Source organism: Endothiovibrio diazotrophicus, assembly GCF_054657215.1.
The window spans coordinates 56,110-104,684 of the sequence record NZ_BAAHXB010000005.1; the positions used below are offsets into that span (position 1 = coordinate 56,110).

The following is a 48,575-nucleotide window of genomic DNA, read 5'->3' on the forward strand; positions in this document are numbered from 1 at the left end:
CACGCCGAGGCGATCCCGGCGATGGAGTGGCTGGCCACCGACGAGTTGGCAGGAGGCGCGGCGGACGATTGGCAGAGGCCCGCCATCGGCGGGGAAACGGTGGCCTACCTGCAGTACACCTCGGGTTCCACCTCCGACCCGAAAGGGGTGGTGTTGAGCCACCGCCCGGTGCTCGCCCAGGCGCGTGAGATCGTCGAGGCGTGGGGCACCACGGAGGGCAGCGTGATGGTCTCGTGGCTGCCCCACTACCACGACTTCGGCCAGGTGTTCGGCATCCTCCAGCCGGTCTTCCAGGGCTTCCACTGTGTGTTGATGTCCCCCGCCGCCTTCGTCTATCCCCAGGATATCGAGGCGACGGTGGAGGAGTCCCACCCGCTGCTGCGGCCCGGCTTCAGCGCCGCGTTCTCGGTCGACGACGGCGCTGGCGAGCAGTTGGTGGTGGTGGTCGAGCGGAAGCGCTATTTCGACGATTCGGTCGGCTATCCGCAGGTCCTGGAGCGGGTGCGCGAGGAGATCGCCGTGCTCCACGGCATCGACGTGGCGGAGATCCTGGTCATCAAGACCGGAACCATCCCGAAGACCTCCAGCGGCAAGATCCAGCGGGCGGCGTGCCGCGATCTCTACCTGCGCGGCGAGCTGCCGGCGATCGCCACCTGGCGCGCCCCGGCACCCGCCCCGGCCCCGTCGCCGGCCCGCAAGGGGGAGGGGTCGATGTCCGAGCTGATCCGGGTCTCCATCGGCGAGCGGGTGCTGGGTTCGGTTGCCCGGGTCAAGCAGATCGACTCCCGGGAAGTGGAGATGGCCCGCTCGCTCGCCCACTACGGGGTGAGTTCCCTGGACATGCTGGAGCTGCATACCGACATCGGCGACTGGCTCGGCTACGAGATCCCCGACGAGTGGATCTGGGACTCCAAATCGATCGGTGAGCTGGTCGATCACATCACCAACAGCTACGACCGGGCCGCGGCCCATTGAAGCCGCGGCGCGGTCAGGAGTGCATGGAATGAGAATCGAGTCGGTAAAGGCCGCCTTCCCGTCCCGGGTGGTGAGCAACGACGATGTGTTGGAACTGGTCGCCGAGCACAGTTGCGGGTCGCTCGGCGACGACCTTGAAGAGGCGCTCAAACGGATCCGTTTCTATCTGCGCTATTCGGGCTCGAATACCCGCCACTGGTTGGGCGAGGGTGAGCGCCCGATCGACTTCGTGGTCTCGGCGGTCGAGTCGGCGCTGGCCGAGGCGGGGGTCGGTGCGCACCAGATCGACGTGGTGGTCTACGTCGGTATCGGCCGCGGCTTCCTCGAGCCGGGGGGGGGGCCTATCACGTGGCGGCGGCGCTGGGGCTCGCCCACGCCCACTGCTTCGACGTGATTGACGCCTGTATGAGTTGGACGCGCGCGATGCAGCTGGTGCAGGCGCTGTTCCGCTCCTCCGACTATCGCCGCGCGCTGGTGGTGAACGCCGAGTTCAACATGTACCACGGCGGCGCGATCTATCCCGCGGTGTTCAATCTCCCCTCGGTGGACGCGGTGGAGTGGACCTTCCCCTCGTTCACCCTCGGCGAGGCGGCGACGGCCACCGTGGTCGAGGCGGAGGAGACACATCCGTGGCGCTTCGAGTACCGCTCGCGGCCGGACCTGGCGGACCTGTGCAACATCCCGATCCACGGACACGAGGGGTATGGCGGCGGTTCCGACCGGATCGCCCGCAACGGTGTCGGCCGCTTCACCTCCTTCGGCTTCGACCTGCACACCGAGGGGAACCCCGAGATCCTCGAGGTCTATCGCCGTCTGGACGTCCCCAAGGAGGAGATCGCCGCGGTCTACACCCACGCCTCCTCCCAGCGGGAGTGGTCGAAGATGGCCGAGGAGGTGGGGATCGGAGACCGCGTGTGGCACATCTACGGGCGGACCGGAAACGTCGTCTCCGCCTCGGTGCCGGCGGCGATCGCCTCGTCGATCGAGGCGGGGCGGGTCGGCCGCGGCGACCGTTTGGTCGGCTGGGTGGGCAGCGCCGGCATGTCGTTCTGCGCCTACAGCTTCATCTACTGAAAGGGGACTGTCGCGTCGGTTCGACGCGGTGGCCGCACCGAATCGCCAGGGAACCGGGAAACCATGATTGCCGTCGATCTCTTTCGTTTCACCACGCTCCTCGCCTATCACGCCCTGGCCGCCGTCAGCTTGGGGGCGCTGCGCCCCGCCGGGGGGCGCGAGCGCGCCCATGCGGTGTGGCTGCGGCGCTTCCTGACGCGGATGGGGCCGGTCTACGTGAAGGTCGGCCAGATCCTCGCCACCCGCTCCGACCTGCTGCCGGCGGCGTGGATCGAGGAGCTGAAGGTGTTGCAGGACGCGGTGCCGCACATGGGCGAGCGGGAGACCCGGCGGGCGGTGTCGAGGCACCTGGGGCGCCCGCTGGAGGAGGTGTTCGAGACCTTCGACCTGACCCCGGTGGCCAGCGCGTCGATCGCCCAGGTGCACTTCGCCACCCTCGCCGGCGGCGAGGAGGTGGCGGTCAAGCTGGTCAAGGATGGGGTGGCGCGCAGCATCGCCGTCAACCTGTCGCTGTTGCGCTTCGTCGTCAGGGCGGTGGAGTGGGTCTCGCCCGCCGCCCGGCAGCTGCTGCTCGCCCGGCGGTTCGACGAGCTGAGCGCGCTGCTCTCGGCGCAGGTGGACATGGAGCTGGAGGGGCGCAACCAACTGGAGGTGGCGCTCAATTTCGACGGTCACGGCTATGTCCGCGTCCCCGCGGTCCATGCCGGGATATCGAATCGGAACCTGCTGGTGATGGAGCGGGTGAAGGGCATCCCCGGGGTGCGGCTGGCGGGGGTGCGGTTCGATCGGGCGAAGCTGGCCCAGCGCCTGCAGGACGCCATCTACACCATGCTTTACATGCACGGCGTCTGTCATGGCGATCCCCACCCCGGAAACCTCTTCTTCTCCGACGAGGGCGAGCTGATGCTGGTCGATTTCGGCATCACCGTGCGCCTGAGCGAGGAGGAGAAGTGGGGGCTTTCTTCGTTCTACTACGCCTGCACCCGCCGCGAATGGAAACTGGCGATCGACCGCTTCACCGACCACTTCGTGGAGGCGCGCGAGGAGATCGACCGCCACTACGGGGAGTATGCCCGGGCGATCGGCAAGGTGCTGCGCCACCACTTCGACGAGAGCACCAACCAGTGGTCGACGATCGCCTACTTCCGCGACATCAACGCGGTGCTGACCCGCTTCGGCGCCCGCTATTCGCACAACTTCACCAAAGTGGAGCTGGTCTTCCTCTCCTGCGAGGGGTTCGCCCGGCAGATCGATCCGGCGATCGACATCTTCTCCGGCGAGAAGTTCTCGCCGCGGCCGGTGGCGGGGACCCTCGGCAGCGACCCGCAGTCGGTCGAGCGCACGCTGGTCCTGCAGTACGGCCATCGCGAGGGGCTGGAGCGGCTGCGCGAGCATGCCGACGAGCTGGCCTGCGTGGTGGTCGAGCCGATGCCCGCCTCGGTGGCGAAGATGGACGTGACGTTCCTGCGCGCGCTGCGCGAACAGTGCGATGCGTTGGGGGTTCCGCTGGTCTTCGACGAGGTGGTGAGCGGCTTCCGCGTCGCCTACGGCGGGGCGCAGACGCTGGCGGGGGTGGTCCCCGATCTGACCTGCCTGGGCAAGATCATCGGCGGCGGCCTGCCGTGCGGCGCGGTTGCCGGGCGGCGCGAGATCGTCGACGTCGCGCGCAGTTCCGACGATCCGTTCTTCGACTACGAGAACAAGGCGTTCGTCGGCGGGACCATGAGCGGCAACTCCATCTCCTGCGCGGCCGGTTCGGCGGTTCTCGCCTATCTGAAAGGAGCACCTTGATCTCTACCCGCAGCTGGCCGAGAAGTCGCGCTGGCTGGCGACCCGGCTCGGCGAGGTCGCCGCCGGTCACGGCGTCTCGGTACGTATCGCGGGCAACGCCTCGATCTTCTCGCTGGTGTTCAGTCACCGCGCCTCTTCGCTGTTCCGGGATAAGCAGGCGGGGAGCAACTTCAAGGCGACCATCGCGTTGGCCTACTACATGCGCAAGCACGGCGTCTACATGCCGGAGCTGCACAGCTTCCTGCTGAGCGGGGCGCACAGCTGGGCGCAGCTGCAGACGGTGGTCGATGCGTTCGACGCGAGTATCTCGGAGATGGTCTCCGATGGATTTTTCGTGGTCTAAACAGGGAGAGCAAACGATGACGACTGATGAGGGCGGGATCTCCCGCCGGAGTTTCCTGCGCGCGGCGCGGGACCTGGGAGGCGCGGTGGCGGCGGGCGCCGCCCTGGGGGGCATGGTGCCGGAGGTGGTCGCGGCGCAGGAGGCCAGCGGTTTCCGCCGCCAGTGGAACATGGACAGCGGGCGCAGCGCCGGCGATGCGGACGTGGATGTGGTGATCCTCGGCGCGGGGATCGCGGGGCTGGTGGCCGCCTACGAGCTGCAACAACGCGGTATCGACTGCATGGTCCTGGAGGCGCGGGCGCGGCCCGGGGGGCGCGTCGAGACGGTCCGCGGCGGTGATTTGGTGGAGGAGCTGGGCGGTAGCAACTACTGCCTGTTCGACAATGACGAGAGCTTTTTCTTCAATACCGGCGCGGCGCGGATTCCGCAGCACCATGTCGGCGTGCTGAGTTACTGCCACGAGTTCGGCCTGCCGCTGGAGGTATTGATCAACGAGAACCGCGGGGCCTACGTCCACGCGCCGTCGGCCTTCGGTGACGCGCCGGTGCGCAACCGCGCGGTCCACGCCTCGATCCGCGGGAACGTGGCGCAGCTGTTGGCGCAGGCCACCCTGGGCGGGGCGGTCGGCGGCGGCTTCACCGAGGAGCAGCGGGCGGCGCTGCTCTCGATGCTCTACCAGTATGGCGACCTGAACGACGCCTTCGAGTTCGCCGGTTCGACCCGTGGTGGTATCGAGGCGGGGAGCGGCCTGCTCTCGCCGAAGACGCCGGCCGAGGCGCTGCCCTTCGCGCAGTATCTGGCCACCGACCCGATGTTCCAGTATTTCTTCCAGATCGGTGAGTACTACGATCAGCAGACCACCATGGTCCACCCCCGGGGGGGAATGGATGCGATCCCCGCCGCCTTCGCCCGCCGCCTGGGACGGGCGATCCACTACCGCCACGTGGTGGAGGAGATCGGCAGGACCGAGAGCGGTGTCCGCGTCACCTTCGACTACCGCGGGGAGCGCGCGACGGTGACCGCCAACCACGCTATCGTCACCATTCCGTTGCCGGTGCTGCGCTCAGTTACCAACGACTTCTCCGCGGAGTACACCGCCGCCATCGGTGAGGCGGAGTACACCGCCGCCGGCAAGGTGGCGTTCCAGTCCGGCCGCTTCTGGGAGAGCGAGGAGCGGATCTACGGGGGGATCACCTGGACGGAACAGGAGATCACCCAGATGTGGTACCCCTCCTCGGGCTTCGGTGCGGCGGACGGGGTGCTCGTGGGCGCGTACCTGTTCGGTGGTGCGGCGGGGGAGATTTTTGCGGGGATGAGCGAGGCGGAGCGTCTGGAGGCGGCCCTCTCCCAGGGGGAGCGGATCCATCCCCAACTGCGCAGCCAGGTGCGCAATGGCGTCTCGCGCTCGTGGCTCAACACCCCGTACTCGCTCGGCGGGTGGTCGGAAACCGCGCCGTCGGATGTATGGAATCGGGCGGACGGGCCCTATATCTTTGCCGGCGACCATACCACCTACATGTCGGGGTGGCAGGAGGGGGCGATCGCCTCCGCGCAGCGGGCGCTGAGCCTGCTCGGGTTCGCTGCCGGCGAGTGAACGGGAAGGCGGCATCGGTCGCAGCTGTCGGGCGACCGATGCCGGGATTCATTGGAGGAGAGAGATGAAGCGATTCTATCTGGTGCTGTGCGTCGTCGGCCTGGTGGCGCCCTATTCGCAGTTCGTACCGTGGTTCATGGAGCACGGGGTGGCGCCGGTCGAGTTTGTCCGTCAGGCCCTGGTGACGCGGATCAGCCTGTTCGCGTGGATGGATGTGGTCGTCTCCGCCGCGGTGGTGTTCGGTTTCATCTTCGCCGAGGGGCGGCGGCTGGGGATGCGCGGCGTGTGGGGGCCGGTTCTGGGTACCTTCCTGGTGGGGGTCTCCTTCGGGCTGCCGCTGTTTCTGTTGGCGCGGGAGTCGCGCCTGGAAGCCGAGCGTGGGGGGGCCTCGTCGTAGGGGGGCGTATCGGTCGGCGGGAAACGGTCTCCCGGTCACCGCGCCCCGGCGCTCGGTGTACAATACCGCCCCCGCAATCCACCCCATGCCCAACGCCCATGCCCAAGACCGCCCGCGAGGTGGCCAAGCGCCGTACCTTCGCCATCATCTCCCACCCCGACGCCGGCAAGACCACGCTGACCGAGAAGTTGCTGCTGTTCGGGGGGGCGATCCAGCTCGCCGGTACCGTCAAGGGGCGCAAGGCGGCCCGCCACGCCACCTCCGACTGGATGGAGCTGGAGAAGCAGCGCGGCATCTCCATCACCTCCTCGGTGATGCAGTTCCCCTACAACGGCAAGATGGTCAACCTGCTCGACACCCCCGGCCACGAGGACTTCTCCGAGGACACCTATCGCACGCTCACCGCGGTGGACTCGGCGCTGATGGTGATCGACGTGGCCAAGGGCGTGGAGGAACGCACGGTCAAGCTGATGGAGGTGTGCCGGATGCGCGACACGCCGGTCTTCACCTTCATCAACAAGCTCGATCGCGAGGGGCGCGACCCGATCGAGCTGCTCGATGAGGTGGAGGAGGTGCTCGACATCCGCTGTGCCCCGGTCACCTGGCCGATCGGCATGGGCAAGGGGTTGAAGGGGGTGTTCCACATCTACAACGATCGCATCCACCTCTACAGCGCCACCCACGGCGGCAAGATCCAGCACGGCGAGGTGATCGAGGGGCTCGACAATCCGCGCCTCGACGAGGTGTTGGGCGGCAAGGCACAGGAGTTGCGCGAGGAGATCGAGCTGGTGCAGGGGGCGAGCCACCAGTTCGACCTGGAGGAGTATCTGGCCGGACGGCTGACCCCGGTCTATTTCGGCTCGGCGATCAATAACTTCGGCGTGCAGGAGCTGCTCGACGACTTCGTCGAGCAGGCCCCGCCGCCGCTGCACCGCGATACCACCAGCCGCGCGGTGGCCGCCGACGAGGAGAAGTTTTCCGGCTTCGTCTTCAAGATCCAGGCGAACATGGACCCGCAGCACCGCGACCGCATCGCCTTCCTGCGCATCTGCTCCGGCGGCTATCAGCAGGGGATGAAGATGCGCCATGTGCGCATCGGGCGCGAGGTGCGGGTGGCCGACGCGCTCACCTTCCGCGCCGACACCCGCGAGCTGATCGAGGAGGCGTGGGCCGGCGACATCATCGGCCTGCACAACCACGGCACCATCCGCATCGGTGACACCTTCACCGTCGGCGAGGATCTGCAGTTCACCGGCATCCCCAATTTCGCCCCGGAGCTGTTCCGCCGCGCGGTGCTCAAGGACCCGCTACGCATGAAGGCGTTGCACAAGGGCTTGGAACAGCTTTGCGAGGAGGGGGCTACCCAGTTGTTCCGTCCGCTCAGCTCCAACGACCTGATCATCGGCGCGGTGGGCGTGCTGCAGTTCGACGTGGCGGCCCACCGGCTGAAGGGGGAGTACAACGTCGACTGCCTGTTCGAGGCGGTGCAGGTGGCCACCGCCCGTTGGGTGAGCTGCGACGACCCCAAGGAACTCGCGCGCTTCAAAACCAAGGCACAGGAGCACCTGGCGTTGGATCATGCCGGCGAGCTGGTCTACATCGCGCCGACCCGGGTCAACCTCAACATGACCATGGAGCGCTGGCCGGAGATCCGGTTCGCCGCCACCCGTGAGCATGGGGTCGGGTAGCGGGTGGTCTTTCCCGGAAGCCCGTGTCCAACGCGGAGGACGCAGAGGCGCAGAGTCGCGGAGAAGAGAGCGTTCTTATGCTCTGCGCCTCCGCGTCTTTGCGTTCTCCGCGTTGATCATCCGCCGTTGAAAGTGTTTCAGCGGTAGAAGACCGCGAGCCAGACGGTATCGGCGTCGGGGTCGGTCCACTCCACCCGGTGGCGGGTGTGGGCGGGGAGGTCGATCCAGTCGCCCGGACCCATCTCGACCGTCTCGGTGATTCCGTCCCGTTCGATCCGCAGCCGCGCCGCGCCTTTCAGCACCGTCACCCACTCCCTCTCCTCCTGGTCGTACCAGAATCCGTCCGGCGAACGGTGGCCGCGGGAGACGATCCGCTCGACGCGGCAGCCGTCGCCGCCGGCCAGGGTCTCCATGAACTCTTCGGGCAGGGCGGTGGGGATGGATTGGAAAAGGTTTTGGATCATGGGGCGCGAAGGCTAAAGGTCAAAGGCAAAAGGCAAAAGGCATGGTGCCACCGAGCGTAGCGGGGGGCCTATAGGGCGGGCCGTGCCCGCCGCGGCGCAAAATCCCGGTTTGCGGGTGGGGTTGGCGGAGCGGTTGCAGCGGGCAGGGTTCCTCCACGAAGGAGTCTATGCGCCTAACGAGTAGCACGGACAACCTTTCGCCTTTGACCTTTTGCCTTTTGCCTCGTTACTCACCCGCCCACCCGTCGAATCGTTATATAAGCGGATAGTCGTATGCAACGGCAAGGATAAAAACATTTTGTGGTCTCGCCGTTGCCCCGGCGGGGCGATGGGCTCACTCTTTACAGGCACGAGCGTGCTGGGCTATACCGGTACGCGACGCCCGCGGCCGCTTCGCCCCTCTCCACGATTCCACGGCGATCCCCGCCGGCTGCCCCGAACAACGAAAGACAAGGAGCACCCATGTCCGAAGAACAGTACAAAGCCATCCCGCTCCACGGACTGCACCCGGGCGCCTCGTTCTGCCGCCCGTGGCAGGAGTTCCCCGACCGGGTCACCCTCGACTCCCCGGCCATCGACGCGATGACCGACCTGCGCAAGATGAGCGCGCAGACCATCCCGCCCAACGCCCCCATCGACCGCGCGTTGGACAAGATGATCCAGACCGGCGTGCGGCTGCTGCTGGTGGTGAGCGACGACCGCGGCGTGCTCGGCGTGATCACCGCCCGCGACATCCAGGGCGAGAAGCCGATGAAGGTGCAGCAGGACATGGGCGTGGCCCGCTCCGAGATCCTGGTGCGCGATGTGATGACCCCGCAGGGAAAGGTCGCGGTGCTGCGCATGGAGGAGGTGCGCGAGGCGACCATCGGCGATGTGGTGATGACCCTGAAGAAGGATTGCCGCCAGCACGCCCTGGTGATCGACGAGCACAAGGATACCGGGGTCGAGACCATCCGCGGCATCTACTCCGCCACCCAGATCAGCCGCCTGCTCGGTATCCAGGTGCGCTTCGACGACATCTCCAAGACCTTCGAGGCGCTGAAGGAGCTCCTCGGCTAATCGCATTTCTCAATCGCATTTCTCAACCGGGTGGTCGGGGGGGGCGGTGCGTTGTGCCCGCTGCTTCTGCCACGCCCTGGAGAAATGCGATCATTTGCTTCATGTGGGCCCCTTTCTGGACGACTGGAAGGGGCCTTTTTCCGTTGCTGCCTCCGTTATAGGGCGGGCCGCGCCCGCCGCGACGGTGGGAGAATCTCCCGCCCTTTCGGGGCTGCGCGTCCTGCCTGATGAAATGCCATGACCGATCCCGTCCTCTACCGCATCACCCCCATCGATCCCGCCGCCCACCTGTTCGAGGTGGAGTGCCATATCGCTGAGCCTGATCCCGCCGGGCAGGTGGTCTCGCTGCCCGCCTGGATCCCGGGCAGCTACATGATCCGCGACTTCGCCAGGAACCTCGTTACTTTTTCCGCCCAAAGCGGCGGAAAAAGAGTGGATGAAGAGAAAATCGATAAGCAGACGTGGCGAGTGGCACCGTGTGTTGGGCCGTTGGAACTGCGGTACACGGTGTATGCCTGGGATCTGTCGGTGCGCGCGGCGCATCTGGACGAGAGTCACGGCTATTTCAACGGCACCAGTGTGTTTCTTCGCGTCCACGGGCGGGACGAGAGTCCTTGCGCGGTGGAGATCCGGCCGCCCGTCGGTATCGACGGTTGGCGGGTGGCCACCACCCTGGCGGAGGATGGGGCCGAGCGGTGGGGGTTCGGTCGCTACCGCGCGGACGATTACGACGAGCTGGTGGACCATCCGGTGGAGATGGGCACCTTCGATGTGGGCTCGTTCGAGGCCGGCGGGGTGGTTCATGAGATGGTCTTCACCGGCCGCCACTACGCCGACATCGAGCGCATCTGCGCCGACCTCCAGCCGATCTGCGAAGGGCACATCGCGATGTTCGGTGAGCTGCCGCCGATGGAGCGCTACCTGTTCCAGGTAATGGTGGTGGGGGACGGCTACGGTGGTCTGGAACACCGCAGCTCCACCAGCCTGGTCTGCTCCCGCGACGACCTGCCGCAGCCGGGCGAGGAGGGGATCTCCGAGGGCTATCGCACCTTCCTCGGCCTCTGTTCCCACGAGTACTTCCACACCTGGAACGTCAAACGGATCAAACCGGCGGCGTTTCTCCCCTACGACCTCGCCCGCGAGGTCCACACCCGCCAGCTGTGGGCCTTCGAGGGGATCACCTCCTACTACGACGACTGGTCGCTGACCCGCTATGGATCGCTCCCCGCCGAGCAGTACCTGGAGCTGCTCGGCCAGACCATCACCCGCGTCACCCGCGGTCCCGGCCAGTTCCGCCAGACCCTGGAGGCGTCGAGCTTCGACGCCTGGACCAAGTTCTACAAACAGGACGAGAACGCCCCCAACGCCATCGTCAGCTACTACACCAAGGGGGCGATGGCGGCGCTCGCCCTCGATCTCACCCTGCGCCTGGAAGGCGACACCACCCTCGGCGCGGTGATGGTCGAGCTGTGGCGGCGCCACGGCAAGCCGGGGATCGGCGTGCCCGAAGGGGGCGTCGAGGCGGTCGCTGGCGAACTTTCCGGGCTCGACCTCGGTGCCTTTTTCGATCGCGCGTTGCGCTCCACCGAGGCGTTGCCGCTGGCCGAGTTGCTCGCCGAGTTCGGCGTGGCACTGCGGATGCGCGCCAACGAAGGGGAGGGGGACAAGGGGGGCAAGCCGGCCAAGCGGGAGCGCCCGGCTCCCCATCTCGGTGCGCGTACCGCGGCCGACCCCCTCGGCAGCAAGCTGACCATGGTCTTCGAAGGGGCGCCGGCCCACCGCGCCGGGCTCTCCTCCGGGGACGTGGTGATCGCCCTCGACGGTCTGCGTTGTGGCGGCGATTTGGAGAAACGGTTGGCGCGGATGCCGCTCGGCGGCGAGGTGGAGCTCCACGCCTTCCGTCGCGACGAGCTGCGTGTCGCCCGCCTGTCGCTGGAGCCGAGCCCGGCGGATACCGCCTGGCTGGAGCTGATCGAGGATCTCGACGAGGCAACCCGCGCCCTCCGCCAAGCGTGGTTGGGCGTTTGATCCTGGAATCCAGGAGCCTGTCGGCGCGACGCCCATTTTGAGGCTTCCCTCGAAAACCCGAGTGATTTAGAATGTTTCTAAGTTTCAATCTTCCATCAAACCAATCAACACAACCTGGAGTGAACCCATGAGCGTTCTGGTTACCAAAGAAGCCCCCGATTTCTGTGCCCCCGCGATCCTTGCCGACGGTACCATCAAGGATGACTTCAAGCTCTCCGACCTGAAGGGCAAGTACGTGGTGGTCTTCTTCTGGCCCCTGGATTACACCTTTGTCTGCCCCTCCGAGCTGCTCGCCTTCTCTCACCGCGCCGAGAAATTCGCCGAACGCGGCGTCGAGTTGGTCGGCGTCTCCATCGACTCCAAGTTCGTCCACCTCGCTTGGCGCAACACCCCGGTCAACGACGGCGGCATCGGCCCGGTCAAGTTCCCCATGGTCGCCGACGTCAAGCACGAGATCTGCCAAGCCTATGACGTGGAGCACCCGGACGGCGTCGCCCTGCGCGGCTCCTTCCTGATCGACAAGAACGGCGTGGTCCGTCACCAGGTGGTCAACGACCTGCCGCTCGGCCGCAACGTCGACGAGATGCTGCGCATGGTCGACGCCCTGCAGTTCACCGAGGAACACGGCGAGGTCTGCCCCGCCGGCTGGAACAAGGGTGACGACGGTATGAAGGCGAGCACCGAGGGTGTCGCCGAGTACCTTTCCAAGCACGCCGAAGAGCTCTAAGGGCCCTTCCCGGCGATTCGGGCGGCGGGGGTTCCCCCCGCGGCCCGCCGATTTTCCCTCCTCAATCCCCTCCTCCCTGGTAGACTATGCAGCCTTTGCAGCGCGACGAGCTGCTGGCGGCACTCCCCGATCCCCGCCTGTTGGCCGGGTTGGAACTCCTCGACGAGGTCGATTCCACCAACGCCCGACTGCTGGCGGCGGCCCGCGAAGGGGCCCCCGGCGGCAGCGTCTGCATCGCCGAACGGCAGCGGGCCGGTCGTGGCCGAAGCGGCCGTTGCTGGGTCTCGCCGCCCGGCGGCAACCTCTATCTCTCGCTGCTCTGGCGCTTCTCCGATTGCGCCGCGGTGGCCCGTGGGCTGAGCCTCGCCCTCGGCGTCGCGGTGTTGCGGGTGGTGCGTCAGGCCGGGGCGTCGGAGGTCGGGCTGAAATGGCCCAACGACCTCCACTGGCGGGGGCGCAAGCTGGCGGGATTGCTGGTCGAGGCGAGTGCCTCGCCGAAGGGGTGCGCGGTGGTGGCCGGGGTCGGTCTCAACCTGCGGATGCCGCGGCAGGCCGGGGAGGGGATCGAGCAGCCGTGGATCGACCTGGAGACGATCCTCGGCGGTGAGTTATCCCGCAGCCTCCTTGCCGGGCGCCTGATCGGCGCCCTGCTCGGGGCCTGCGAACAGTTTCAGGCGGCGGGGCTGGCGCCCTTCCGCGACGAGTGGCGGGGGGCCGATCTGCTCGCCGATCACGCGGTCATCGTGCGCACGGTCGATGGCCGTGAGGCGGCGGCGGTGGCGCGCGGCATCGACGGCGATGGCGCCCTGCTGGTGGAGATCGACGGCGCGCTGCGCCCGCTGCACGCGGGTGAGGTGAGCATCCGGCGGGCATAAGGGACGCGGAAAGAATAAACGGATTCTCCCCGTGTCCCTGAGTCCGACCGACGAACAGCGTTTTTTTCAACGATTACGCGTCCACCGCGGCGGAGCGAAACGGCTCCGGGTGACGGTGGGCGGGCGGGGTGGACGATGATTCTGGTAGTGGACGCCGGCAACAGCGGCGTCAAATGGGGCCTGATCCGCGGCTCCAACAAGATCCAGCGGGGGCAGACCGTGCCCCGCAGCGAGGGGCGCTTCGCCGAGACCGTGGGCGCCGTCTGGTCGGTGATCGACCCCCCCGATCGGGTGGTGGTGGCCAACGTCACCGGCCCCGCCTTCGTTGAGGGGTTGAGCGGGTGGGTGAAGAGCCTGTGGGGGCTGGAGGCCGAATTCGTCGAATCGGCCGCCGCCGCCTGCGGCGTCACCAACGGCTACCGCGAGCCCGAGCGGCTCGGCGTCGACCGTTGGGTGGCACTGATCGGTGCCCACGAGCGGGTCAAGGGCCCCTGCTGCGTGGTCGACTGCGGCACCGCCATCACCATCGACGCCATCGACGGCGACGGCAACCACCTGGGCGGCCTGATCATTCCCGGCATCGAGTTGATGCGTCGCGCGCTGTTCGAGGGCACCGCCGGGGTGGACGAGTGTGAAGGGGGGCAGGCCTCGCTGCTCGCCGCCGACACCGCGGGCGCGGTCAATGGCGGGACCCTGTATACTGCGGTGGCGGTCATCGACCGGGTGACCGCCGACGTGGCCGCCGAGCTGGGCGGCCGGATCGGTCGGGTGATCACCGGCGGCGGCGCCCGCCAGCTGCTGCCGCTGCTCGCCGGGGAGTACCTCCACGAACCCGACTTGGTGTTGCAGGGGCTTTCGGTCATTGCTCAGGGGCCGAGTCGAACGGAGTGAGAACCGCCGTATGATGAAGTGGGTATTCCTGGCGCTGCTCGCGATCAACGCGAGCTACCTGGCCTGGGGCCTGCTGTTTGGTGCCCCGCCTACCCACGCCACCGCACCGTTGCCGGCCACCGAACCGGGCGTCCCGCCGCTGACCCTGCTCAGCGAGCGCCCCCCGGAGCCGCCGGCCATGCCGCCCCACTCGATCGCCCCGCCGTCCGCCGCCACGCCGGCGACCCCGCCCGCCCAGCCCTCTGCCCAGCCGTCCGCCGCCCGGCCGGCGCCTGCGCAGCCGATGGCGGAGAGTCGCCCCGCGCCGCTGGTCTCGGTCGCCCCGGCCCCGCTGGCCGAAGTGGTGCCGACCCCGCTTGCCGCGCGCTCCGCCGGTTCCGGTGCCGCCGCTCCGCCGATCGCCACCCCCAGCGGCCTGCCGCAACCGGTCCGCATCGCCCCGAGCTACGCCTCCAGCGTCTGTTACAGCTTCGGCCCCTTCCCTAAGTCGTTCCTCGCCAGCAAGGCGACGGTGCGGCTGGAAGAGATGGGGGCGAAGGTGGAGCGGCGCAGCGTGCGCGACCGCCAGCAGGTGGGCTACTGGATCTATCTGCCGCCGTTGGAGAGCAAGCAGGCGGCGGTGCGCAAGACCCAGGAGCTGGCGGCGAAGAAGATCGAGGACTTCTTCATCGTGCTCGCCAGCCGTTACGAGAACGCCATCTCGCTCGGTGTCTACAAGAACCGGCATGGCGCCGAGAAGCGGCTGGAGGAGCTGCGCCAGAGCGGCTTCGAGCCGGTGATGGAACCGCGCTACCAGCCGATCAACGTCTACTGGCTCGACGTCAGCGGCGTGCTCAACGAACGTCAGTGGAGCGCGGTGCGCGAGGAGTACCCGGCACAGCGCCGTGAGACCATCGCCTGTCCCGCCGGCTGAGTGCGTTGCGCGTTGCCTGGGGCGGGTGCCTCCCCTACAATTCCCCTCTTGCCAATTTGGCCGGCGTAGCTCAGCTGGTAGAGCGGCTGATTTGTAATCAGTAGGTCGCGGGTTCGATCCCTGTCGCCGGCTCCATGAGATCAAGGGGTTACCGTTCGGTAGCCCCTTTCCCATTGCGGATTGCGAAAAAAAGTCGTGAATGCCCTTTGGCCGTTCCAGACCGCGCAGGTGCCCACTCACCCCGTTCCAGGCAAATCCAAGGATCAACACATGTCCCACGATTACGCGAAGAACAGCCCCGAGGCCATGGCCGCCATCGTTTCCATGGCGATGATCGTCGATGCGGAGATCGATGACCGTGAAATCGAGGTCCTCGACCGCTACAGCGTGTATGCGCTGCTGGATATCGCGCCCTCCACCTTCGCCGAGGTCTTCGAAGGCTATCTCGAGGATCTGGCCGGTGAAGGCCCCGCGGAGGAGCCGGTCACCACGGTGGACCGCGAGCGGATCGACCACCTCCTTGCCGCGGTGGACGATCCGGAAAAACGCATCCTGCTCTGTTCGATCCTCTTCAAGATCATCGTCGCCGACAATCAGGTGCACGAGACCGAGGCGGTGCTCTTCAACCATATCCTCGAGCACTGGAACCTGCGTTTCGAAGACCTCGAGTCCGACGTGGCCACGATGGATTGAATCGGTGGCTCCGGGCGCTAGGCGCTCGATCGCCTCGCCGCACGGCAGGCGGTGAAGCGTAGCCCGGAGGCCCGACGCCTTCCCCTATTCGGGTGGGACGACCGACTGGCACCAGCGGCGCCACATCTCCCGTAGCGCCGTCTCGAAATGGTCGGCGAAACGGCGGGCGTCGAACAGTGGGGAGGCGGCCACCTGCGCGCGGAGTCCGGCACGCAAGGCCGCCAATCCCTCCAGGTCTTCGGCGAAGGCCACCGCCTTGTCGACATAGGCCTCTTCACTCTCCGCTACCCATTCCGCCAGCCCGGCGCAGCTCAGCTGGCTGGCGCCGTTGCGCGAGGTCTCGCTCTCCCCCGCCCAGGTCAGCGTCGGCACCCCCATCCACAGCGCTTCGCAGGTGGTCGTCCCGCCGGGATAGGGGAAGGTGTCGAGGATCAGGTCCACCTCGGCGTGCGCCTGCAGATAGGCCTCCCGATCCGTCGGTGGCTGCAACGCCACCCGTGCAGGGTCGATCCCGTGGCGGCCCAGTCGTTCTGTCAGTCGTTCACGTGTCGCTGAGCTGGCCAACTGTTTCGCCTGGAGACGGAGCCTCGCGTTCGGCACGCGGCGAAGGATCCGGCTCCACACCGCCAGTACCTCGTCCGTCACCTTGCCGATATTCTGGAAACAGCCGAAGGTGATGAAGCCGCTGTCCAACGCCGGCAGCCGCCCGACCGGCTGCCGGGTCTGTGGCGGGGTAAAGCAGACCCGGGTCTCGGGCAGCCGCCACACCGTCTCGCTGTACCACCGCTCGTGGCCGGGCGGCACCCGCACCGGATCGGTCAGGTAGTAGTCGATTTCGGCCACCCCGGTGGTGGCGGTGTAGCCAAGCCAGCTGAGCTGCACCGGTGCGGGTTTCCAGGCGAACATCGGCAGGCGATTGCCCGCGGTGTGGCCGGAGAGGTCGATCAGGATGTCGATGGCGTCGTCGTGGATACGCCGGGCCAGGGCCTCGTCGGAGAGCAGCCGGACGTCCTCCCAGCGGGCGAAGGCGGGGCGCAGCCGTGCCGCAAGCATGTCGTTGCAGGCCTGGGTCAGGTAGGCGTTCAGGGAGAGTCGTTTCGAACTCAGTTCGGCGAGCACCGTCTCGACGAAATAACCGACCGGATGGTTGCGCAGATCGCCGCTGACCAAGCCCACTTGCAGCGGTCGCTCGGGGTCGGGTGGGCAGCGCCAGGTGGTATGGGGGGCCGCGCGTGAGGCCACGGCGGTGCCGTAGCGGAGCGCCTCGGCAAGGCGGGCCTCGGGGGTCGAACGGTTGCTTCCGTCGAGCAGGAACAGCAGATTGCTGTGGGTTCCGGCGTTGTCGGGCTGGATCGCCAGTGCTTGACGGTAGGCGCTCTCCGCCGCGTCCAGGCGACCCAGTTCGCGCAGCGTATTGCCCAAATTGCTGTAGGCATCGACATAGTCGGGCTTGATCGCCAGCGCCTGACGGTAGCTCTCTTCCGCCTCCTCCAGGCGGCCCGTCTTCCAGAGTACGATGCTCAGGTTGTTGTAGGCCTCTGCGAAGTCGGGCTTGATCTTCACCGCCTGTCGACAGGTGGCCTCCGCCTCATCCATGCGCTCCAGTTCCAGGAGTGTGCTGCCCAGGTTGTTGTATGCCTCGGCGTAGTCCGGCCGGACCGCCAGCGCCTGCCGGTACGCCGCCTTCGCGTCATTCGGGCGTCCGAGATCGCCGAGCGTGATACCCAGATTGTGGAGGGTTTCGGCATCGCCGGGCCGGATCGCCAGCGCCTGTCGATAGGCGTGCTCGGCCTCCTCCAGGCGACGCAGTGTCCACAGCGTATGGCCCAGGCGAGCGCAGGTATCGGCATCGTCGGGCTTGAGCGCCAGCGCCTGCCGGTAGGCGTCCACCGCCTCCTCCGGGCGGTCCAGTTTGCGCAGCGTATTGCCCAGGTCGTAGTGGATCTCGGCGTCGTCCGGCTGGATCGCCAGGGCCTGCCGGTAGGCGACCGCCGCCTCGTCGAAACGGGCGAGTTCCCGGAGCAGATTGCCCAGGTTGTAGCAGGCGTCCGCATAGTCGGGTCGGATGGCCAACGCCCGCCGATAGGCCGCCTCCGCTTCATCCATCCGGCCCCGCTCGCGGAGCGTCCGGCCCAGGTTGCCATGGGCCTCCGCGAAGTCCGGCCGGATGGCGAGGGCGCGGCGATAGGCGGCCTCCGCCTCCTCCAGGCGACCGAGCGACTGCAACGCGATGCCGAGGTTGGAATGGGCGTCGGGTGTCGTCGGGTCGAGCCTCACCGCCTGTCGGGCGGCCTGGAGGGCCTCCTCGAATTCTCCCCGGCTTTGCCGGCAGGCGAACCGTATGGTCCAGCCGATGGGCGCATCCGGCCAACGGCCGGCGAAACGCTCGGCGGCATCGAGCGCCTGCGGGGGCGGGGCCGTTTGAAACACGGCGATCAATGCACGCTCGGCAAGAGCCCTTGTCGCCGCGACATCGTCCCCACCCTCCGGTAACGCCCGTTCCGCGGTTTGCAGCGCCTCGTCCGGCCGGCCGGCGGCCAGCAACCCCTCACCGTAATCCAGCCGGAACCGGACGTGGTGGGGGGCCGCCTCGGCGGCGGCCTTCAGATAGGGCAGGCCCGCCGCGGGGTTGCCGATTTGCAGTGCGAGCGCTCCCAGATTGTGGTTGGCGTCCGCATGGTCAGGCTGGTGCGCGAGGATCGCCAGGTAGAGCTGTTCGGCTTCCTGATAGCGCCCCTGCTGATGATGGTCCAACGCTTCCGACAGCGCCTCGACGATGGTCAACTCGCGTTGTGTCTGATTGGAGCTCATCGCAAACCTCGTGGGCACGCCGGTCGCATCAGCGCTGAAATCGGCGCGACATCGTACTTCAATTCCGTCGGGTCGAACCACCCGCCGTGATCGCCTTCCGTTAACCCGCTCGAGCCTTGAAGACGGGCCGGTTACGGGATGCGTCGTCACCTCGCCGCCCCTTGGCCCGTGTCGCGAACGCCTGGATGCAGCGCTGGACGATGGCGCGGGTCTGCACCTCGCCGACGGTGAGGAGAAGGTATTCGAGCTGTTGGAGCCGGCCTTCGTCGTTGACCCGTTTCGCGATCCCCGGATCGCTGGCGACGTGCTCCACCTCGGGGTCGAGCGCGAAGTGGCTGCAGTCCGCCTCGACCATCGCCTCCGACAGGTGGCGCGCCAGGTCGTGGCGGTTGAGGATATCCCGGTTCAACCGGATGACCGACGGCTCCTCGACCCGCGAGAGGTAGTCGCCCAGCCGGTCGGCAGCGGCCTTGACGGCGCTCTCCACGAAGGCCGGGAATTCTGCAGGATGGGTCGGCAGGGCCGCCAGGCACTCCGGCGTCTCTTTCGGCGACAGCGAGTTGCGATAGAGCATCAACACCCCCCCGGAGTAGAGGATCACGTCGATCGCGCCGCCCTTCGGGTTGCGCATCGCCACGATGAACTGCTCGCCGCTGCCGAAGTCGCTCCGCCTGCCGGCCACCGTGGGGCGGACGCCCACGGCGGCGGAGGTCGGCTTGGTGTCGCCTTGCTGGTGGTCGTTGAGGAAGAAATAGGGGGAATCGACTTCGATGATCGAACGCTTCCCGTCCCGCATGCACCGCACCACCGGCCAGCTCAGCTCCAGGCCGGCCTCCTCCAGCGCGGCCATGTGTTCCGTCAGTCCCGCGCAGATCAGGCGGTCGACCGTCGCGGAGTCGAGGAGGTCCCGCTCGCCGGGCGTCGGCTGATCGGCGTGTGGAGGGCAGAGGATGGGGCGTCTACGGATCATGGGGCCTTGATGGAGAGGGAGGGGGGAGCGGACGTTGGCGGTGTCGATCCGCCATCTTGTCCATCGATTGCGCTTTACATTGTGGATATCGGCACGGGGGGGCATTGGTTTAAGGCGCCGTTTCGGCGTCCAGCTCCGAAATTCAAGCGCAAGGCTGGTCAAGGGGTTGCCGGCGGCACCATCCCCGTGGCCATCCGGGTTCGCCTGTGTGACTATCCGGTGATGGCGGAGTGGCAGGTTTCTTTTCGCTTTTTTGATAATTTGTATTTTTTTATGCGTCCACAACGGGTAAGGAAAAACCCACCTTTTTGGTAACCGCATGAAAATTTGGTAAACGTTGCCTTTGGTCCGGCTTTTGCTGTCCATGCCTCCGGCAGATGCTTCTTCCTTATTCAATAAACCGCATCTGACCCGATAGCGGAGGAGTCCCGATGGCGGAGAGCGATTTCGATTTCACGAGCGTGGAGAAGCGGCTGGGGGTGAGCCGCCGAACCTTCCTGAAATTCTGTGCCGGCGTGGCCGCCTCCCTCGGGCTGCCGGTCAGCGAGGCGGTGACCATGGCCGAGGCGGTGGCCGACCCCAAGCGCCGCCCGCCGGTGATCTGGCTCCACGGCCAGGAGTGCACCGGCCCCAGCGAGGCGCTGCTCCGCTCCGAGCAGCCCTCCCTCGAACACCTGATCCTCGACCTGATCTCCCTCGACTACCACCAGACCCTCGACACCGGGGCCGGTCACAAGGTGGAGGAGATCAAGCGCAAGTCGATGGAGGAGAACAAGGGCAAGTACCTGCTGGTGATCGAGGGTTCGATCCCCACCAAGGACGGCGGCATCTACTGCAAGATCGGCGGCGAGACGATGCTCGACATCGTCAATGAGGCGGCCGAACACGCCGCGGCCATCGTCGCCATCGGTTCCTGCGCCAGTTGGGGTGGGGTGCCCTCCGCGGGCATCAACCCCACCGGGGCGAAGGGTGCGCCGCAGGTGCTCAAGGACAAGACCGTGATCACCATCCCCGGCTGTCCGCCCAACCCGGCCAACTTCCTCGGCACCGTCCTCTACTTCGTCACCTACGGCAAGCTGCCGCCGATCGACGCCCAGGGGCGTCCGAAGTGGGCCTATGGCCGGCTGATCCACGAAAACTGCTATCGCCGTCCCCACTTCGACGCCGGCCGCTTCGCCGAGCAGTTCGGTGACGAGGGGCATCGCCAGGGGTGGTGTCTCTACAAGCTCGGCTGCAAGGGGCCGGAGACCTACAACAACTGTCCCAGCCTGGAGTACAACAACGTCGGCGGCGGGGTCTGGCCGATCGGTGTCGGCCACCCCTGCTTCGGCTGCTCCGAGGAGGGGGTCGGCTTCCACAAGGCGCTGTTCAGCCTCGCCGACGTCAAGACCTACGAACCGCCCACCGCCTTCCCGCGGATCGAGGATCGCGGCATCGACAGCGGCATGACCCCCGGCGCCGCGGCGCTGGCCGGCGCGGCCGTCGGTGCGGTGGTCGGCGGCGCGGCGGTGGCCGCCAAGAAGCTCGGCGAGAGCGACAAGGCGGGTTCCGGCGACGGCCACGAATAGGAGGGCGCGATGAAACGCAGAGACTTTTTCAAGGCCGCCGCCGGTGGCGCGGCCGTCCTCTGTAGCCCCGGCGTCGCCGAGGCGCGTCCCAACCTGGAGCCGGCGGAGAATGCCGTCGGCATGCTCTATGACTCCACGCTCTGCGTCGGCTGCAAGGCCTGCGTCGCCAAGTGCAAGGAGGTCAACGGCATGCCGGCGGAGAACGTCGGCGCCCAGCGTCCGTGGGACGAGGCGCGCGACCTGTCGCCGCAGACCCTCAACGTGATCAAGGTCTACAAGGACGGCAAGGCCGACGTGAAGGATCGGGTGGAGGACGGCTACTGCTTCGAGAAACGCAGCTGCATGCACTGCGTCGATCCGGGCTGCGTCTCGGTCTGTCCGGTTACCGCGATGCGCCGCAATCCGCGGACCGGCATCGTCACCCATCACCCGGATGCCTGCATCGGTTGCCGCAACTGCATGGTCGGCTGCCCCTACAACGTCCCGCAGTTCGACTACGACAACCCCTTCGGCGCGATCCACAAGTGCCAGCTGTGCAACCAGGCCGGGGTCGAGCGCATCGACAAGGGGATGATGACCGGTTGCGCCGAGGCCTGTCCCACCGGGGCGACGCTGTTCGGGCCGCGCAAGCTGCTGCTGGAGGAGGCGAGACGGCGCCTCGCGCTGAAACCCGGCGAGGTCTACAGCTACCCCCGCGGCGACCTCAGCCACCCGTCGCAGCCCCACGAGAAGGCGGTGCCCGACTATCAGCAGCACATCTGGGGCGAGAAGGAGGCGGGCGGCACCAACGTCATGCACCTCTCCGCGGTGCCCTTCGACAAGCTGGGGATGCCGCCGCTCGGCGAACGCTCCGCCCCCTCGGTGGCCGAAGGGGTGCAGCACACCCTCTACAACTACATGGCGCTGCCGGCGGTGGTGCTGGCCGGCCTCACCTACGTGGTGCGGCGCAACAGCGGCGACGATGAAGGAGGTGAGTCATGAGCGGCGCACACCAGGTGCTGGATCGGCGGCTGCTGACCGGCCCCTTCGTGGTCTTCTCGGCGATCTTCCTGATCGGCCTCTACTTCATCATCGAACGCTTCCTCTTCGGCATGGGCGCGGTGAGCAACCTCAACGGTGGCTTCGCCTGGGGCATCTGGGTGGTCTATGACGTGGTCATCGGCACCGCCCTGGCCTGCGGCGGCTATGCGCTGGCCTTCACCGTCTATGTGTTCAACAAGGGGAAGTACCACCCGCTGGTCCGTCCGGCGGTGCTCGCCAGCCTGCTCGGCTACGGCCTTGGTGGCTTCGGCGCGCTGTTCGACATGGGGCGCTGGTGGCAGTTCTACAACATCCTTCTGCCGTGGCACTGGAACTTCAACTCGGTGATGCTGGAAGTGGGTCTCTGCGTGATGACCTACATCCTGGTGCTGGTGATGGAGTTCGCCCCGGCGGTGCTGGAGCGTTTCGGCCTGCAGGGGCTGAAGCAGCAGCTCAACAAGGTGCTGTTCTTCTTCATCGCCCTGGGCATGCTGCTGCCGACCATGCACCAGTCCTCCCTCGGCTCGCTGCTGATCGCCATGGGCCACAAGGTCCACCCGATCTGGCAGACCATGCAGATGCAGCCGCTGCTGGCGCTGATGACGGCGCTCACCATGGGCTTCTCGATCGTCATCTTCGAGGGATCGTTCACCCGCATCGGCCTGCGCCAGCCCTCCGAGACCCCCCTGCTGGCCGGCATCGGCAAGGCGATCGTCGGTCTGTTGGCGGCGTTCCTGGCGATCCGCTTTCTGGTGCTGATCGTCCAGGGCAAGCTCGGCATGACCTTCTCCGCCGATCTGGCGGCCTTCCTGTTCTGGCTGGAAACGGCGCTGTTCGTGGTGCCCCTGGTGGTCCTGCTCTCACCGGCCAAGCGCGCCAACGGCGGGGCGCTGCTGGTCGGGGCGGTGTCGATGATGCTCGGCGGTGCCCTCTACCGCTTCGACGCCTTCCTCCTCACCCTCAATCCCGGCATGGGCTACCGCTACTTCCCGTCGGTCCCCGAGATGATGGTGACCATCGGGCTGATCGCCCTCGAGGTGCTGATCTACCTCGTCGCGGTCAAGAACCTGCCGGTGCTCCATCGCGCCGAACAACACTGATCCGGACTACCGCTTCGATTTAGGAGAAGTAAACGTGACTACCCGTATTACCGTAGACCCCATCACCCGAATCGAGGGGCACCTGCGCATCGACGTGGAGGTCGATAACGGCAAGGTGACCAATGCGTGGTCCTCCGGCCAGATGTGGCGCGGCATCGAGAAGATCCTGGTGGGCATGGATCCGCGCGAGGCGTGGACCTACACCCAGCGCTTCTGCGGCGTCTGCACCACCGTCCACGCGATCACCTCGGTGCGCGCGGTGGAGAACGCCCTCGGCATGGAGGTGCCGCTCAACGCCCAGCTGATCCGCAACATCATCCAGACCGCCCACGCGATCCAGGACCACATCGTCCACTTCTACCACCTCTCGGCGGTGGACTGGGTCGACGTGGTCTCCGCCCTCGACGCCGATCCGGTGGCTACGGCGAAGCTGGCCGAGACCCTCTCGGACTGGCCGCTCAACGGCCCCCACGAGATGAAGGCGGTGCAGGAGCGGCTGAAGACCTTCGTCAACAGCGGCCAGCTCGGTCCCTTCGCCAGCGGCTTCTGGGGACACCCGGCGATGAAGCTGCCCCCCGAGGTCAACCTGCTGGCGGTGGCCCACTACCTCCAGGCCCTGGAGGTGCAGAACCACGCCAACAAGATCGTCGCCATCCTCGGCGGCAAGAGCCCGCACATCCAGAACGTGGCGGTGGGCGGGGTGAGCAACTCGATCAGCCACGACGCCCCCTCGGTGCTCAACATCGAGCGGCTGATGCTGATCAAGGGTTTCATCGACAAGCTCGACCAGTTCGTCAAGTCGGTCTACCTGGTGGACGTGCCGGCGGTGGGCGCCTTCTACCTCGACTGGGCCGGCTACGGCGGCGGCGTGATGAACTACCTCTCCGTACCCGACTGCCCGCAGGACAGCAAGGGCACCGTCTTCGACCTGCCCGGCGGCTACATCCGCAACGGCGACCTCTCCACCTTCAAGGCGATCACCTCGTTCAACGACGACTACTTCCGTCAGGGCGTCGCGGAGAGTTCCAAGCACTCCTGGTACGAGGGCAGCGACCCGCTGCACCCCTTCGTCGGCGAGACCGAGCCGCAGTACACCGACTTCCAGGACGACGGCAAGTACTCCTGGGTCAAGGCCCCCACCTTCTACGGCCAGCGCGCCGAGGTCGGACCGCTGGCCAACGTGCTGGTGGGTGTCGCCTCCGGCAACGAGCGCTACAAGAAGTACCTGGGGCAGGCGATGGATACCCTCAAGGGGGTCTCCAAGAATCCCGACATCCCGCTCAGCGCGCTGCACTCGACCATCGGTCGCCACGCCGCCCGCGCCGTGCGCTGCGCGGTGATGCTCGACACCCTCAACGACCAGTGGAGCCGGCTGGTGGAGAACATCGGCAACGGCGACCAGGACACCTTCAACGCGCCGGTCTTCCCCAAGGGCGAGATCCGTGGCGTCGGTTTTCACGAGGCGCCCCGCGGCACCCTCTCCCACTGGGTGGTGATCGAGGACGCCAAGATCAAGAACTACCAGGCGGTGGTGCCGAGTACCTGGAACGCCGGCCCGCGGGATGCCAACGACGAGATGGGCCCCTACGAACTGTCGCTGATGGACAATCCGATCGCCGATCCGGAGAATCCCCTGGAGGTGCTGCGCACCGTTCACTCGTTCGACCCCTGCATCGCCTGTGCGATCCACATGGTGGATACCGAGCAGCAGGAGATCGTCAAGGTCAAGGCCCTTTGAGGAGAGAACTGTTCATGAACAAGCGATTCCACAACATCCACCGTGCGGCACTCGCCGCGGTTGCCCTGTTCCCCGTGCTGGCCCATGCCCACACCGGCGTCGGTCAGGCCTCCGGCTTCCTGCACGGCCTGCTCCACCCGGTCAGCGGTCTCGACCACCTGCTGGCGATGCTGGCGGTCGGCGCGTGGGCGCTCCACGTCGGCGGCCGCGCGGTGTGGGCGCTGCCCGCCGCCTTCGTCGGGCTGATGCTCGGTGGTGCCGGGCTGGCGCTGGCCGGGGTGTCGCTGCCGGCGTTCGAGCCGATGATCGCCCTCTCGGTGGTGGTGCTCGGCGGGGTGATCGCCTTTGGCGTGCGCATGCCGGTGGTGGCGGGCAGCGCCCTGGTCGGGCTGTTCGGCCTGTTCCACGGCTTCGCCCACGGCAGTGAATTGGCCACCCCCGCCGCCGCCCTGGGCTACGGGGTCGGCTTCGTCATCACCACCTCGATGCTGCATCTGGCCGGCATCGGTTTCGCCTCCCTGCTGATGCGTGGTCATGAGCGCTACCTGAAGCTGGCTGGCGGCGTGGTGGCCGGGGCGGGCGTCGCCCTGGGGCTGCTTTGATCGACACGGGGGCCAAGCCCCCGATCCTGGTCATCGGCCTCGGCAACGTGCTGATGCAGGATGAGGGGATCGGCGTGCGCGCGGTGGAGGCGTTGCAGTGCCGCTACCGCATCGGCGACGGGGTGGAGATCCTCGACGGCGGCACCACCGGCACCGAGCTGCTGGAGCCGATGCGCGGCGTCGATCACCTGATCGTCGCCGACGCGGTCAACACCGGAGCCCCCTATGGCACCCTGGTGCGCCTGGTCGATGAACAGGTCCCCGCCTTCTTCCAGACCAAGCTCTCCAACCACCAGCTCGGCCTCTCCGACCTGCTCGCGCTGCTCACCCTCACCGGCGACGCACCGGGTCACGTCACCATCATCGGCCTCGTCCCCCACTCCCTGGAGAACCGTCTCGGGCTCAGCCCGGAGGCGGAGCGCGCGGTGGTGCCGATGGCCGAGATGGTGGCCGACGAGCTGCGCGCGCTGGGGGTGGAACTGACCGCTCGCGAAGAGCCCCTGAAGGGCTACTGGGAGGGGCAGGCGGAGCGGGAGTGCGCGAAATGTGCATAGGCGCGCCGGTGCAGGTGATCGAGTCCCACGGCTTCACCGCGCGCTGCCGCGGTCGCAACGGCGAGGAGGAGATCAACATGATGCTGGTCGGCCCCCAGCCCGAGGGGACCTGGTTGGTCAACTTCCTCGGCTCCGCCCGCGACGTGCTGACCGAGGAGGAGGCCCGGCGGATCAACGAGGCGATGGACGAGCTGGCCGCGCTGGTGGCCGCGTCCGGCGGGTGAGTTTCACCACGGAGTCTGTCGGGGCGTTGGGGAGCGCGTAGGGTGTGCCGAGGTACGAGGCGCACCACGTTCCGACCGGTGCGCCTCCTATCGTCGGCACACCCAACCCGGTTTTTATCGGTTCGGGATGGTTTGTTGTCCCACCATCGCAGATGCGAAGTTGCAGCCGTAGGGTGGATAAGCGGTAGCGCATCCACCGAAGCGGAGGCAGCGCGACCGCGGACCGCCCGATGGAGCGGTTGTGGTATCTTCCTTTGCAGGTGGTCGAATGGTTTCCAGTTTGGCCGATCCATTCCCTCTTTCTCTCTAATCCTGGCTTCCGGAGTCGTCGATGATCGATCCCACCTCCGCCTCCACCGCCCTCGAACAGGCCTTCGAACGCATCTGGCGGGAGAAGATGGAGGGGCTGCCGCTGCTCAACCCGTTCCTCAAGGTCGAGGCGGTGGGGTTCCAGCCGTGGGGCGAGCGGATCGTCGGGGTGATGATCACCCCCTGGTTCATGAATCTGATGCTGTTGCCGGGCGCGGGGGACGACTGGCCTGAGCTGGCCATCGGCGACAAGCAGACCCTGCGCCTCCCCGAGAAGTCCTACGAGCTGACCCTCAACGAGTTCGACGGGGTGGGGCGCTGTCTCTGTTTCGCCCTCCACTCGCCGATGCAGGCGTTCGAGAACCAGAGCGTGGCGGCGACGGTAGCCAACGCCTTCATGGAGGTGTTGATGACCGAGAAGGAGGAGCACCAGCCGAGTGAGGAGGAGCTGCGCCTGAACCGCTTCCTGGAGGGTGAGGAGATGGCCGACATCCTCGCCGAGGAGCAGGCAGCCGCCGCGGCCAAGCGCTGCCATCGCGACGATCTGGCCGAATCCACCCTCTCCCGCCGCGATCTGCTGCGCGGCTCCGTCGGCGGCGAATGAACCCGGAGGGCGGGCTGCGTATCGTCCTGCCGCCGGCCCCCGGCGGCGAGGTGACGATCACCTCCTCCCGTCCCGTCCATGCCTCCCGCGTCTTCCATGGCAAGTCCCTGGAGGAGGCGCTGCGCCTGCTCCCCATGCTCTTCAGTGTCTGCGGCACGGCCCAGGCCTGCGCCGGTGCGCGTGCCGCGGAGCAGGCCCTCGGTATCGCCTCGCACCCCGGCACGGAGCGGTTGCGCGAGCGGCTGGTGGCGATGGAGACGGTGAAGGAGCACGCTTGGCGCATCCTCCTCGACTGGCCGGCGCTGATCGACGAGGTCGCGGACCCCGAGCCGCTGGCCGCGGTGGTGGCGGCGCAGCGCTCTTTTCGTCTTGCGCTCTGTGCCGCCGGCGACCCCTTCCTGGCCGGTGCCGGGATCGCCGCCGCGGGAGAGGTCACGCTGCTGGTCGACGGGTTGCGCGACCTGCTGGCACGCACCGTCTTCGGCCGGACGCCGTCCACCTGGCTCGCCATCGATACGCCCGAGCGCTTCGCTGCGTGGGCGGCGGCGGGGGAGGGGATCGCAGCACGCATGGTCCAACGGGTGATCGATGCCGGTTGGTCGGAGAGCGGACGGAGCGGCGTTGCCGCGCTGCCGGAGCTGCCGGAGGGGGCCCTCGACCGGGCCCTGGACGAAGCCGACTTCATTGCCGCCCCGCGCTGGGACGGGCGCTGTCGCGAGAGTTCGTCGCGGACCCGGAGCGCCGGCCCGCTGCTCGACGCCTTGGCGGAACGCCACGGCAATGGCCTGCTGGTGCGGTTGGTCGCCCGGCTCACCGAGCTGGCGCGGACCCTCGAAGGGCTGATCGAGGATCGGTCGGAAGGCGCACCGCCGGCACCGTCCCCGCTCGCTGCCGGCACCGGCATCGGCCGGGCGGAGGCGGCCCGCGGCCGTCTCTACCACCGCCTGCGGCTGGTCGACGGGGTGGTGGCCGACTACCGTATCCTCGCCCCTACCGAATGGAACTTCGCCCCCGGCGGAGTGGTGGCGGCGGCGCTTTCGACCCTTGCTGATCCGGATCGGGAGCGACAGGCGCGGCTGCTGATCAACGCCATCGATCCCTGCGTCGGCTACTCCCTGGAGCTGCCCGCCGATGCATGAGATGTCGCTCTGCGAGGGGGTGGTGCGGGTCGCGGAGACGACCGCCCGCGACGGCGGCTTCCGGCGGGTCGAGGGGGTGTGGCTGGAGGTGGGGGCGCTCGCCGGAGTCGATTGCGCGGCGCTGCGCCTCTGTTTCGCCGCCGCCACCCGCGGCAGCCTTGCCGAGGGGGCGCGGCTGGAGATCGTCGAGCGTCCCGGCGAGGCGTGGTGTCTGGCCTGCGCGGACACGGTGGCATTGAACGAGCGGTTCGGCGCCTGCCCGGATTGCGGCGGCTATCAACTACAGGTCACCGGCGGCGACCAGCTGCGGGTGGTCGAACTGGAGGTGGAGTAGTGTCCCTTCCCACGGAAAAGCCGGTGGTGCTGGTGGTGGACGACGAGGTGCGCGGCCTGGAGACCCTGGTGCGTACCCTGGCCGACGAGTTCGAGGTGAAGACCGCGCGCAATGCCGCCGAGGCGCGGGCGGTGCTGGAGCGCGAGTGGGTGCAGGTGGTCCTCTGCGACCAGCGCATGCCCGAGACCAGCGGGGTGGAGTTCCTGCGCCAAGTGCGCGAGCAGTGGCCCGAGGCGGTGCGCATGATCATCTCCGGCTACACCGACTCGGAGGAGATCATCGACGCGGTCAACGAGGCGGGGATCTACCACTACGTGACCAAGCCGTGGCACCCCGAGAACCTGATCCTGCTGCTGCGCAACGCCTGCCGGATGTTCGAGCTGCAGCGGCAGAACGAGGCGCTCTCGGTGGAGCTGAAGACCTCCCCCGGTCACCTGGAGAGCGCGCTCAGTGAGAAACGCGAGTCGCTGCGCGAGCGCTTCCTCCACGACGACGGCATCGTGCGCACCGACGCCAGCAAGATGAACGCGGTGTGCGAGAAGGTCAAACGGGTCTCCCCCTACGACATCCCGGTGCTGCTCACCGGCGAGTCGGGCACCGGCAAGGAGCTGGCCGCCCGCGCCCTGCACTACAACAGCCTGCGCTGGGAGCGCCCCTTCGTGGTGGAGAACTGCGGCGCGCTGCCCGACGAGCTGCTGGAGAGCGAGCTGTTCGGCTACAAGCGCGGCGCCTTCACCGGCGCGGTGGAGGATCGCATCGGCCTGTTCGAACGGGCCAACGGCGGCACCGTCTTCCTCGACGAGATCGGCGAACTTTCCCCCGCCTTCCAGGTGAAGCTGCTGCGCGTGCTCCAGGAGGGCGAGGTGCGCCCCCTGGGCAGCGGCCGCACCCGCATGGTCGACGTGCGGGTGATCGCCGCCACCAACAAGGAGCTGGAGGGCGAGGTGCGCGCCGGCCGCTTCCGCGAGGACCTCTTCTACCGCCTCGCCGCGGTCAACATCACCCTGCCGCCGCTACGCGAACGCCCCGACGACATCGAGGTGCTGGCCGAGGCGCTGCTCGCCAAGGCGATGGAGCGGCTGGGCAAGCGGGTGAAGGGCTTCACCGCCGAGGCGATCGCCTGCATGAAGGCCTACCACTGGGCGGGCAACGTGCGCGAGCTGAAGAACGAGATCCAGCACATGCTGGTGATGGGCGACGACGACTGGCTGGGGGCCGACCTGCTCTCGCCGCGGGTGCTCCAGGCGCTGCCGACCGAGGTGCCGGCGGCGCCGCTGCCCCTCGATCTGATGGACGGCACCCTGAAGGAGCGGGTGGAGGAGTTCGAGGCGCGCATCCTGCGCGAGACCCTGATCCGCCACCGCTGGAACAAGAGCCGCGCGGCCAAGGAGCTGGGACTCTCCCGGGTGGGGCTGCGCGGCAAGCTGGAGCGCTACGGCCTGGAGCGCGTTGAACCGACCGGGACCGCGCACTGATGGCCACCGCGCGCCAGAGCCTGATCGATCAGGCCGGGGTGGGCGCATCCCTCGCCCTGAGTCCCTCCTCCGAGGAGGTGTGGATCGAGGTGGTGCGCAAGATGGACGCGGTCTACGCCGACCTGGTGCGCTACCAGGTGGAGCTGGAGCGCAACAACGCCGCCCTGGAAGAGGCCCAGCGCTTCATCGACAGCGTCCTCTCGGCGATGACCGACCCGCTCATCGTCTGCGACCTGCAGGGGCGCATCGAGCAGGTCAACCGGGCGCTGCTGGAGGTGACCGGCCGGGCAGAGGATACGCTGCTCGGCCGCCCCCTGAGCGAGCTGTTCGCCGAGGATTCGCTGGCGGTGGTGGCGGAATTCGCCGAGCGCCTCGGCGGCGGGCTGGTGGTCGACCGGGAGGTCACCCTGCGCCACCGCGACGGCACCGCCGTGCCGCTCTCCATGAACTGCTCCTCGCGCTACGACCACGACGGCTCGCTGCTCGGCATGGTGATGGTCGGTCGGCCCATCGGCGAACTGCGCCGCGCCTACCAGGAACTCAACCGGGCCCACGGCGAACTCCAGCGCACCCAGCGCCAGCTGATCCACGCCGAGAAGATGGCCTCCCTCGGCCGCTTGGTGGCCGGCGTCGCCCACGAGTTGAACAACCCGATCAGCTTCATCTTCGGCAACATGCACGCCCTCAAGGGCTACGGCGAGCGGCTCGCCCGCTACCTCGACGCCGTCCATGCTCAACCCCAATCCCCCGAACTGGCCGCGCTGCGCGAGGAGCTGCGCATCGACCGGCTGCTCGCCGACCTCGACCCGCTGATCGACGGCACCCTGGAGGGGGCCGAGCGGGTCGGCGAGATCGTCCGCGGCTTGCGCGGCTACTCGGCGATGCGCAAGGAGCGGCGGGTGGAGTACGACCTGCCACCGCTGGTGCATACCGCCGTCCGTTGGGTGGTGAAGGCGTGTCGGCACAAGCCGAAGGTGCTCTACCGGCTGCCGGAAACCCTCACCGTGGTCGGCCGCAAAGGCCCGGTGCATCAGATCCTGGTCAACCTGGTGCAGAACGCGGTGGACGCCATGGGTGAATCCGCGGGAAAGGAGCTTACCGTCGAGTGCGAGACCGTGGGTGAGGCGGTGGCGGTGCGGGTCCACGACCGCGGACCGGGGATCGCCGAGGGCGACCTGGAGACCCTCTTCGACCCCTTCTTCACCACCAAGGAGGTGGGGCAGGGGACCGGGCTCGGGCTCTACATCAGCTACGGCCTCGCCCAGCAGTTGGGCGGCGGGTTGCGCGCGGAGAACCGCGAGGGGGGCGGGGCCACCTTCACCCTCACCCTGCCCCTCCAGGGGAGCGACGATGGCTGAGCGCAAGACCCTGCTCTGGCTCCAATCCGGCGGCTGCGGCGGGTGCAGCATGTCGCTGCTCACCGCCGAAGCGCCGGACCTGCTCACCGCCCTGGAAGCGGCGGGTATCGAACTGCTCTGGCACCCCACTCTGAGCGAGGGCGGAGGCGCCGAACTGCACCGGCTGCTCGGCCGGATCACCGCCGGCGAGCAGCCGCTGGATCTGCTCTGCCTGGAGGGGGCGGTGGTGCGCGGCCCCGACGGCAGCGGCCGTTTTCACCGCCTCTCCGGCAGCGGCCGGCCGATGATGGCGTGGATCGCCGAACTGGCCGGCCACGCCGCCCAGGTGGTGGCGGTGGGCAGCTGCGCCGCCTACGGCGGGGTCACCTCCGCCGGCGGCAACCCCAGCGAGGCGTGCGGCCTGCAGTACGACGGCGCCCGTACCGGTGGCCTGCTCGGCGGGGGCTACCGCTCCCGCCAGGGCCTGCCGGTGGTCAACATCGCCGGCTGCCCGACCCACCCCGGCTGGGTCACCGAGACCCTGGCCGAACTGGCCGCCGGCCACTTCACCACGGAGCGTCTCGACCCGTGGGGCCGGCCGCGGGGCTACGCCGACCACCTGGTCCACCACGGCTGCCCGCGCAACGAGTACTACGAGTTCAAGGCGAGCGCCGCCAAGCCCTCCGATCTGGGTTGCCTGATGGAGCACCTGGGTTGCCTCGGCACCCAGGCCCACGCCGACTGCAACCTGCGTCCGTGGAACGGCGAGGGCTCCTGCCTGCGCGGCGGCTTCGCCTGCATCAACTGCACCGCCCCCGGCTTCGAGGAGCCGGGCCACCCCTTCGCCGAGACCCCCAAGGTGGCCGGCATCCCGGTGGGGCTGCCCACCGACATGCCCAAGGCGTGGTTCGTCGCGCTCGCCTCCCTGGCCAAGGCGGCCACCCCGCAGCGGCTCACCGAAAATGCCGGGGCCGACCACATCGTGGTGCCCCCCGGCGGACCGCGGAGGGAGAAGCCGTGACCACCCGCATCGTCGGCCCCTTCGGTCGGGTCGAGGGGGATCTGGAGGTGCAGCTCGACTGCGACGGGGACCGGGTGCGCGCGGCGCGGGTGGTTTCGCCCCTCTACCGCGGTTTCGAGCAGATCCTGCGCGGCAAGGCGCCCGGCGACGCCCTGGTCTACGCCCCGCGCATCTGCGGCATCTGCTCGGTCTCCCAGTCGGTCGCCGCCGCCCGTGCCCTGGCCGATGCCGCCGGGGTGCGTCCGTCGCGCAACGGTGAGCTGGCCCACAACCTGACGCTCGCCACCGAGAACGTCGCCGACCACCTGACCCACTTCTACCTCTTCTTCATGCCCGACTTCGCCCGTCCGGTCTACGCCGGCGAGCCGTGGTACGGCACCACCGCGGAACGCTTCCGTGCGGTGGAGGGGAGCGCCGCCCGGGACTTCCTGCCGGCCCGCGCCGGCTTCCTCCAACTGATGGGGATCCTCGCCGGCAAGTGGCCCCACAGCCTCGCCCTCCAGCCGGGGGGGAGCACCCGCGCCATCGCCGCCGAGGAGCGGGCGCGGATGGCGGCCAAGCTTCACGCCCTGCGCCGCTTCCTGGAGCGATGGCTGTTCGGCGATGCCCTCGAAGCGGTGGCCGCCCTCGACGCCCGCGCCGCCCTGGCGGCGTGGGCCGCGGCGCCGGGCGGCGGCGACCTGCGCCACTTCCTGGAGCTGGCCGATGCCCTGGAACTCCATCGCCTGGGACGGGCCGGCGACCGCTTCATGAGCTACGGCGCCTATCCCATCGACGACACGCCGCTGTTTGCCCGCGGGGTGTGGGACGACGGCCCGCGTCCCCTCGATCCCGCCGCGATCACCGAGGACCCCAGTCACGGCTGGCTCGGTGGCAGCCGCGAGCCGCGCCACCCCTACGACGGGGTGACCCTGCCCGATGCCGACGCCGCCGACGGCTACAGCTGGTGCAAGGCGCCGCGGCTCGACGGCGCGGTGGTCGAGGTGGGGGCGCTGGCCCGCCAGCAGGTGGACGGTCAGCCGCTGATCCGCGAGCTGGTCGCCGAGAGCGGTGGCAACGTGCGTAACCGGGTGGTGGCGCGGCTGCTGGAGGTGGCGCGGGTGGTCATCGCCATGCAGGGGTGGCTCGCCGAACTGGAGCCGGGCGCCCCCTTCTGCGCCCCCTTCGCGCTACCCGACGAGGCCCGCGGCGCCGGCCTGGTGGAGGCGGCCCGCGGCAGCCTCGGCCACTGGCTGCGGGTGAAGAACGGCCGCATCCTCAACTACCAGATCGTCGCCCCCACCACCTGGAACTTCTCCCCCCGCGACCGCGAGGGCGTCCCCGGCCCGCTGGAGCAGGCGCTGGCCGGCGCGCCGATCCGCCCCGGCGAGGAGGAGCCGGTGGCGGTGCAGCACATCGTCCGCTCCTTCGATCCGTGCATGGTCTGCACCGTCCACTGAGGTGGCGGCCTCGTGGTGACATGCGTTGCGTGTCGTCGTCGACTTTCGACCACCGGATCTCTTGTCGTAGGTCGGCGCTACCGCGCCGACGTAAGCGGAAGCAGCGGGTTTATGGACGGGATGAACGATACGAACGGGACGTCCCGTTCGGGAGGTGCGGCGGAAATGATGAAAGGGTGGTGCCCCCGCTCGCGTCGGCGCGGTAGCGCCGACCTACGGCTGCCCCCCGCCGGTTTGCCTGCCCCGCCGCCGCCGACTAGCCTCGGGTGATGAACGATTCCGAACAGACCCTGCTGAAGCCGGGAGAGAACTGCTGGCGCCGGGAGCCCGCGGGGCGGGTCGCCCTGGCGGTGGACGGTGCGGACTACTTCCGCGCCGTCCGCGAGGCGATCCTGCGGGCGAGGCGCACCGTCTACCTCCTGGGTTGGGACATCCACAGCCGGCTGCGCCTGGTGCGCGACGGCGAGGAGGATGGCGATCCGCTCGAGCTGGGCGCGCTGCTCGATTTCGTCGCCCGCGAGCACGGTGTCGAGGTCTACGTGCTCAGCTGGGACTTCGCCATGATCTATCTGGCTGAACGCGAACCCTTCCCCCTCTACACCCTCAACTGGAACACCCACCCCCGCGTCCGCTTCCACATGGACGACCACCACCCGGTGGGCGCCTCCCAGCATCAAAAGGTGGTGGTGGTGGATGACGCGGTGGCCTTCAGCGGCGGGCTGGACCTCAGCCAGTGGCGCTGGGATACCTCGGTGCATCGGGTCGACGACGGGCGCCGCAAGGATCCCGAGGGGCGCCCCTATCCCCCCTTCCACGACGTGCAGATGGCGGTGGACGGCGCCGCGGCGGCGGCCCTCGGCGAGCTGGCCCGCGAGCGCTGGCGCAATGCCACCGGTGAGACGCTTGCCGCGCCGCGGGTCGACGCCGGGCGGGATCCGTGGCCCCCCTCGCTGGAGCCGGTGATGCGCGAGGTGAAGGTGGCGATCGCGCGGACGGTGGCCGAATACGATGGCCGTCCGGAGGTGCGGGAGGTGGAGCGGCTCTACCTGGAGAGCATCGCCGCCGCCGAGCGCTTCATCTACATCGAGAACCAGTACCTCACCGCCCACTGCATCCGCGAGGCGCTGGTCGAGCGGTTGTGCGGCGAGGAGGGGCCGGAGGTGGTGGTGGTGATGCCGCGGGAGACCGGCGGCTGGCTGGAGCAGCACACCATGGACGTGCTGCGCCACCGGTTGGTGAGCCGCCTGGCCGAGGCGGATGCCCATGGCCGGCTGCGCATCTACTACCCACGCCTCGCCGCCTCGCCCGAGGTGGCGCTGATGGTCCACGCCAAGGTGATGGTGGTGGACGACCGGCTGCTGCGCGTCGGCTCCTCCAACCTGAGCAACCGCTCCATGGGGCTGGATACCGAGTGTGATCTGGTGATCGAGGCGGCGGGGAGGGAGACCCGCGAGGCGATCGCCGCCTTTCGCAACCGGCTGCTGGCCGAACACCTTGGGGTCGATCCCGCGCAGGTGGCGGGGGCGTTCGTCGAATGCCCCTCGCTGTTCGCGGTGATCGACCGCCTCGCCGACGGCGAACGCACGCTGCGCCCCCTCGACCCCGTGGTGGCCCCGGAGGTCGACCAACTGGTGCCTGAGTCGGAGCTGCTCGACCCGGAGCGGCCGATCGACCCCGAGCGCTTCGTCGACCACTTCGTGCCCGACGAGCACAAACCACACGCCCTGCGTGGCGTCCTGATCGGCGTGGCGGTGCTGAGCGGGCTACTGGCGATGGTCGTCGCCTGGCGCTGGGGCGGGCTGGGCGAATGGCTCGACCTCGACCGGCTGATGCGCCAGGCGCAGGCCCTCGAACGTTACCCCGGCACTCCACTGTGGGTGGTGGCGGCCATCGGTGTGGCCAGCGCCACCGGGGTGCCGCTGACCCTGCTGGTGGTGGCGGCGGTGCTCCTCTTCGGCGCGCTCAGCGGGTTCCTCTACGGCCTCGCCGGCGCCCTGCTCGGTGGCGTGCTGGCCTTCGCCGCGGGTCATCTGTTCGGTCGCGATCTGGTGCGCCGTTATGCCGGGCGTCGCCTCAACCGGGTCAGCCGCAAGCTTTCGCAGAGGGGGTTGTTGACCGTGGTCACCCTGCGGGTGGTGCCGGTGGCCCCCTACGCCGTCATCAACCTGGTGGCGGGGGCCTCCCACATCCGCTTCCGCGACTTTCTCCTCGGCTCCCTGGTGGGGTTGCTCCCCGGTACCCTGGCCATCGCCCTGTTCGCCGAGGCGGCGGTCCGCTCGCTGCGCGACCAACAGGATGGCGGCATCGGTTGGTCCATCGCCGCGCTGGCTGCCCTGCTGTTCGGCGGGCTGTGGCTGTTCCGCCGCCGGTTGATCCGGCGCCGTGCCGACGGCAAGGGGGAGGCGTGAAGTTGAAGCTCGCCACCTGGAATCTCCACCGCGGGATCGGTGGCGACGGTCGCGCCTCGCCGCAGCGTTGCGCCGCGGTGCTGAGGGAGATGGACGCCGACGTGATCGCGCTCCAGGAGGTGGAGTCCCGTCCGGGCAACCCGCTGGGACTGCTCCAGTTCCTGGCCAGCGAGAGCGGCCTGCGGGCGATTCCGGGAATGACCATGCTGCGCGCCGACGTCCATTACGGCAACGCGCTGCTCAGCCGCTGGGCGCCGGAGCGTGTCCGCCGCCACGACCTGAGCGTCCCCGGGCGCGAGCCGCGGGGGGCGATCGATGCGGTATTGGCGCGGGAGGGAGAGCGCTTCCGGCTGATCGCCACCCACCTCGGGTTGCGTCCGTTCGAACGGCGCGAGCAGATCCGGCGGCTGCTGCCGCTGATCGAGGAGCCTCAGCCGCCGCTGGCGCTGATGGGCGACTGGAACGAGTGGTTCCTTTGGGGGCGGCCGCTGCGGACCCTGCACCGGCTCTTTCCACGCACCCCCTACCGTCGCAGCTGGCCGGCGAAAATGCCGCTGTTCGCCCTCGACCGCATCTGGGTCCGTCCCGGTACGGCGCTCCTCCGCCTGGAGCTCCACCGCAGCCCGCTGGCGCGGATCGCCTCCGACCACCTGCCGGTGACGGCGGAGGTCGAGTGGTCGGAGGGGGGCGACGACTTCCACTGATCCGGCGCGTAGGTCGGCGCTACCGCGCCGACGAAAACGGGGGCAGCGGGCATCGGGATCCGACGAGCTTCCCGAACACAGCCCCGGGGCTGTACTCGATTCGAATTCAGCACGTCCCCAGCATCCGCGCCGCAACGGTTGCCACCTTGCGCGAGGCGCCGCTGCTGCCCAGTTTGCCGCGCACCTCGCCCAGCTTGGCGGTGATCCGCTCGCGGTAGGCGTCGTCCTCCAGGATCCGCTCCACCTCGGCGGCGATCGCCTCGGGCGTGGCGTCGTCCTGCAGCAGCTCCCGCGCCACCTCTTCGCCGCTGACGATGTTGGCCAGCCCGACATGATGGATGGTCATCATCCGGCGCATGATGGCGAAGGTGAGCGGCGCCATTTTGTAGACGATCACCATCGGCGTGCCGACCAGGGCGATCTCCAGGGTGGCGGTGCCGGAGGCGGTGATCACCGCGTCGCTGGCACGCATCACCGTCTGCGCCTGGCCGCTCACCAGCTCGATGGGCAGCCCCGCCTCCGCCAGCAGCGGGAGGAACTCGGACTCCGCCCGGGTGGAGGCGCGGGCCAGCGGGAAGCGGGCGTCGGGGTAGCGTTCGCGCAGTTGGCGGGCGCTCTCGATGAGCACCGGCAGCAGCCGCTGCACCTCGCCGCGGCGACTCCCCGGCAGCAGCCCGATCACCGGTCCCGGCCCCTCGATGCCGAGCGCCGCCCGCGCCTCCTCGCGGCTCATCGTCACCTGGACGTGGTCGGCCAGCGGGTGGCCGACGAAATCGACCGGGATGCCGTTCTGCTCGTAGATCGCGGTCTCGAAGGGGAACAGCACCGCCATCCGGTCGATTCGCGCGCCGATCTTCTTAACCCGCTTGGGGCGCCACGCCCACACCTGGGGACTGACGTAGAAGAGCACCGGGATGCCGAGTCCCTTGGCGGTCTCGGCGAGCTTCAGGTTGAACTCCGGGTAGTCGGTGAGGATCAGCAGATCCGGGCGCCGCTCGCGCAGCACCTGGCGCAGCCGCTCGACGATCCCCATCAGCCGCCGGTAGTGCTTGAGCACCTCCACCAGCCCCATCACCGACAGCTCGCTGATGTCGATCAGGGTCTCCACCCCGGCGGCGCGCATCCGCTCGCCGCCGACGCCGAAGAACTCGGCCTCGGGCAGCAGCCGCTTCAGCTCCAGCGCGAGCCCCGCGGTGTGGTCGTCCCCGGAGGCCTCGCCGGCCACCATCATGATCCGCTTTTTGGTCATGGCGAATACCGCGGGAATGGGAAGAGAAATTTACCACGGAGCCACGGAGGGCACGGAGATCCCGCAGTCGTTCGGCTCCGTGTCCTCCGTGGCTCCGTGGCTAATCCTCTTTTCATCCAGAGACCACCGAACGGATGACCTCGAGGACGCGGTCGACGTCGGCGTCGGGGAGTTCCGGGTAGACCGGCAGCGACAGGCACTGTTCGGCGACCCGTTCGGCCACCGGCAGCGAGAGGCCGGCGCAGGCATCGCTGAACACCGGCTGTTTGTGCAGCGGGATCGGGTAGTAGATGGCGTTGGCGATCCCGGCCTCGCTCAGCGCCTCGCGGATCGGGTCGCGGTTCTCCGCCAGCAGGGTGTACTGGTGGTAGACGTGGCGCCCCTTGCCGTCCTCGTGGGGCGGCGTGATCCCCGGCATCTGCGCCAGTGACGCGCTGTAGCGGTGGGCCACCCGGCGGCGTCCCTCGCTGTACTGGTCAATGCGCTTCAGTTTGGCGCGCAGGATCACCGCCTGGAGTTCGTCGAGGCGCGAGTTGAAGCCGATCTCCGAGTGGTGGTACTGCTTCCACGAGCCGTGGTTGCGCAGCACCCGTAGATGGGCGGCCAGCTCCTCGGAGTCGGTGGTGATCAGTCCGCCGTCGCCGTAGCCGCCGAGATTCTTGCTGGGGAAGAAGCTGAAGCAGCCGGCGACGCCGAGCGAACCGGTCTGCTTGCCGTCGATGGCCGCGCCGAAGGACTGGGCGCAATCCTCCACCACCTTCAGCCCGTGCTCCTCGGCCAGCGCCAGGATCGCCCCCATATCGGCCGGCTGGCCGAACAGGTGCACCGGCAGGATCGCGCGGGTCTGCGGGGTGATGGCGGCGGCGGCCTGCGCCACGTCGATGTTGAAGGTGTCGGGCTCGATGTCGACGAACACCGGGGTGGCGCCGACGTACTTGATCGCCTCGGCGGTGGCGATGAAGGTGAAGGGGGTGGTGATCACCTCGTCGCCCGCCTGCACGCCGGCGGCGAGCAGCGCCAGATGGAGGGCGTCGGTGCCGGAGGCGACGCCGACGGCGTGGTCGACCCCGAGGTAGGCGGCCGCCTCCTTCTCGAAGGCCTGGACGTTGGGGCCGAGGATGAAACGGGTCTCCTCCAGCGCGGCGAGGAGGCCGGCGTCGATCTCCTCTTTCAGTTCGTGGTATTGGCCCTTCAGGTCCACCATCGGAATCATGTTGCTCTCCTGGAAAAGGAATAAAGAGGGTTCGCAAACAAACGCAAATCTGTCGGGGCGCGGGTCTTGGCGCCGCCCTTCCCTGTAGGAGCGGCCCTTAGGCCGCGATAGGGCGAAGCGCCACGCTTCAAGCCACACTGGCGGGAGAACAGGAGACGGCGCCATCGCGGCCTAGGGGCCGCTCCTACAGGGAAGAGCGGCGCCCACTTGCGTTCATATCAAGTCAGCAATTCGGTAATGCGTAGCGCGGTCTTCAGCGCCTCGCGCCCCTCTTCGCCGGTGACCGGCGGGGGCGTGCCCTCGCGGATTGCGCGGATGAACGCCTCGGCCTCGGCGAGGATCGCGTCCGAGTTCTCGAACTGGCGCCGGTCGCTGACGATCTCCGGGATGCCGGGGAACTGCTCCCCCGCGCCCTTGCGGTGGACGCCGAGCACCTTCTCCTGGAAGTCGACCACGATGTAGGCGTCGCCCTGGAAGATGCGCATGGTGCGCTGCGCCTTGCTCGACGCGCGGCTGGCGGTGACGTTGGCGACGCAGCCGCTGTCGAAGGTGATCCGCGCGTTGGCGATGTCCACCTCGTCGGTGAGCACCGGCAGGCCGTTGGCCTGGATGTCGCGGATCGGCGAGCGGACGATGCGCTGGATGATGTCGATGTCGTGGATCATCAGATCGAGGATCACGCTGACGTCCGCCCCCCGCGGGTTGAACGGCGCGATGCGGTGGGACTCGATGAAGAGCGGTTCCGCGAGCACGCCGTCCATCGCCAGCACCGCCGAGTTGAAGCGCTCCAGGTGGCCGATCTGCAGGGTGAGGCCGCGCTCGGCGGCGATCCCGATCAGCTCGTCGGCCTCCGCCACGGTGACCGTCATCGGCTTCTCCAGCAGCACGTGGATGCCCGCCTCCAGACACTCCTTCGCGACTTGGTGGTGGAGCTGGGTCGGCACCACGATGCTCACCGCCTCCACCTCGCCGAACAGCTCGCGGTAGTCGGCGACCCAGCGGCACCCCACCTCCGCGGCCACCTTACGCCCCTGTTCTTCGTCGGGATCGGCCACGGCGATCAGTTCGGAGCCCGGCAGGGCGGCGTATTTCTGGGCGTGGAAACGGCCGAGGTAGCCGACGCCGATGACGGCGGTCTTGAGGGGGGCGGTCACGGGGGAGGTCCTGTGGGTTGAGGGCGAGGGGCGGGATTTTCTCACTCTGACCAGGGAGGGGCAAATTTCGTCTCCAGGTAGTTTGAGGTCGAAGGTGAAAGGCTAAAGGTCAAAGGGAAGAAGGGGCGTGCCAGGCCACTTTCCCGCTCTCCGGGCAATGTGGCATTTGAAAGCGATAAGATGAACAACGAGAGTCCTTTGACCTTTGACCTTTGACCTTTGACCTTTGACCTTTGACCTGTATAAGACGGCCTTTCCCCGCTATGCCGGAAGCCTCCGATGCCCCAGCAGTCCCTGTTCACCTCCCCCCCCTCCCACCTCATCGCCGGCGTCGACGAAGTGGGCCGCGGGCCGCTGGCCGGTCCGGTGGTCACCGCGGCGGTGATCCTCGACCCCGAGCGGCCCATCGAGGGGCTGGCCGACTCCAAGAAACTCTCCGAGAAACGGCGCGAAGCGCTCGCCGAGGTGATCCGCGAGCGGGCCCTTGCCTGGTCGCTCGGTCGGGCGGAGGTAGAGGAGATCGATCGCCTGAACATCCTCCAGGCGACGCTGCTCGCCATGCAGCGGGCGGTGGCCGCCCTTGATCCGGCACCCGAGCATGTGCTGGTGGACGGCAACCGCTGTCCGCGGCTCGCCTGCACGGTGGAGGCGGTGGTCGGCGGCGACGGCAGCGTAGCCGCGATCTCCGCCGCCTCGATCCTCGCCAAGGTAGCCCGCGACCGAGAGATGGCGGTGCTCGACGCCCGCTATCCCGGTTACGGTCTCGCCGGCCACAAGGGCTACCCCACCAAGGCTCACCGGGAAGCGCTGACGCGGCTCGGCGTCACCCCGATCCACCGCCGCTCCTTCGGTCCGGTCGCGCGGCTGCTATAGGGCGCCCCGCGGGCGCCGCGGCCGAAGAGCCCCCGTAGGACGGCCCCCAGGCCGCGACGGTGCGAAGCGCCAGCCTTTCGGCGACTTGCGGGGGGAGGGGGGAGAGGGCGCCATCGCGGCCCGGGGCCGCTCCTACATGAACGAGTAGGTCGCCGCTACCGCGGCGACGCAAGCGGAAGCAGCGGGGGTAGGGGGTGTGGTCGGCTTCCGAGGACTCCGTCCCGTCCCGTAAGGTCGGTACGAGGTTTTTCGGAGGTGCCTTCGTTCGCGTCGCCGCGGTAGCGGCGACCTACGCTCCCTCGCACGCTGTGCCGGCGCCGGGGAGGGGCGTGAAACCGGGCCTTGGCAAGATCACGTCTCGTTCCCTTCACACATTGAACCGCCCGATCAGTTGCTGCAGCTCACTCGCCATGCCCGCCAGCTCCTCGCTCGCCCGTGCCGTCTGGTGGGAACCCTCGGCGGTCTGGAGGGAGAGGTCGCTGATCTGAGTGACGTTGCGGTTGACCTCCCCGGTCACGGTGTTCTGCTCCTCGGCGGCGGAGGCGATGCGGGTGTTCATGTCGCGCATCCCGGCCACCGCCCGGCTGATCGCCTCCAGCGCCTGACCGGCCGCCTCGGCCCGCTCGACGGTGCTCTCGGCCTGCCGCTGGCCGCCGGACATCGCCACCACCACCTGCTTGGTGCCCCCTTGCAGCCGTTCGATCATCCCCTGGATCTCCTCGGTGGAGGTCTGGGTGCGCGAGGCCAGCGTGCGCACCTCGTCGGCCACCACGGCGAAGCCGCGCCCCTGCTCGCCGGCGCGGGCCGCCTCGATGGCGGCGTTGAGCGCCAGCAGGTTGGTCTGCTCGGCGATGCCGCGGATGACGTCGAGAACGGCGCCGATATGGTCGCTCTCCGCCTCCAGCGCCTGCACCACCTCGGTACCGCGGCGCACCTCCGCGGCAAGCGAATGGATCGACTCCATCACCTCGGTCACCACCCGCCGCCCGCGCTCGGCCTCGCCGGCGGCCTGCTCCCCGCCCGCGGCCCCGTCGGCGGCGTTGCGCGCCACCTCCTGCACGGTGGTGCTCATCTCGTGCATGGCGGCGGCCGCCTGCTCGGTCTGGCCCCGCTGCTCCACGATCGCCTGGTTGGTCTGCTCGCTCACCGCCGACATCTCCTCGGCGGCGCTGGCCACCTGCGCGGTGGCGGCACCGATCTGCCCGATCAACCCGTGAAATACCTCCAGCATCCGGTTGTAGGCCTCGGCGGTGGTGCCGATCTCGTCGCGGGCCTCCACCTCGGCGCGGCGGGTGAGGTCCCAGTGCCCGGCGGTCTCCTCCATCGCGGCGCGCAGCGCGCTGAGCGGCCGGTTGATGGAGTTCTTGGTGAAGTGGCCGAGCAGCATCGCCGCGATCACCGAGACCGCAACCAGCACGCTGAACAGGGTGGTGGAGCGGTCGTGGAGGATACGCACCCCCTCGCGCTCCTCCCCGGCCACCCGTAGCTGGAGATCGACCAGTTCGGTGATCTTCGCGCTGATCGGGTCGATGGTGTCGTAGAGCGGCCCATCGAAGGCGGCCAATCGCCCCTGGCCGTCGGCGCCCAGCTTCCCGAGGGTATCGAGCAGGCGCCGGATGTCGGCATTGGCCGCCCGGAACAGCCGCTCCGCTTCGCGGGAAAGCTGCGCCTCGTCGGGGGTGAGTTCGGTGGCCACGTAGTCCTTCCACTTGGCCTCGATCTCCGTCTGGGCCCGCCTGATGCCGTCCATCGCATCGCGCGGGGTCATCCGCCCGGCGTTGGTCTTGTTGACCGCGTCGATCACCGCCACCGCGTAGTCGTCGGCGATGGTCTTGAGCTCCTTCAGGGGCACGACGCGGTCGTCGTAGATGCGCACCACGCCCTCTTCGATCTGCCCCATCAACCCCACCGCGGTGACCGAGGCGAAGATCAGGGCGACCAGGGGGAGAGCGTTGAGCAGGATCAGGCGTCCGCGTACGGACAGGCGGCCGAGGATCGGGGACATTTCGAGGCTCCGGGAGGTCGTCGTAGCGTCTTTCGGGGCGGACAGGGTGAAGGAGAAGTGTGACAGGCGGGTCAAGAATCGATGACGGGTTGTGGGGGGGGGGCAGGGCGGTACGGTGGGGGACGAGCGATGGACATTCCGGCCGCGCTCGGGAATAATTGCGCAATTTCCGACTTGTCTTATAGGTTATTACGATGAGTGACGACATCTCCACCAAGAACGTCCAGGAGCTGATCCAGGGCAGCGATTTCGAACAGACCGACGCGGCGCTGCGCGAGGAGTTGCAAGGCCACCTGGCGCAGCTCCAGGCCATCCCCGAGGAGCGGGCTCTGGAGCGGGCGCGGGTGCAACTGGAGATCGCCACCGCACTGCTCGGCCTGCGCCGCACCGACGAAGCGTGGACCACCGCGCGGGCGATATTCGACGTCTTTGTCGCCCTGGAGGCGTGGCAGGAGGCGGTGGAGAGCTGCGAGATCCTCTATCAGTGCGAAAAAGGGGAGTCGATCCCGGCGCTCGGCATCGGGATCTGGCTCGGCATCACCTTCAGCGTGCGCCCGGAGACGGTGATCAACCTGCTCCATCATGTGGTCGACGAGACCCCCGACGATTCCGACGGCGGCGCGGTGGCGGCGATGGCCGCCCACTACATCGCCGACGTCCACGCCGAGGGTCAGGAGCGGGAGAACCTCAAATTCCTCACCAGCGAAATCGTCGGTCGGGTGGCCAAGCGCCACCGCAACATCGAGGACCAGGCGACCCTCGACGTCTGGCTGGAGATGTACAACCTCAACGACCCGGCGGTGCTGTTCAAGAACCTGGGCAAGATCCTCGAGGTGATGATCGGCGAGCGCTGGTGGTTCGACAAGGAGGCGGTGAGGGCGAAGATGGCGGCCCATTGATCTTCCTGCGGTGGGCGGAGACACAAGGGGGTGAGGGCCTCTTTCCTTCGACCTGTCCCGACGGTGCCGACCCTTTGCCGTGGGGTTCTTCCTGGCGGCGCTTTTCAACACGAAGGGCACGAAGGAAGAGGCACGAAGGAAGAGGCACGAAGGACACGAAGGGTTGAAATGCTCGCGTGTCGTTTGTTTTTCCTCGCGTGTTTTTCTGCCGGCAGTTCCGTTCAACACGGCGCCCGCGGGGCGCCCTATAGGGCGCCCCGCGGGCGCCGTGTTGAACGGGGGCAGCGTGGGCAGGGGAGCTTCGATATCGTGTACCCATCGGCCTTTCTTTGCAGGCGATGGAGGCCAGACCAGCCAAATCCGTGAGGCACGGCGCTGACAGCCCTGTTCCCCTTCGTGTCCTTCGTGTCAAATAAATAGCGTCAGGTGGAGCCACCCCATGAAACGGGTGGCAGCGGACAGCCCGACGACCCCAGTCCCCCCCCCCGGCCTCCACCGCGCTCTGTTTTGACCCGTATCAAGGACCCCCGCGGCATCGGTGTTTTCCCTCCTTGTTGGAAATGCGAATCGGTAATACGCTGGTAAAAACCGAAGGGCGTGGCAACGGGTCGCGTCCCGCTTTCGACCGTCGAGGTTTGCCGATCGTGATCCCTCCCTTGACCGGTCGCCGGCCGCTTCCGGCGGAGTGGCTGTTGTGGCTGCTGCTCCTGTTTTCGGCCTCGTCGGCGGTGGCGGAGCCGGTCGGCCTCTCCATGCCCAACGGTCGCGTCGCGCTGGCCGACTACCGCAGCGGCGATGCCGATCGGCCGGCGGTGCTGCTGCTCCATGGTTTTCTCCAGACCCACCACTTCGGCATCATCCAGTCCCTGGCCGACGAGCTGAGCGATGCCGGCTACCCGGTGCTCGCCCCCACCCTCACCCTCGGCATCGACCAGCGCCGTGAAAGCCTCCCCTGTGACGCGATCCAGAACCACCGTCTGGGGGATGGAGACGGCGAACTGGCCTCCTGGGTCGGTTGGCTGCACTTGGCGGGGCACCGTCAAGTGGTGGTTGCCGGCCACTCCAGCGGCGCCCTGCGGGCGCTGCGCTTCGCCGCCGCCCGACCCCATGCGGTGCGTGGCCTGGTGCTGATCAGCATGGGCCACTTCGGCGGTTGGGAGTACCCCGACTTCACCCCCGGGGAGCGAAGCCAGGCACGGGAGTGGGCAGCGGCCGGGCGGAAGGGGCTCGGCCAATACCACCTCTCCTTCTGCGACGGCAACTACCTCGCCCCGCCCGATGCCTACCTCTCCTATATCGAAGAGGACGCTGCGCGTCTGGAGGCCGAACTCGACCGGCTCGACGTGCCGGCCACGTTGATCTTCGGCGGCGCCGACCGCCAGCTCGCCCCCGGCTGGATCGACCGCGTCAGCGCCGCCGGCGGGCAGGTGCGGCTGATCCCCGGTGCCGGCCACTTCTTCTCCGGCGGCTACGAGTTCGATCTTCACGAGGCGCTGCTCGGCGCGCTCGCCGCGCTGCCGCGGCGCAGTGCTGGGGAGGGGCCGTGATCCGCCTGCCGCCGCTGCCCAGCCACGTCTACCTGCTGTTCTTTATCGCCCTGGCGCTGGTCGCCTCCGGCGGCATCGGCGGCTGGATGCTGGAGCGGATGGGCGAGGTGAAGCGGGTGGCGACCGAGAGCAACCGCGAGGCGGCGGCGCAGGAAGTGAAGCGGGCGGCGGCGGTGACGCTGAACGCCCTGGAGCGCCAGCTCACCAACCTTACCCGCTGGGACGAGACCCGCCAGCAACTGGCTGATCCCACCTACTACGGCTACTGGCGGGAGAACCGCGCGCTGAAGGTGGAACGGCTCGCCCCCTTCGTCCTCGACCTGGAGCTCTACGACGTCGACGGCGAGGCGCTGGAGGCCCATCCGGCGCGGATGCCGGAGCAACTGCCCGCGGGGCAACTGCTGCTGCGGCGTGAAACGGAGGGCCCTGCCCTCTACCTGTTCGCTCCGGTGCGACTCGACGACGGGCGGGTGATCGGCCACGCAGGGCTGAAGGCCGGCCTCTCCGCCGCGCTGCCCGCCCTCAACCGCTTCCGCCACGCCGACGTCGGCCGCCTGACGCTGATTGATCCGGAGGGGCGTCCGGCGTCCGATGGGTGGTGGTCCTTGGACGGTGCCGACGAGTTGGCCCGCTGGATCGTGGTTCGCCCCCAGCCGCTGCCGGAGACGGTGGCCCTGGAACGGGTGATGCGCGAGACCGTAGGGCAGTTGGTGGTGGCGGCGCTGCTGCTCGGCTCCCTCTACTACCTGCTGGTGGTGCGGCTGCTGCAACGCCCGCTGTCGCTGCTCGCCAACCACATCGACACCCTGCGCCGCGGCCGTGGAGCCAGTCCGCTGCCCGCGCCGCCAGACTGGTCGCTGCGGCTGAGCGAACTGGAGGCGGTGCGCCGCTCCCTCAACGACTACCAGGAGGAGCTGGACGCCGCTCAGGTCAGCATCCGCCAGAAGAACCGCGAGCTGTGGGAGCTGAGCCACCGCGACCCGCTCACCGGCCTGCGCAACCGCACCGCCTACAACGAGGAGTGGAAGTCGCTGCTCGCCCTGGTGCGCGGCCGCCCGGTGGGGGTCGGGGTAATCCTGGTGGACGGCGATCACTTCCGCGCCATCAACGACAGCTACGGCCACGCGGTGGGGGACGAGGTGATCCGCATTGCCGCCCGTTGCCTGGCGAAGAAACTCGGCGACGAGGACCGCCTCTACCGCCTCGGCGGCGACGAGTTCGCCATCCGTCTGGTCGGGGTCACCGCCGAGGAGGCGGAGGAGCGGGCACGCACCTGCCAGGTCCTGGTAGGGGAGTACGACTTCAAGGAGGCCCTCGGCATCAAGGAACCGGTGCGCTTCTCGGCGGGGCTGGCCCACGCCGAAGGCAGCCGTCCCGAGGAGCTGGTGCTGCTGCACAAGCGAGCCGACATCGCCATGTACCAGGCAAAGCGCCCCGGCGGGGCGAAGATCGTCCGCTACACCCCGGAGCTGGGGGAGGGTGCCGAGGCGACCGTCTCCAGCCGCTATGTCCACGCGGTCTACCGCGCCATCGAGCGCGGCGAAGGATTCCAGCTCCATTACCAGTCGGTGGTCGCCCTCGGCGAAGGAGAGGGTTATCACGAAGTGCTGGCACGGCTGCGCGACGATGATGGCCTGATCTCCCCCGCCCACATCTTCCCGGTGGTGGTGGCCGAGGGGCTGGAAACCGAGTTCGACCTGGCGGTACTCGGCGAACTGATCGGCCTGCTCGGCCGCGGTGCCGTGCCGGCCGGGGCGGGGCTCTCGGTCAACCTCGACGGCACCAGCCTCACCGAACCGCGGATCCACGAACGGCTGCTCGGTCTGGAGCCCTTCCTCGCCGACCGCAAACTGGTACTGGAGGTGACCGAGACGGCGCTGATCGCCGACCTCAAGGAGGCCTCCAAGATCCTCCAGGGGCTGCGCGAACGCGGCTTCACCATTGCCCTGGACGACTTCGGCAGCGGCTACTCCTCGCTCCGTTACCTCTCCACCATGCCGGTGGACGTGGTCAAGTTCGACATCGCCATGGTCCGCGACCTGGAGCGCGACGACGGCCAGGGACGGATCACCGAGACCGTCGCGAGGATGATCCTCGAGGCCGGTTACCAACTGGTCGCCGAAGGGGTCGAGACCGAAGCGCTGATGACCCGCGTTCGGGCCACCGGCTTCACCCATGCCCAAGGATATTTGCTGGGGAGACCGTCGCCCACGTTGCTGTTGAAGTGAGGGAGGTACGGGAGGTGGGCTAGATTGGAGGCGATGAACGCCTTCACCTGCGCGTTGAACCCCTTGGGCATTCTGAGCAGACGGGGATGCCGCGGGCGAGACTACGTATCAGCTAGTGAGGCACCGCCAGACGAAAGGGGCGGGAACGGATAGACTGGTGCTACGGTGATGGTGAGCGTGCTCTCTACTCTACCCGGTGTGCGCTCCAAAGCCCCGCCCGGTCGGTGATCGGGCGGGGCTTTTTGTTTGTAAGAATTGTTTAACGAGATGAGTGGTGGGGTTGGGTGTCATGTTATTTCGGTGGACCAATTAAAAGATCATCTTCCCAATACTCAAACTCTCTAAGCAACGAGGTCAGCCTATCGATGCTTTTATTGTTTATGCAGTATTCACGAAGCACTTTCGGGATCATTGAAAATGAGGCCATCCGAGATGACATGTCGGGGTCATACAACAAACCGCTAACGCTTCCGTAGCCAGGAAGGCTCAAGCGCGTGCAATGGGGTCAGGTCTTTCTCTTTGTCTTCTCTGCTCGATT

At 68.2% G+C, this 48,575-nt stretch carries 43 protein-coding genes and 1 tRNA gene (1 of these 44 running past the window's edge); 37 read left to right on the forward strand and 7 right to left on the reverse strand.

The genetic code is table 11. The features are described 5' to 3' along the window. The 8 genes from ACYQ2W_RS02630 to ACYQ2W_RS02665 form a co-directional block, all read left to right on the forward strand. A protein-coding gene (locus ACYQ2W_RS02630) for a non-ribosomal peptide synthetase (protein WP_459863036.1) crosses the window boundary here: on the forward strand, positions 1-975 show its 3' portion. Its footprint begins 387 nt before the window's first position; 975 of the gene's 1,362 nt are visible here — the last part of the coding sequence; its start codon lies off the left edge, out of view; it ends in the stop codon at positions 973-975. Positions 976-1,003: 28 nt separating this feature from the next. Continuing rightward, entirely contained in the window at positions 1,004-1,369 is a 366-nt protein-coding gene (locus ACYQ2W_RS02635) for a beta-ketoacyl-[acyl-carrier-protein] synthase family protein (RefSeq protein ID WP_459863037.1), read from the forward strand. 11 nt (positions 1,370-1,380) lie between these two features. Next, entirely contained in the window at positions 1,381-2,049 is a 669-nt protein-coding gene (locus ACYQ2W_RS02640; RefSeq protein WP_459863038.1) for a 3-oxoacyl-[acyl-carrier-protein] synthase III C-terminal domain-containing protein, read from the forward strand. Between the two features lie 63 nt (positions 2,050-2,112). Beyond that, a complete protein-coding gene (locus tag ACYQ2W_RS02645; RefSeq protein WP_459863039.1) occupies positions 2,113-3,840 on the forward strand; it encodes an ABC1 kinase family protein in 1,728 nt (575 codons plus the stop codon). A gap of 115 nt (positions 3,841-3,955) precedes the next feature. Further along, positions 3,956-4,183, forward strand: coding sequence for a hypothetical protein (locus tag ACYQ2W_RS02650; protein WP_459863040.1), 228 nt, complete (start codon positions 3,956-3,958; stop codon positions 4,181-4,183). Positions 4,184-4,199: 16 nt separating this feature from the next. Then, positions 4,200-5,777, forward strand: a complete 1,578-nt coding sequence (locus tag ACYQ2W_RS02655) for a flavin monoamine oxidase family protein (protein ID WP_459863041.1) — start codon at positions 4,200-4,202, stop codon at positions 5,775-5,777. Positions 5,778-5,841: 64 nt separating this feature from the next. Beyond that, positions 5,842-6,174, forward strand: a complete 333-nt coding sequence (locus tag ACYQ2W_RS02660; RefSeq protein ID WP_459863042.1) for a DUF2834 domain-containing protein — start codon at positions 5,842-5,844, stop codon at positions 6,172-6,174. 98 nt (positions 6,175-6,272) lie between these two features. Next, positions 6,273-7,862 (forward strand): peptide chain release factor 3, encoded by a 1,590-nt coding sequence (locus ACYQ2W_RS02665; protein WP_459863043.1) that lies wholly within the window; start codon positions 6,273-6,275, stop codon positions 7,860-7,862. A 137-nt stretch (positions 7,863-7,999) separates the two neighbouring features. Here ACYQ2W_RS02665 and ACYQ2W_RS02670 read toward each other — a convergent pair whose 3' ends face one another. Continuing rightward, positions 8,000-8,326 carry a cupin domain-containing protein gene (locus ACYQ2W_RS02670; protein ID WP_459863044.1) on the reverse strand — a complete coding sequence of 109 codons (327 nt, stop codon included), beginning with the start codon at positions 8,324-8,326 and terminating at the stop codon, positions 8,000-8,002. Between the two features lie 462 nt (positions 8,327-8,788). Between ACYQ2W_RS02670 and ACYQ2W_RS02675 the strand changes: the two genes are divergently transcribed. From ACYQ2W_RS02675 to ACYQ2W_RS02710, 8 genes are all read left to right on the forward strand, one after another. Then, positions 8,789-9,385 (forward strand): CBS domain-containing protein, encoded by a 597-nt coding sequence (locus ACYQ2W_RS02675; protein WP_459863045.1) that lies wholly within the window; start codon positions 8,789-8,791, stop codon positions 9,383-9,385. Positions 9,386-9,622: 237 nt separating this feature from the next. Further along, the gene (locus ACYQ2W_RS02680; RefSeq protein WP_459863046.1) at positions 9,623-11,413 is read left to right on the forward strand and encodes a M61 family metallopeptidase; all 1,791 of its coding nucleotides are present in this window, start codon (positions 9,623-9,625) and stop codon (positions 11,411-11,413) included. 127 nt (positions 11,414-11,540) lie between these two features. Then, positions 11,541-12,140 (forward strand): peroxiredoxin, encoded by a 600-nt coding sequence (locus ACYQ2W_RS02685; protein WP_459863047.1) that lies wholly within the window; start codon positions 11,541-11,543, stop codon positions 12,138-12,140. A gap of 86 nt (positions 12,141-12,226) precedes the next feature. Next, positions 12,227-13,015 (forward strand): biotin--[acetyl-CoA-carboxylase] ligase, encoded by a 789-nt coding sequence (locus ACYQ2W_RS02690; protein ID WP_459863048.1) that lies wholly within the window; start codon positions 12,227-12,229, stop codon positions 13,013-13,015. Positions 13,016-13,150: 135 nt separating this feature from the next. Then, positions 13,151-13,906, forward strand: coding sequence for a type III pantothenate kinase (locus ACYQ2W_RS02695; protein WP_459863049.1), 756 nt, complete (start codon positions 13,151-13,153; stop codon positions 13,904-13,906). Between the two features lie 10 nt (positions 13,907-13,916). Continuing rightward, positions 13,917-14,819, forward strand: a complete 903-nt coding sequence (locus ACYQ2W_RS02700) for a hypothetical protein (RefSeq protein ID WP_459863050.1) — start codon at positions 13,917-13,919, stop codon at positions 14,817-14,819. A 59-nt stretch (positions 14,820-14,878) separates the two neighbouring features. Further along, positions 14,879-14,954: transfer RNA gene (locus tag ACYQ2W_RS02705), tRNA-Thr, on the forward strand. A gap of 135 nt (positions 14,955-15,089) precedes the next feature. Then, entirely contained in the window at positions 15,090-15,512 is a 423-nt protein-coding gene (locus ACYQ2W_RS02710) for a TerB family tellurite resistance protein (RefSeq protein WP_459863051.1), read from the forward strand. 84 nt (positions 15,513-15,596) lie between these two features. On the opposite strand, the gene ACYQ2W_RS02715 is transcribed toward ACYQ2W_RS02710, so the two are convergent. Continuing rightward, positions 15,597-18,323, reverse strand: a complete 2,727-nt coding sequence (locus tag ACYQ2W_RS02715; protein WP_459863052.1) for a tetratricopeptide repeat protein — start codon at positions 18,321-18,323, stop codon at positions 15,597-15,599. Between the two features lie 100 nt (positions 18,324-18,423). Next, positions 18,424-19,293 carry a hypothetical protein gene (locus ACYQ2W_RS02720; protein ID WP_459863053.1) on the reverse strand — a complete coding sequence of 290 codons (870 nt, stop codon included), beginning with the start codon at positions 19,291-19,293 and terminating at the stop codon, positions 18,424-18,426. 6 nt (positions 19,294-19,299) lie between these two features. Between ACYQ2W_RS02720 and ACYQ2W_RS02725 the strand changes: the two genes are divergently transcribed. The 17 genes from ACYQ2W_RS02725 (at position 19,300) to ACYQ2W_RS02805 (ending at position 36,869) form a co-directional block, all read left to right on the forward strand. After that, positions 19,300-19,608: a hypothetical protein gene (locus ACYQ2W_RS02725; RefSeq protein WP_459863054.1), complete on the forward strand. Its 309-nt coding sequence runs from the start codon at positions 19,300-19,302 to the stop codon at positions 19,606-19,608. A gap of 116 nt (positions 19,609-19,724) precedes the next feature. Further along, on the forward strand, positions 19,725-20,861 hold the full coding sequence (locus ACYQ2W_RS02730) for a hydrogenase small subunit (RefSeq protein WP_459863055.1): 1,137 nt from the start codon (positions 19,725-19,727) through the stop codon (positions 20,859-20,861). Between the two features lie 9 nt (positions 20,862-20,870). After that, complete coding sequence (hybA, locus tag ACYQ2W_RS02735) at positions 20,871-21,842, forward strand: hydrogenase 2 operon protein HybA (protein ID WP_459863056.1); 972 nt, start codon at positions 20,871-20,873, stop codon at positions 21,840-21,842. Next, entirely contained in the window at positions 21,839-22,981 is a 1,143-nt protein-coding gene (hybB, locus tag ACYQ2W_RS02740) for a Ni/Fe-hydrogenase cytochrome b subunit (RefSeq protein WP_459863057.1), read from the forward strand. Before hybA ends, hybB begins: the two co-directional genes overlap by 4 nt. A gap of 34 nt (positions 22,982-23,015) precedes the next feature. Next, a complete protein-coding gene (locus ACYQ2W_RS02745) occupies positions 23,016-24,719 on the forward strand; it encodes a nickel-dependent hydrogenase large subunit (protein WP_459863058.1) in 1,704 nt (567 codons plus the stop codon). A gap of 14 nt (positions 24,720-24,733) precedes the next feature. Next, complete coding sequence (locus tag ACYQ2W_RS02750; RefSeq protein ID WP_459863059.1) at positions 24,734-25,321, forward strand: HupE/UreJ family protein; 588 nt, start codon at positions 24,734-24,736, stop codon at positions 25,319-25,321. Then, positions 25,318-25,875: a HyaD/HybD family hydrogenase maturation endopeptidase gene (locus ACYQ2W_RS02755; protein ID WP_459863060.1), complete on the forward strand. Its 558-nt coding sequence runs from the start codon at positions 25,318-25,320 to the stop codon at positions 25,873-25,875. The genes ACYQ2W_RS02750 and ACYQ2W_RS02755 overlap by 4 nt, the downstream gene beginning before the upstream one ends. Next, positions 25,866-26,099 carry a HypC/HybG/HupF family hydrogenase formation chaperone gene (locus ACYQ2W_RS02760; RefSeq protein WP_459863061.1) on the forward strand — a complete coding sequence of 78 codons (234 nt, stop codon included), beginning with the start codon at positions 25,866-25,868 and terminating at the stop codon, positions 26,097-26,099. Before ACYQ2W_RS02755 ends, ACYQ2W_RS02760 begins: the two co-directional genes overlap by 10 nt. Before the next feature lie 331 nt (positions 26,100-26,430). Further along, positions 26,431-27,012, forward strand: coding sequence for a [NiFe]-hydrogenase assembly chaperone HybE (hybE, locus tag ACYQ2W_RS02765; RefSeq protein WP_459863063.1), 582 nt, complete (start codon positions 26,431-26,433; stop codon positions 27,010-27,012). After that, positions 27,009-28,151 (forward strand): nickel-dependent hydrogenase large subunit, encoded by a 1,143-nt coding sequence (locus tag ACYQ2W_RS02770; protein ID WP_459863064.1) that lies wholly within the window; start codon positions 27,009-27,011, stop codon positions 28,149-28,151. The genes hybE and ACYQ2W_RS02770 overlap by 4 nt, the downstream gene beginning before the upstream one ends. Then, on the forward strand, positions 28,144-28,485 hold the full coding sequence (hypA, locus tag ACYQ2W_RS02775; RefSeq protein ID WP_459863065.1) for a hydrogenase maturation nickel metallochaperone HypA: 342 nt from the start codon (positions 28,144-28,146) through the stop codon (positions 28,483-28,485). The genes ACYQ2W_RS02770 and hypA overlap by 8 nt, the downstream gene beginning before the upstream one ends. Further along, positions 28,485-29,960, forward strand: a complete 1,476-nt coding sequence (locus ACYQ2W_RS02780; RefSeq protein ID WP_459863066.1) for a sigma-54-dependent transcriptional regulator — start codon at positions 28,485-28,487, stop codon at positions 29,958-29,960. The genes hypA and ACYQ2W_RS02780 overlap by 1 nt, the downstream gene beginning before the upstream one ends. Further along, entirely contained in the window at positions 29,960-31,318 is a 1,359-nt protein-coding gene (locus ACYQ2W_RS02785) for a sensor histidine kinase (RefSeq protein ID WP_459863067.1), read from the forward strand. The genes ACYQ2W_RS02780 and ACYQ2W_RS02785 overlap by 1 nt, the downstream gene beginning before the upstream one ends. After that, positions 31,311-32,318, forward strand: a complete 1,008-nt coding sequence (locus tag ACYQ2W_RS02790; RefSeq protein WP_459863068.1) for an NADH-quinone oxidoreductase subunit B family protein — start codon at positions 31,311-31,313, stop codon at positions 32,316-32,318. Before ACYQ2W_RS02785 ends, ACYQ2W_RS02790 begins: the two co-directional genes overlap by 8 nt. Next, complete coding sequence (locus tag ACYQ2W_RS02795; RefSeq protein ID WP_459863069.1) at positions 32,315-33,757, forward strand: nickel-dependent hydrogenase large subunit; 1,443 nt, start codon at positions 32,315-32,317, stop codon at positions 33,755-33,757. The genes ACYQ2W_RS02790 and ACYQ2W_RS02795 overlap by 4 nt, the downstream gene beginning before the upstream one ends. Positions 33,758-34,026: 269 nt before the next feature. Then, a complete protein-coding gene (locus ACYQ2W_RS02800) occupies positions 34,027-36,165 on the forward strand; it encodes a VTT domain-containing protein (protein ID WP_459863070.1) in 2,139 nt (712 codons plus the stop codon). Continuing rightward, positions 36,162-36,869, forward strand: coding sequence for an endonuclease/exonuclease/phosphatase family protein (locus ACYQ2W_RS02805; protein ID WP_459863071.1), 708 nt, complete (start codon positions 36,162-36,164; stop codon positions 36,867-36,869). The genes ACYQ2W_RS02800 and ACYQ2W_RS02805 overlap by 4 nt, the downstream gene beginning before the upstream one ends. A 106-nt stretch (positions 36,870-36,975) precedes the next feature. On the opposite strand, the gene lpxB is transcribed toward ACYQ2W_RS02805, so the two are convergent. From lpxB to ACYQ2W_RS02820, 3 genes are all read right to left on the reverse strand, one after another. After that, positions 36,976-38,118 carry a lipid-A-disaccharide synthase gene (gene lpxB / locus ACYQ2W_RS02810; protein WP_459863072.1) on the reverse strand — a complete coding sequence of 381 codons (1,143 nt, stop codon included), beginning with the start codon at positions 38,116-38,118 and terminating at the stop codon, positions 36,976-36,978. Positions 38,119-38,230: 112 nt separating this feature from the next. Then, entirely contained in the window at positions 38,231-39,331 is a 1,101-nt protein-coding gene (locus ACYQ2W_RS02815; protein ID WP_459863073.1) for a DegT/DnrJ/EryC1/StrS family aminotransferase, read from the reverse strand. Positions 39,332-39,549: 218 nt separating this feature from the next. Then, a complete protein-coding gene (locus ACYQ2W_RS02820) occupies positions 39,550-40,485 on the reverse strand; it encodes a Gfo/Idh/MocA family protein (protein WP_459863074.1) in 936 nt (311 codons plus the stop codon). Positions 40,486-40,764: 279 nt separating this feature from the next. Between ACYQ2W_RS02820 and rnhB the strand changes: the two genes are divergently transcribed. Then, positions 40,765-41,358 (forward strand): ribonuclease HII, encoded by a 594-nt coding sequence (rnhB, locus tag ACYQ2W_RS02825; protein ID WP_459863075.1) that lies wholly within the window; start codon positions 40,765-40,767, stop codon positions 41,356-41,358. 367 nt (positions 41,359-41,725) lie between these two features. Here the strand turns inward: rnhB and ACYQ2W_RS02830 are convergent, their stop codons facing one another. Further along, positions 41,726-43,363: a methyl-accepting chemotaxis protein gene (locus ACYQ2W_RS02830; RefSeq protein ID WP_459863076.1), complete on the reverse strand. Its 1,638-nt coding sequence runs from the start codon at positions 43,361-43,363 to the stop codon at positions 41,726-41,728. A 194-nt stretch (positions 43,364-43,557) separates the two neighbouring features. Here ACYQ2W_RS02830 and ACYQ2W_RS02835 point away from each other — a divergent pair, with 194 nt between their 5' ends. From ACYQ2W_RS02835 to ACYQ2W_RS02845, 3 genes are all read left to right on the forward strand, one after another. Further along, the gene (locus ACYQ2W_RS02835) at positions 43,558-44,262 is read left to right on the forward strand and encodes a hypothetical protein (protein WP_459863077.1); all 705 of its coding nucleotides are present in this window, start codon (positions 43,558-43,560) and stop codon (positions 44,260-44,262) included. A gap of 644 nt (positions 44,263-44,906) precedes the next feature. Further along, on the forward strand, positions 44,907-45,809 hold the full coding sequence (locus ACYQ2W_RS02840) for an alpha/beta hydrolase (RefSeq protein WP_459863078.1): 903 nt from the start codon (positions 44,907-44,909) through the stop codon (positions 45,807-45,809). Beyond that, positions 45,806-48,037 (forward strand): EAL domain-containing protein, encoded by a 2,232-nt coding sequence (locus ACYQ2W_RS02845; protein WP_459863079.1) that lies wholly within the window; start codon positions 45,806-45,808, stop codon positions 48,035-48,037. The genes ACYQ2W_RS02840 and ACYQ2W_RS02845 overlap by 4 nt, the downstream gene beginning before the upstream one ends. The last annotated feature ends 538 nt before the right edge of the window (positions 48,038-48,575 follow it).

Coding starts and splice junctions, on each gene's coding strand:
- ACYQ2W_RS02695 (WP_459863049.1), top strand. CDS start 13,151: ATGATTCTGGTAGTGGACGCCGGCAACAGCGGCGTCAAATGGGGCCTG.
- ACYQ2W_RS02670 (WP_459863044.1), bottom strand. CDS start 8,326: ATGATCCAAAACCTTTTCCAATCCATCCCCACCGCCCTGCCCGAAGAG.
- ACYQ2W_RS02730 (WP_459863055.1), top strand. CDS start 19,725: ATGGCGGAGAGCGATTTCGATTTCACGAGCGTGGAGAAGCGGCTGGGG.
- ACYQ2W_RS02790 (WP_459863068.1), top strand. CDS start 31,311: ATGGCTGAGCGCAAGACCCTGCTCTGGCTCCAATCCGGCGGCTGCGGC.
- ACYQ2W_RS02655 (WP_459863041.1), top strand. CDS start 4,200: ATGACGACTGATGAGGGCGGGATCTCCCGCCGGAGTTTCCTGCGCGCG.
- ACYQ2W_RS02770 (WP_459863064.1), top strand. CDS start 27,009: ATGAACCCGGAGGGCGGGCTGCGTATCGTCCTGCCGCCGGCCCCCGGC.
- hybE (WP_459863063.1), top strand. CDS start 26,431: ATGATCGATCCCACCTCCGCCTCCACCGCCCTCGAACAGGCCTTCGAA.
- ACYQ2W_RS02680 (WP_459863046.1), top strand. CDS start 9,623: ATGACCGATCCCGTCCTCTACCGCATCACCCCCATCGATCCCGCCGCC.
- ACYQ2W_RS02715 (WP_459863052.1), bottom strand. CDS start 18,323: ATGAGCTCCAATCAGACACAACGCGAGTTGACCATCGTCGAGGCGCTG.
- rnhB (WP_459863075.1), top strand. CDS start 40,765: ATGCCCCAGCAGTCCCTGTTCACCTCCCCCCCCTCCCACCTCATCGCC.
- hybB (WP_459863057.1), top strand. CDS start 21,839: ATGAGCGGCGCACACCAGGTGCTGGATCGGCGGCTGCTGACCGGCCCC.
- ACYQ2W_RS02760 (WP_459863061.1), top strand. CDS start 25,866: ATGTGCATAGGCGCGCCGGTGCAGGTGATCGAGTCCCACGGCTTCACC.
- ACYQ2W_RS02660 (WP_459863042.1), top strand. CDS start 5,842: ATGAAGCGATTCTATCTGGTGCTGTGCGTCGTCGGCCTGGTGGCGCCC.
- ACYQ2W_RS02645 (WP_459863039.1), top strand. CDS start 2,113: ATGATTGCCGTCGATCTCTTTCGTTTCACCACGCTCCTCGCCTATCAC.
- ACYQ2W_RS02635 (WP_459863037.1), top strand. CDS start 1,004: ATGAGAATCGAGTCGGTAAAGGCCGCCTTCCCGTCCCGGGTGGTGAGC.
- ACYQ2W_RS02830 (WP_459863076.1), bottom strand. CDS start 43,363: ATGTCCCCGATCCTCGGCCGCCTGTCCGTACGCGGACGCCTGATCCTG.
- ACYQ2W_RS02720 (WP_459863053.1), bottom strand. CDS start 19,293: ATGATCCGTAGACGCCCCATCCTCTGCCCTCCACACGCCGATCAGCCG.
- ACYQ2W_RS02785 (WP_459863067.1), top strand. CDS start 29,960: ATGGCCACCGCGCGCCAGAGCCTGATCGATCAGGCCGGGGTGGGCGCA.
- ACYQ2W_RS02815 (WP_459863073.1), bottom strand. CDS start 39,331: ATGATTCCGATGGTGGACCTGAAGGGCCAATACCACGAACTGAAAGAG.
- ACYQ2W_RS02685 (WP_459863047.1), top strand. CDS start 11,541: ATGAGCGTTCTGGTTACCAAAGAAGCCCCCGATTTCTGTGCCCCCGCG.
- ACYQ2W_RS02640 (WP_459863038.1), top strand. CDS start 1,381: ATGAGTTGGACGCGCGCGATGCAGCTGGTGCAGGCGCTGTTCCGCTCC.
- ACYQ2W_RS02690 (WP_459863048.1), top strand. CDS start 12,227: ATGCAGCCTTTGCAGCGCGACGAGCTGCTGGCGGCACTCCCCGATCCC.
- ACYQ2W_RS02700 (WP_459863050.1), top strand. CDS start 13,917: ATGATGAAGTGGGTATTCCTGGCGCTGCTCGCGATCAACGCGAGCTAC.
- hybA (WP_459863056.1), top strand. CDS start 20,871: ATGAAACGCAGAGACTTTTTCAAGGCCGCCGCCGGTGGCGCGGCCGTC.
- lpxB (WP_459863072.1), bottom strand. CDS start 38,118: ATGACCAAAAAGCGGATCATGATGGTGGCCGGCGAGGCCTCCGGGGAC.
- ACYQ2W_RS02665 (WP_459863043.1), top strand. CDS start 6,273: ATGCCCAAGACCGCCCGCGAGGTGGCCAAGCGCCGTACCTTCGCCATC.
- ACYQ2W_RS02710 (WP_459863051.1), top strand. CDS start 15,090: ATGTCCCACGATTACGCGAAGAACAGCCCCGAGGCCATGGCCGCCATC.
- ACYQ2W_RS02750 (WP_459863059.1), top strand. CDS start 24,734: ATGAACAAGCGATTCCACAACATCCACCGTGCGGCACTCGCCGCGGTT.
- ACYQ2W_RS02800 (WP_459863070.1), top strand. CDS start 34,027: ATGAACGATTCCGAACAGACCCTGCTGAAGCCGGGAGAGAACTGCTGG.
- ACYQ2W_RS02835 (WP_459863077.1), top strand. CDS start 43,558: ATGAGTGACGACATCTCCACCAAGAACGTCCAGGAGCTGATCCAGGGC.
- ACYQ2W_RS02675 (WP_459863045.1), top strand. CDS start 8,789: ATGTCCGAAGAACAGTACAAAGCCATCCCGCTCCACGGACTGCACCCG.
- hypA (WP_459863065.1), top strand. CDS start 28,144: ATGCATGAGATGTCGCTCTGCGAGGGGGTGGTGCGGGTCGCGGAGACG.